Raw genomic sequence first — 45,783 nt, forward strand, 5'->3', positions numbered from 1 at the left:
AAAATTTTTTTCCATCCAAAATATCTTTTTTTAATTTTTCATCTGATGAACTATTTGCATATAAATGATTCATCGTATGATTTCCAATCTCATGTCCCTCTTTTAACACTTGTTTCACTAAATATGGATTGCGCTGAACTCGAAATCCAATCATAAAAAATGTCGCTTCAGCCTTATATTGACGTAATAAATGTAAAACTTGTGGTGTATACGTTGGATCTGGTCCATCATCAAATGTAATGGCAATAATTTTTTCATTATTAGGTACTTCCCACGTTACATAGCCAGTTGGTTCTAGCTCTTTTCTGAGCAACATTTTCGCTTCCACTTTTTCAACTTGAAATATATGTACTGCGCATAATAAAGAAAAAACGAATAGAAAAATTTTCTGTTTTCGCATAATGTTCATTAAAGTAAGAGGTTGTCAAATACACAACAACCTAATTTACTTTTCTAATTGATCTACATTTCGCATTATATTTTGGAGATTATTTTCATATTGCTCAAGTTGTGGACGTTGTGTTTCTGAAGCTACCTCTAGTGCATTTTGAATTTGTTCATATGCTTCCTGAACCTCTTGGCGTAATTCTTTTAAATCATGACCGTAGTTTGGATCATTTTTCACAATGTTGTTAAATGCATTTTCTGCTTGTGTAACGCCTTGCTGCGCTGCTTGAAACGCTTGTTGTTTATCTTTATGATATGGCATTATATAATCCCCTTTCTGTAATAGTTAGTCCCAATTATCTTTACCTTTTTTTCTAAAAACATTCTCGTATAAATTTGCAAACTTCTCTCATTCTAAAAAGGAAGAGGAGGTGTCACATACAATGGGAAAAAACAATCGTGAAGCGAAAGAAAAAAAAGGACAACCTGAACCATTAAGCGGATCTCATAAAGTAAAAAACCGTAACCATTCACGCCAAAAACATCATGCGCATCATGATATGTAAAACAAAAAGTGCACACTAGCTATCTTTTCCACATACAATGTTTATATTTTTCCATTTATTCTTCACCCCTAATTCATTCATGCATAACATAGTATGAATTGAGATTTTACGGAGGGTGTCTTACATGGGCAAGAAAAAGAAGGATTGTCTTTTTCATGTTGATGGTTTCGAAGAATGGATGGATCAGTTTTGTTCTGACTCTTGTAGTAACTTTAGTTTCCCAAATCAAATTCATATTGACCTTTGCGAAACTGAACAAGAATACATTTTGGAAACAGATGTACCAAATGCCAATGAACAAAATGTAGTCATTAAAAAGATGGAGACAGGCCTAACCATTTGCATACTTCATAAAAACATTTCTTTGCAGCGAACTATCCCTTTACCCGCTAATGTTATTTATAAGAAGATGCTAGCCTGCTTAGAGAATGGTTTTTTGGCCATTCATATTTCCAAAAATGAAGTTGCTGATAAACATGAAAAGAAAGTTCTTTTTTCAAATTAAGAGTTAATATAATACAAACATAAGCCCCAGTTGGTACTGGGGCTTATGTTATTTCGCATGCATTTCTATATTAGAATTTCTATCATATCTTTTTTTCAATAAACCTTTTGTAACTAAAAGCACAGGAAATGCCACAGTTGAGAATATAGCTAATGCTGAAAATACTGCAAACCCATTTTGGTACCCGTAGTAATCGAGAAGTACTCCTCCAAACCACGGACCTATTACTGCTCCAATTCCCGAAAAGCCCATCGCACCGAAGTATGTTCCTTTTAGATGCGCAACAGCAATATCATCAATAAATACATCCGTCATCGAAAACATTAAGACTTCTCCAATTGTAAAAATAATTGTACAAACGGCAGCACCTAGCATGGATTCTACTATTCCAAAGCCAAATAATCCCCCACTCACAAATAAAGCCCCCACCATAATTGATGTTAACGGTGTATACTTTTTACAAATTTGAATAACAGGGTATTGAATTACGACTACAACAATCGCATTTAAAGCTAGCATATATGAAAATAATTTCACTCCATCCTGAAATATATGTGCATTTGCAAAATATTGAGATACTGTTGTCGTTAAATGAGAAAAACCACAATTACTCAAAATAATACCAACTAGTGCAACTAAAAATACGACATCCTTTCGCAAAATACGAATTGCCTTTAACATTGTGACAGGCTTTTCTGTATTTACTTTCTTTTTTTCAATCGGATACTTCTTAAATTGGAACGCTAATATAGCTGTATATAAAATGTATACTCCAGCTGCTACTAAAAAAGGAATTGTTGATTTTGCGCTTCCAATCTGTAACCCGACAAGTGGGCCAATCGCTACTCCAACATTGATTGCACCGTAACGCAAATTATATACGAGTAAACGATACTCAGGTTTCGTTAAATCTGATAATAACGCTCTTGATGTTGGCTCAAAAAATGACCTACATAATCCATTCAAAGCATTTAATAAAAAGAAACTTAAAACATGATCCGCAAGTGAAAAACCTATAAACACAAAAATCCAAACGATCATGGACCAGAGCATAATCGTTTTCCGGCCAAATCGATCTGATAAATTCCCTCCGATAAAACTAGCAAAAACACCAACAAGTGCACTCGTTCCAATAATAGCACCAGTCATTCCAGCTGATACACCTTTAACAGTCGTTAAATAAATCGCTAAAAAAGGGATACTCATTGAAGTAGCAAATCTAGCAAACAATGTCCCTAAAATAATACTCATTCCAAGTGGATGAATATGCTTTAACTTTCCCTTCATCTTTAAACCTACTCTCCCTGTTCTTACATAAAAAAAGAAAGCAAAGGATCTGCTTTCTTTTCCCTTTTTATACTTGCGCTGTTGATACCCGCGCTGTTCTCGTTATATCCATATCTATGCCATATGTAAACTGTAATTCTTTACAAACATCTTTAATTAATATTGCAACATTATACTTCTCATTAAATTGTAAAACGATGTTCTCCACTTCTTCATATGTATACTTATATTCGCCTGTAATGACACTTTTTAGATCAAAGCATTCGTTAATACAAAGTTGTACAAGTAGCTGGTCATATTTCTCTATTACATCTTCTTTCTTCCAAAGTAACTCTTTTACATATAACCGATCAAACTTCACACTTTCTCGATTACAATCCGTTAAAATCCGGGTCATTTCATTTAATTCTCGATACAATTCAGAAATATTTTTGCTTAAACTAAGCAGTTTATCTACGCCATTTTCATATAACATATTTATTCCACCCCCGCATTTTCTTCTTATTATAGCAAGAAAATTCTAAAAATAGTTTCTTTCTTCTGAAATATTAGGAAACTAATTTCAATTGCTTTACAATGAAACTAGTTAATGCGAGAGGAGAAAGAAAATTGGAGCACAAATTATATTACACTGACGCTTATAAGCAAGAATTTACTACTAAAATTATAAAGCAAGATTATGATAAAGACGGTAACTTATACGTTGTTTTAAACGAAACCGCATTTTATCCGACTGGTGGCGGACAACCACATGACACTGGAACTTTAAATGGTATTGCTGTACTTGATGTTGAAGAAGTCGACGAAGAAATCCGCCACTTCATTGCAGAACAATTACACACAGAAGACGTAGAAGGTAAAATCAATTGGGAGCGCCGGTTTGATCATATGCAGCAACATGCAGCTCAGCACATTTTATCTGCTGTTTTTTGGGACTATTTCAACATACCTACGATTGGATTCCATCTTGGAAAAGAAACGATAACAATTGATTTAGAAACAGAAAATCTGCATGCAGAAACGGTTGAAAAGGCAGTACAAATTGCCAATAAAATCGTTTTTGAAAACCACCCAATCCGTATAGAGTGGATGAACTTAGAAGAAGCAAAAACATTACCTCTTCGTAAAGAACCAACTATGACAGAGAATATACGTGTTGTTATTATCGAAAATTACGACTACAATGGCTGTGGTGGAACCCATCCGAAATGCACTGGTGAAGTTGGTCCTATTCAAGTACTAGGATGGGAGCGCAATAAAGGTGGTATACGCTTAACCTTTATCGCTGGTTGGCGTACACTTAAATTAATGGGGCAACAGCAACAAATTATGAAAGATGTTTCCAAACAATTAAACAGTAGCGAAACTGATATCCCAGCAAAAGTAGCACAGCTTCTTACCTCTCAAAAGGAAAACGAAAAAACAATACAAACAATGAATGAAAAATTATTATTTGCAGAGGCAAATGAATTACTGCAACAGCCCACCGAAATACATGCTGGGTTACTTATTTCTAAAGCATTTACAGATCGTTCTATGCAAGAAATTGCAAAACTATCAGCTATCATTACAGAACAACAAGAGCATGCAATTACGTATTTCGTTATTGAAAATGATGACAAACTACAATGTATTCTCGCTTGCGGAAAAACAGTAACGCTCGATATGAATGCTCTTTTAAAAGATGCTCTTCCTGCAATTGAAGGAAAAGGTGGCGGAAATAAAAAGAGTGCACGCGGCGGCGGAAAAGCGGTTATGCACGGGGACGAGTTTTTAAATCAGCTTGTTTCTTCTTTACAGTCAGCAGTGTAAAACATGTTTATGAAGGATAGCTAACGGCTATCCTTCAACTATATTTACAGGCCTATATGTTGTTTCAACCCTTGATAACTCCCTGCATTTGCAAAACCGTCACTTATAAGATTGATAAAAGTTTCCGAAAAACCATAATAACTTAATTCGTTAATCGGTACCATTTGCACATCATGAATCGGATTATGATCGAACTCGTTAGAAGGTAGTGTAATTTCACCTTCAATCCTTTCAAGCAGAAACGTAATATGTAACAAAGATGGACTAGCATCTGGTTTATCACAAACATAGAGTAGCTTCTTAATTTTAACTTCTAATCCTGTTTCTTCTCTCATTTCTCGAATCATCGCTTCTTCTAACGCTTCACCATTCTCTACCCTTCCTCCAGGTAAAGACCAATCGCGATTAGCCACTTTTTGCTTTACTAGCAATACTTTTTCATCTTCAATTAAAATTCCCGTAACACGAACTTGCATTATATTTTCTATATATAACCTCCTCTTCCCATTATATTTACACATTAATCCTTCCATAAAAAGAACGTATGTTTTATAATTAAAGAAAATTATGGAAGAAAGTAGTTGTTACATTCATGCGACCATCTTTAACAAAAACTATATCTCTTACAGATTTCCAAAATTATTATTGGTTAAAAGCAGAACTGCAAACATTTTGTCGCGAGCATGGTCTGCCAGCTAGTGGCTCTAAGACCGAAATAACCGAGCGTATCTCACATTATTTAACTACGGGGAAAGTCTTAAAAAACAGCTCTGTGCAAAAAGTGAGCAAAGCTCCCCTCTCTTATAAAGACCTTTCTCTTCAAACGATTATTACTAAAAATCACCGCTGTAGCGAAGAGATTCGTGCTTTTTTCAAAGAAAAAATCGGAACAAACTTCCGCTTTACAGTAGCTCTTCAAAAATTTTTCAAAGAGAATGTTGGAAAAACATATGAAGACGCGGTAGCTTTTTGGCATGAAGAAAACGAACGAAAAAAAGACCCTACATACAAAACAACTATCGGTGCACAATTTGAATACAATCGCTTTACTCGTGACTTTTTCAAAGATCCAAATAATAAAGGAAAAGCAAAAGCTGATGCGATTGCTGCTTGGAACGAAATGAAAGCGAAGCCTGGCAGCAATGTTTATGTTCCTCAAAAAGTAGAAAACTAGTTACCTCACTAGTCTTCTACTTTCTCAAATAATAGCGCAATCCCTATCCCGCCTCCAATTCCTAATGTAGCAATTCCATATTTCATAGACTCTCTTTGAGCCTGATAAAACAAACGTGTTACAAGCATAGCCCCAGATGCACCGTACGGATGACCGAGCGCAATTGCCCCACCATTTACATTTAATTTTTCATACGGAATTTGTAACTCTTTTGCGCAAGCAACAACTTTTGAGGCGAATGCTTCATTTATTTCAAAATAATCGATGTCCTCTACTTTTACATTCATTTCGTTTAATAATCTGTTCACCGCAAATATCGGACCAGTCCCTGGGAGATTGGGATCCACTCCCACTACAGTACTACGAACGAAACGAAGGACAGGTTTATAACCTAACTTTAAGGCTTGTCCCTCTTCCATTACAAGAACAGCACATGCCCCATCATTTACACCACATGCATTACCTGCCGTCACTGTTCCATTTTGTAAAAATGCGGGCTTTGTTCTTTTAATGATTCGTTCATAATTCATTTCTGGCTTTATAGATTCATCTAATAATCCATTAAAAGAAAATATTTCATCATGTATATATCCTTTTTCTAACGCTTGCAGTGTCCGCTTATAACTAAGACAAGCGTACTCGTCTTGCATTTCTCTCGTTATGTTATAACGCTCCGCAACATATTCAGCAGCTACTCCCATGTCAGGATCACCAATTGTTTCAGGTGAAAATCTTGCTCTTTTTTGAAAAGGTGACGTACTTGTACTCTCTACTCCTCCGGCGATATAGCAATTACCTGCCCCGCCTTGAATGAGATGACATGCAGTTCGAATTGCTTCTAAACCAGCACCACATTGCCGATCAATCGTTACACCAGGAATATGATAGCCAAGTCCTGCCTCTAAAGCAGATAATCTTGCAACATTCCCTCCTGGCCCAACAACATTTCCTAATATAACATCGTCTATCTCTCTCTTAATTCCTTTACTTAAAAACGTAAGAAGCGGCGTTGCTAATTGCTGAACTTCATACTCTTTTAATATCCCATCCTTCTTACCGATAGGTGTTCTTTTCGCCTCTACAATAACTGCCTTATTCATATGTTTTCTCCCGGTTTTCAATCATACTTTTTGCTTCCATACGAGCGATTTTCCCACTATTTGTATAAGGTATTCCATCTACAAAATGCCATTCTTTCGGTATTTTAAACGAGGATAATCGTTGTAAGCAAAAACTCTTTAATTGTTGTTTCGTAGCACTTCCTTTTACGATCGCGACGGGCTTTTCACCCCAGTAACTATCTTTCACACCAATTACAACTATTTCATCAACAGCTGGGTGTTCATGTAATACACTTTCTATTTCTTCTGGATAAATATTGATTCCTCCAAATAAAATCATATTCTTCTCTCTACCAACAATATATATAAAGCCTTCTTCATCTTCATAGCCTACATCTCGCACTGTCATCCAGCCATCTGCATTCAACTCCCGTGTTAAAACCCCATCTATTATGTATCCCATAAAAAACTGATCACTTTTCACATAAACAGTTCCTATCTCGCCTTTTTGTACTTCTTCGCCTGCTTCATTACATATTCGAACTTGCACATTGTGACAAGGTTTTCCTACTGAATTTGGCCTTCTTTCGCTTTCTGCATCGACTAGTGCTGTTACAAAACTTAACTCTGATGCACCATAAAATTCATATCTTTTCGCATAAGGAAATATATTCTTTATTTTTTCTTTCGCTTCAGCTTCCCATTTCGCTCCTGATGAAATAATTTTCATTTTATTTTCTATTAATCTATTTTCTTTATATAAAGATTCAAGCATTGTCGGAACTGTATACATAACCGATATATTTTCAGTTTCTAACTTATCTAATACTTGATTCGGAATGAACTTTCTCATAATGTGCACCGTTTGTCCTACATATAATGCACTTATTGCCCCGTATAAGAAAAGAGAATGAACGAGCGTCCCAGCTATTAAAATTGAATCCTCCATTTTCATATGAAAGTCATGTACATTACAATCAAAACTATGAACCCACGATTGCTGTGCACGTAAAAATGCTTTTGCTTTTCCAGTTGATCCTGATGTAAATCCCATATAAAAGGGAGCATTTCGTAAACTTTCTACAGTGGAATGTGTAGGAAGATATTTCTCTATCATTCTTTTCCACTCATCAATTTCAATTACTCTTCCTTCTTCATCAGGTAGATCATTTACCTTATATCGTTCTGTCACAATCATATCCAGATTACTGATCTCAATTCTTTCTCTGAGCTCATCTTGTTTCCACTTTATATCTAACGGAACACAAACCCACCCGGCCATAGCGGCACCAGCGAATAGTTGTAAAAACTCTATACGATTTTCTAATAGGATTGCTATTGTTTTATTCTTTGATTCTGTTGCGTGCAACCAGTTTGCTACTTTACAAACTGATTCGAACCACTCTTTATATGTTAAAACTCTATCATTTTCCTTTATCGCTATTTTATTTGGTTGTAAAGAGGCATGCTTTTTGTATTCTTTTGTAATACCCATATGAGACGTCCTTTCTTTACAAAAATAATAAAAAGAAACACGGAATTAACGTGTTTCTTCCCTTTATCATCCCGCATTTGTATATTTTCCATTCTTTAAAGCGGGCGTAATAATATGTTTCAATGAACGATGTAATTTTGTTACGAGAATCGCCGCGATAATTGCTTTTATACAATCCCCTGGTAAAAACACAGCACTCACTTTCATTGTCTCCCATACAGAAACATCCATTAAAAACGCTTGTACAGTAATACCAAATACATAAACTACGAAAATACCACCAATTATATTAATACATAATACTTTTATAATAGAAACTTCACGTAAACGCTCAATTAAATAACCAATAACAAACGCTCCAATGATGTAACCAAGTAAATATCCTGCACTTGGCCCAACAAATACACCAAGGCCACCGCGTCCACCAGCAAGTAATGGTGCTCCAACTCCTACAATAAGTAAGAAAATAAGCTGACTTAATGCACCAAGGCGTGACCCTAACAATCCACCCGCAAGCATAACACCGAGTGATTGCAATGTAATCGGAACTGGTGTAATAGAAAGAGCAATCGGAGGTATTAACCCTAACACTCCCATAATAGAACTAAATAAAGCGACGAAAACTAATTTTTTTGTATGCATATTTTCTTCTCCTGTTTGTAAACTTAAAAGTGTTTTTAGGTAACATATCACGAAAATTATATTATCTTTCCACCCTTCTTTTGTCAACTTTTATTTCATTTAAGTTTACAAATAAGAATTCACTTATTTCTCTCTATGCAAATGCTCCAGTTCTTTCCGAAGCGCCTGTTTCAAAAACTTCCCAACAGATGTTTTCGGTATTTCTTCCATAAATACAATATCATCTGGTAACCACCACTTCGCAAACTGTGGTTTTAAAAACTCATATATTTCTTCTTTTGTAACCGTACTATTTTTCTTTTGAACGACGCAGGCAATTGGTCGCTCTTGCCACTGAGGGTGAGGAACTGCAACGACAGCCGCTTCAAATATAGCATCATGTGCCATTAAAGCATTTTCAAGATCGACCGAAGAAATCCATTCTCCCCCGCTTTTAATAACATCCTTCGTACGGTCAACAATCTTCACGCAACCTTCCTCATCCACTGTGACAACATCACCAGTATATAACCATCCATCGCGAAAACCTTCAACAGTACGATCATCGTTATAATAGCTTTCAGCGATCCAAGGTGCTCGTAAACATAATTCTCCCATCTCAGTACCATCCCACTTCACTTCACCATTTGTACCGACTACTTTCATCTCGACACCAGGTACAAGATATCCTTGTTTGGAGCGAATTTCTAGTTGCTTTTCATACGATAATTCCGTTTCATAACTTTTTAAACGTGCAAGTGTTACGAGTGGACTCGTTTCAGTCATACCATATGCATGTATGAACGGAACATTATGTTTCTGTTCAAATGCTTTAATAACACTTTTCGGCGCCGCTGCACCTCCGCATAGTATTCTCGTCATACTAGATAAATCGTAACTATTATTTTCTAACTCTTGTAATACGCCGAGCCAAATTGTCGGCACACCCGCAGCTAACGTCACTTTTTCTGATTGAATCATCTCTAATAAAATTTTCGGGGTAAACATCGGTCCAGGAAGAACTTGTTTTGATCCAAACCAAGTAGCCGCAAAAGGAAGTCCCCAAGCGTTCACATGAAACATCGGGACGATTGCCATTGCTGCGTCACTTTCCGATAAAGCAGCTGTATCAGCTAAACCGAGTGCCATACAATGCAATACAGTACTACGATGCGTATATACAACACCTTTTGGGTTTCCTGTAGTCGCTGACGTATAACACATACCAGCAGGTGTATTTTCATCAATATCTTTTACAAATTGGAAATTGGGATCGCCTTCTTCTAATAGCTTTTCATAATGATATACAGGCTCCAGCATAGTATTTGGAAGTTCATCTTTATCAGTCATAATAATGTAAGCTTGTACAGTTGATAATTGTGATTGAATATTTTCAACGAGCGGTACGAGATCTTCATCTATAAGTAGAATTCGGTCTTCTGCGTGCTGAATAATGTATGAAATATGTTGAGGAGATAAACGAATATTAATCGTGTGCAAAACAGAAGCAATACCTGGAATAGCAAAATACGCTTCTACATGTCGATGATGGTTCCACGCTAACGTTCCTACACGTTCACCTTCTTTAATTCCAAGCTTTTTCAACGCACTGGAAAGTCTTCTCGTCCTTTCCCCTAACTGCTTATATGTTAACGTTGTAACTGTATCATGTGTCCGTGAAACAATTTCTTTCTTCGAAAACAGTTTCTCTGCTCTTTCCATCATAGAACTAATTGTTAGCGGTACATTCATCATCATATTGGTTATATCCCCCTTTAAAGCGTTTTCATTTTTCGTTTATTATAACAGAATTCCGCAAATGGTTACGACATTTTTCTGTTTTTTCTGAATTATTTCTTTGGAAATAATTCAGAACGATAAAAAACATGTTTTGAATACATTGATTCGAAACATGTTTTTTATCTTTTATAAACTATCTACCTTTTTTCTTACTTTCTTTTTCAGTTTAAAAATAAAACGATTACTGTATTCCTTATTTTCTACTAAAATTCGATATATCTCCCATACTCCTAACACACGAACAAAAAGATAAACTCCGATAGCAATAAGTACAACACAGTACGGATAATACTGAACTAATTCCCCTGAAGTGATATGCTTTTTCTCAAACAAAAACGGGATCGCGCCTGCTGCTATAAAACAAAATCCAACGATCATTACCGCAGCATACTTCTTCTTAATAATCACATATCTTTTTGTCAATTCTTTTAGAAAGTTTTGATCAAATAGTAGTTCTTCCTTTTTCAATACATTGTATCGACTCTCTTCTATCGTTACAGGTGCCATCATTGCTCCAATTCCAAGAACAGCAATGATAATGACAAGAAATGTCGACATTGTTGCATTTTCTTTAAATAATAGATACGGTATTGTAGACAAAATAAGCAAACTAAACCCTAACGCTATATATTTTGAAATCTTTTGTCCGTACACTATATACCCTTCTGCCATTTCCTGACTTACGTAATAGCCATCCACATTTTCATTACTTTGCTCTGCAGTTTCTTTTAATAAATAGTCGAGTGATACTTCAAAAACATTTCCAATCATTATTAACTTTTCAGTTTCAGGAAAACCTTGACCGTTTTCCCATTTACTAACCGCTTGCCTTGTTGTGTTTAATTTTTCAGCTAATGCTTCTTGAGAAAGGCCCTTTTCCTTTCTTAATTTAAAAAGCTTTTCACCAAATCCCATATGTGTGCCCCCCTTTGTTTTCTTACCTAAATTGTATGTAGACATTGCCCTTATCTCTATCTTCCCGGGGTTGCACTTTGTCAACTTACGGTTGCGATTGTGTTATTTAGTGGTTTTATAGACGATTTAGCTATTTTCCTTCTATGATTATGGCGTTAATAAACCAAGACCCCTTAACAACCAATTATAACAATTAAAGGTAATTATTGTTATAAAAAACAAAAAAACTCCTTTATTCATTTAAAGGAGTTTTTTATATGAAATATTTCATTTATCCATATATCTTTCTCGAGATATACAATATCTTTTCGTGTCACGATACTTACCTTTAATGAACATATCCTTTTGAATCGTGCACTCGTACTCCATATTCAAACGTTTCATTAATTTTTCAGATGCTTCATTTTCTGAATCACATCCCGCTTCAATACTATTAAGATGCAACTCATGAAAACCATAGTAGAAAAAAGCTAATGCAGCCTCCGTAGCTAATCCTCTTCCCCAATATTTTCGAGATAAGGCGTATGCAATTTCTGCTGTATGTGTGACCAAATCATATTTTATAAATCCACACGTGCCTATAAGTTTCTTCTCCTCTTTTAATACAATTCCAAGAGGTGCTACTTGCCCTTCATTATATTGCCCCACAATTTCTTCTACATAGTTATATGTGTCACATAACGATCGATGAGCATCCCATACAGTAAAAGTTGTCATCTCTTTATCTGTAGCATACTCATATATATGTAAACTATCACTCATATTCATTTTCCTTAACATAAGTCGTTTCGTATACAACGTTGGATATGACCATTTCTCAATAATTATAACGGCTTCTGCTTAAACTTTTCATAATGTCGTACTTTTAATAAAAGGATATTCCCGCAATCTGTACAAATATAAGCATCCACCGGTGAAGATGTGAACATCGTTTCCTTTTTCCGTATTTGTGCATATCCGACAAACTCACCTTCTCCTATGTTTTGAGAACCACAATTAGAGCATGTCTGCACGGTTTTTTGTTTCATGAGAGCACCACCTTTAATCTGTTTCCACTCCCTTCGACAGCTCACTTCCATTTCCCTTCCAAAAAACCTCTTATTCTCTCACATTTCAACAGGAATCTCAAAACAAAAATCGTATATGTACTATGAAATATATTTATTAACGGAGGAATTTTATGACTACTGTTATAACACTCGATATAGCAACAGAAATTGAAAATGCAGAAATTGATATGCTCTCTTCTAGATTAGAGGGACTACAAGCAATGAGTGAAAATCCAATGCAAGTGCAAATAAAAAATTTCGGTAGTGCCACTGCCTTTTCATCAAAAATAATTGCCGGTCCTGCTTTTAATACGGTAAAAGGTATTACAAATGCAGATGCGATTGATGCAATCATTTCTTATTATGAATCACTACAAATTCCTTGCCGTTTTGAAATTACACCAGCGCAAGGCACAACTGAACTATTTCAATACTTATCTCAAAAAGGTTTTTACCAATCTAGCTTCCATACTGCTTTGTATAGTATACCGAGAGAGAGTTCATCACTTCTTCCTTCTAATATTACAATACGAAAACTAAAAGAAAATGAATTTGATATTTTTGCAGACATTTATGTATGTGGATTTAATATGCCATCCTTTACAAAAGATAGCGTGCGCCAAAATAATGAAATTCTTTACAATGAACCAGGATGGCATTTTTTCATAGCTGAAGTTCAAAATATCCCTGCTGGTATTGGTGTCCTGTATATAAATAAGGGTGTCGCATCATTAGCTGCTTCTGCTACTTTGCCAGAATTTCAGCGTAAAGGCTGTCATACTGCATTAATTCAAAAACGAATTAAGACAGCTATTGAATCCAATTGTACTTTAATAGTTGGACAAGCAAGGTTCGGTAGCGGCAGTCAAAATAACATGGAACGTGCCCACATGAAAATTGCTTATACAAAATCAATATGGACCGCAAGAGACATATTATAATTTACTTTATTTCTCCTTCCGTTACATTTTTAAACATTTTATGACAATTCCTTTTCTATCCTATTAATCATTTGAATATTCCAACTAGATTTGTTACGCTATTACTAGGTACATCATTCAACTTGCACTATGAAAAGAGAATTCTAATCAAACTACAAGGAGGATAAATGTATGACTAAGCATGAACACGGTTTAAAAGAAAAAGTAGAAGGTGCCATTGATAAGGTAAAAGGCGAAGTAAAAGAAGCTGTTGGGAAAGTAACTGACAATAAGAAATTACAAGCTGAAGGAAAATGGGATAAGGTGAAAGGCACTGCTAAAGATACAGTTGGTAATGCGAAAGAAAAAGTACATGAATATAAGGAACATAAATAATAAAAAACACGTTGGATGAATTTTCATCTAACGTGTTTTTTATTTTACTTTATATACATAATGAACCAAATGACATATGATATATTTTTATTTCTCTATGCTCTTTGTAAGCGGTTCTTTAAAGGCATTTCTATTCCATACAACAAAAACAATAAGAGAAATAATAAAGAATGCAACAAGACATATACCCAGATAATCAAAATTAACTACTTGTATGAGATTCCAAAACGGGCCCTGTAAATTATAGCTTTCAATAAGCAAAGATAATAGTTGATATCCCCCTATTAAAAAAGCCGTAATAACAGATATTGAGGTAATTAATACATTATATGAATTTCTTATTCGACTATTTTCCATTGCCCACTTATAATTCGTATTCATGAATGTACTATCTAATGTATCCATCAATGACATTCCGGCAGCAAACAAAACGGGGAAAGCAAATATACTTACAAGTGGAATAGATTGACTTGTTGCAGTTACTGTAGAAAGAGCAATTAATCCAATTTCACTCGCTGTATCAAAACCAAGTCCAAATAAAAAACCGATTATATACAATTGCTTCTGACTATCAATAAACGTAAATAAGCGCTGTGTGAAACGATATATAAACCCTAAATTTTCTGGCTGTTTGTCCTCGTGGCTTCTCAACACTTTAATAAGGTACAACAGATTGGTAAGACCAATAATGATAAGGAATGTACTAGAAACGATTGTACCGATAATACCGCCTATAGTTGAAAAGCTCTCCATTCCATGTTTTGCCGTTTTTCCAATTAAAGCAATTAATACAATCATCGCAAATACTACCGTAGAGTGTCCTAATGAGAAGTAAAATCCCACCCCCTGTGAGTTTTTACCTTTTTCAATTAATTTCCGAACAGTATTATCAATTGCGACAATATGATCACTATCAAACGCATGACGCAATCCTAAAGAATATGCAATAATAGCCATTCCGATTATGCTATTACCTTTATATAGCGCCGGTAATAATAATAAAATTCCAAGCACATGAAGAAATATAATAATAACAAAAAAGTTGGTTGCCTTTTTCAGTTCACTTTTCCACATAGTTACTAACCCTTTCTACTTTAAATTGAATACTCTTGAAAAAGAAAAGTGCCATAATAAAAACTAAAATCGTTATAATAGTCGCTAAAATAATTACAAAATTATTTAACACGTCGGTATGATTTGTAAGTGTTAACAGAGCTGGTACTGTTGCAGTAATCCAAGATTCAATGAAGCAAACAATACCTACATAAATATGAATCTTCTTTTTCAATCCATCTTGTAGGAAAAATAAAAACCAAAGGAATGCCCAAAAGAACCAAATTATTGTACTTTGCAAACTACCACTCTCATGTAATTGATTCACAATTCCCATAACCGTTGCAATGATAGCAACCCAAAGAGAATAGTAACCTACACCTGAAGAATCAAGTTTTAATATATTCGTAAGACCAACATATAAATAAGTAAAACCAAATAAAAAAATAGTTCCATTAGATAGGATAGTCCACTCATCGGATTGACTTCCTGTAAATAATAAATATAATGGTGTCAAAGTTTGTAATGCCCCTACAAATAAATTAAAGTATCCTACACTTTTGCTATCAATAAGTTTAAAAGCTGCTAGTGAATTCATAAATAGAACTGCACCGACAAACAATAATCCCACATTAGTCATAGTATCCCCTTCTCCTACTTAATATTTTCGATAGGATGTTAATTCTTCATGTAGACAATTCTCTCTAACAAAACGATGACACTGAAAAAATATAGACTCCATATCCTCAGTATTATGACTAAGTATGCGAATGACAAAGCCTTTACATGGTGTAGAAGATATTCCAATTTTCACATTGTTAGTGTTAGAAAGTGATGTTTTCAATGTTGCAATTAAATCATTTGTAATGTTCTCATTAATAACTATGAAAGTACCATAATGGGAATATTGATTTAATATTCCCATTTGATCTAACGACTCTTTGAAAGGGTTTAGCAATAAATGATCGTATACTACAAGTTTATTTTCCATATATATTTTTGTTAACGAATCAAAATATTGGTATGTGAACTTCTCCATATTTGGCGACCAACCAGGCGTAACTGAATCGCATAAAATCAATGTAGAATTATTTTGCATATATATATTTGTTTTTTGCTTATATGCTGCATCCTTGTACATAATTAACGGGTCTGGTAAATACTCCATAACAGCATTCTCACCAATATAAAAATTCAATTCTTGCAAAGCATAACTATTTGGAGTCTTGTAAACTTTCGTTGCTGATTGGCTTGTTATATATGTTTTCGCATCTTTACCAACATTTATATTTATAGAATAGAAATCTCCTTTTAAATAGCCTCCACCAGAATTCATAATATAGTAATATGCTCTACCATACTCATCCAAATATATTGGCTGCGTTACTTTTAAGGCATCTTTATGATAAACCTTAATAGGTACGGTTTTATGTCTCTTTTCCATCATATCAATGTTTAAGACACCTGTAGGGGATTTCATTTTTTCAGTCCTTCTAACATAATGTTCTGTCTCATCCAATTTATTAATTCTTGTAAACCTTCCTCATCCTTCAAATTTGTAAAAAAGTATGGTTTATTATGTCGGTAATTTTTCGTATCCTGCTCCATAACTCCAAGATTAGCTCCTACATAAGGTGCCAAATCCGTTTTATTAATTACAAATACATCAGATTTGATCATTCCTTGTCCACCTTTACGCGGAATCTTTTCTCCCTGTGCCACATCAATAATATAAATTGAAAAATCCACTAGCTCCGGACTAAATGTGGCAGCTAAATTATCACCCCCGCTTTCAATAAAAATAATATCTAAATTATTATGTCTAATCATGAGTTCTTCAATTGCTTCAAAATTCATAGAAGCGTCCTCTCGAATTGCTGTATGCGGGCACCCCCCTGTCTCTACACCAATAATTCTATCTTCTGATAAAACACCTGTTTTCAATAAAATCTTTGCATCTTCTTTCGTATAAATATCGTTTGTAATTGCTGCAATTTCATAATCTGTATTTAGATGTTTTGTTAACTTTTCAACTAACATGGTTTTCCCAGCACCTACCGGACCACCGATACCAATTTTAATAGGCTTTATCATTTTATTCTTCCTCCCTATGACATGAAGACCCTTACATTTACATCTTCATGTTGCATTTGATTTATTTCGAATTCAGGATCATTCAATCCAAAATCTTCTAATGAAAGTATTTGAATTCTATCAATAGATTCGCAGATTAATTCATGGCATTCTTGTAATAGTTTTTGACCATCTGTTTGTCCAAGAGGAATGGCTCTCACACCGTTTTGAATTATACTTCCAACACTTGAGTATAAGAAAACTAAGAGCGTTTCTTCTATTGTCATTTTCAATTCCGCCCCTAATATTCCGTATACAATACTCGGATGACCTTGTAATTTATTACCCATAATATTTTCTTTATATATATTTAAATTTACAAACGAGAACAATTCACACAATAATTTAGAAGTACTTTTACTAATCATTCTATTTGCTTTTCTACATTCAAAAGGCAATGTTTGTGCTGTTATTAAATCATCTAAAAATGTAATTTGTTCTCCCTCATTATTCTTAATGGCTTCGTAAGTATATTTGCAAATTAAGCCGTCCGTGTATGTTAATTGGACTTTTACATATCGATTAACCCATTTGAAAAACCCGTCTTTATTTGTAACTTGTCCCTCTTGAATAAATGTTTCTAATCCAAAAGAGTGACTAAAACTTCCTGTTGGGAAGTTCGAATCACTAATTTGGAGTAGGTTAAGTAGGTTAAATATGTTTGTGCGAAGCATGCTTGAACGGTTTTGGTAATACTCTATTTTCTTTTTGATAAGGAACACCTTCCTTTTTAAGTAAATCATCTACTAAGTAGTCGTTCGCCAAAATCATGCACCCTTCATCGAATTGTGCTGGTAAATGTCTATTCCCTAAGTTATGAGCAATAATTCCCATTTCTTTTATTGATGTTGGAGTAATTACAATTACCTCTTCTGGTAATACTTCAATATACACAATTCGATTTTCATCTTCATATAAAATATCACCGTTCTTTAATGTTTCTCCACTATCTAAAGACACCCCAATTTCAAAACCAGATTCTGAATATAATTTCTGAACTCTCTTCAGTAAAAGCTCACTAGAAATTAATATCTTATCAAGATGCTTTTTTGTGTTTGAGAAATCATTCATATTGCATACGTTGTTATTAATTTTTTCAATAATCATTTTATCTCCCCCGTTATATCAAAATAAAAAATATCTTTGAGCCATAGGTAGTACATCTACTGCTTCACACGTGATTACTTGTCCATCAACTTTAACTTCATATGTCTGCGGATCTACTTCAATTTCTGGTGTTGCATTATTTAGCTTCATATCTTGCTTCGAAATCTCTCTCGTATTTTTAACAGGTAATACAACTTTATTTAAACCTAATTTTTCTTTAATATTATTCTCATAAGCTACTTTCGATACAAATGTAATCGAACTTGACTGTACTGCTTTTCCATATGCACCAAACATCTTTTTTTCATAATATGGTTGTGGGGTAGGAATTGAAGCATTCTCGTCTCCCATTAATGCCATCACTACCATTCCGTTTTTCAAAACCATATCTGGCTTAACACCGAAAAATTGTGGATCCCATATTACAAGGTCTGCATACTTTCCTATTTCAATAGAGCCCACGTATTCTGAAATCCCATGTGTAATAGCTGGATTAATTGTATACTTAGCTATATAACGTTGAATTCTATTATTATCGTTATATTCTTTATCTCCCTCTAAACTACCAATCTGCTTTTTCATTTTATCGGCGGTTTGCCAATTGCGAATAATAACCTCTCCAACCCTTCCCATCGCCTGTGAGTCAGAGCTAATCATGCTGAAAACCCCTAAATCTTGCAAAATATCCTCTGCCGCGATTGTTTCTTTTCGAATCCTTGAATCTGCAAACATTACATCTTCTGGAATATTCGCTTTTAAATGATGACATACCATGAGCATATCTAAATGTTCATCCAGCGTATTCACTGTATATGGCAAGGTCGGGTTCGTTGATGATGGTAAAATATTATTCAGCGCAGCAATCTTTATAATATCTGGTGCATGCCCACCTCCAGCTCCTTCAGTGTGGTACGTATGAATAACACGATTATCAATAGCTTTTATCGTTTCTTCCACAAAACCACATTCGTTTAACGTATCCGTATGAATAGCGACTTGAATATCATATTTATCAGCAATCTGTAACGAGTGATTAATTGCTGACGAAGTTGCTCCCCAATCTTCATGGATTTTCAATCCGATAGCCCCTGCAAATATTTGTTCTTCCAGGGCAGGTAAACTTGAACTATTTCCTTTCCCTAAAAATCCAAGATTTATAGGAAAAGCTTCTGCTGCTTCTAGCATTTTTCTTAAATTCCAAGATCCAGGTGTTATTGTAGTTGCCTTAGTCCCTTCTGCCGGTCCTGTTCCCCCACCAATTAAAGTTGTTATACCTGAAGCCAATGCCGTATCAATTTGTTGTGGGGATATGAAATGCACATGTGTATCAATACCTCCAGCTGTAACGATTTTCCGCTCACCAGAAATTACTTCCGTTGATGTTCCAATGATGATATCAATATTATCCATAACTGAAGGATTACCACTCTTACCAATTGCTGAAATCTTCCCATCTTTTATACCAATATCCGCTTTATATACTCCCGTATAATCAATAATAATTGCATTCGTAATAACAACATCCACAACCCCCTGTTCTCTTGTAAGTTGTGAATTTTGTCCCATACCATCCCTAATTGATTTTCCTCCACCAAAGACAGCTTCATCACCATATACAGTGGCATTTCGATCAACATGTGCGAATAATTGTGTATCCGCTAAACGAATAGAATCTCCTGTAGTTGGACCATATAAATCAGCATATTGTTTACGTGACATCTTAAAACTCATGCTATCTCCCTCTTTTTGTGTAAGATTGAATATCGCCATCCACTTTATTTTTAAATCCATATACTTCTTGTTCCCCTGAATATGGAACTAGTTCAATCGTTTTTTCATCTCCAGGCTCAAATCTTACCGCTGTACCTGCTGGAATATTTAAATGTTGTCCAATTGCTACACTGCGATTGAATTTTAACGCCTCATTCACTTCATAAAAGTGGTAATGAGATCCAATTTGAATGGGTCTATCTCCCTGATTTATCACTTTGACTTTCATTGCTTTTTTATTTCCATTACATACTATGTCTTCTTTCGCAAGGATATATTGCCCTGGAATCATAACATTCACTTCCTTTAATGAATTGGCTGATGAATAGTTACTAATTTTGTTCCATCAGGAAAAGTTGCCTCAACTTGAATATCTGATATCATGTCTGCAATACCATCCATAACATCTTCAGCACTTAAAATGGTTTTTCCAAGTTCCATTAATTCCGCTACATTTTTACCATCTCTTGCTCCTTCCAAAATTTCATACGTAATAATAGCGATACTTTCTGGATAGTTTAACTTAAGCCCCCTCTCCTTTCGTCGATAAGCTAAATCAGCCGCAACAACTACTAGCAGTTTATCAATTTCTCTTGGCGTTAATCTCATTACAATCTTCCTTTCTGAAGTATTTTAAAACTAAGAATATTCTAAAAATAAAAGGTGTATTTTCAATGTCTTTTCCGTGTTTTCCCTATGTTTTTTTGCTATCAATCAAATAAAAAAAGAGCCCATCGGCTCTTTTTTTATTTTCCTTCATTCTTCTCTAACACGTATAAATCTTCTTCGATATTCGTTAATTTCTCACTTACAAGCTTTCTTGCATCTCCAATCGCTTGATTGTATGCAAATGGTCCAACTAATTTAACCATTTCTTCTATTAAACGCTCTGCTTGGAAACGTCCAATTTCATCTAAATCTTCTTCAACGAAAAATTGCTGAATTTGCGCTACAAGTTCTTCTTTTTTATCATTTGGTATTTTTATATTCATCATCGTTGTTACTCCTCTATATTTAAGATAATATCTTCCTTAACTCTACCATAGAAAAACGATTACCAGGACAGCTTTTTGTAACTCCTTCTAACTCCCTATGACCTAGTATATTTTCTTTCTTTATAGCAAATTGCTTCATAAACATTTTGCATAAAGAATATAATGCATTCACTTGTGCAGGAGTTGGATCGTATTTATCGAAATTTCCCGTCATACATATTCCAATTGTATGGCGGTTATGGTCTTTCGCGTGCGCTCCAATATGTAAACCTCGCCCTTCCACTACAGTTCCGTCCTTTTCGATAAAATAGTTGTAACCAATCCCGCTCCACCCTCTTACAGTTTGATGAAATTCATGCGTTTTATACACGTCCCATCCATCTTCAGCTGTATGGTGGATAATCAGTTGATTTACTTTTTCTAAAGGAACTAATTCATCTTGAAATGTTAGATTGACATATTTAATTTCCATTTGAACTGCCTCCTCTTAAAAATCAATCATAATAATCGTTTTATCATCTGGCCTTATTCTCTTTTCCGCTTCTAGCTCTTCAATGATTGCTACATATTCATTTATACTATTCTTTCTTATATATGCAACAGTTTGTTCTAATGACCAATCTGGGTGAAATAACCCGTCTGAACAAATAAAAATTCCACTCACTTCATCTGTATGTAATTCACCATGTTGTAAATAATGTATCGCTTCTTTCATTCCATTTGCAACTGAGTAACCATTTGGCATATTTGCAAGATAACGATTGTACTTTAATTGTTCTCGAACATCTTGAAAAACAGGTTCTTCCGGCACAGATAAACCTTTCTTACGATCTTCTTCCCTCTTCCTTTTTGCTCGTTTACTAATTCCTTCAACTGTGTCTTTCGTTAATACTTGCATCGTTCCATTTTGAAAAGTTGCGACAATCATACAGTCCCCAAGCTGCGCATATTCAATTTTCTCACCAACTATTTGAACTGCCGCGATACATGTGCACCACAAATGCTCTTTTTTTCTCGTGTCTACTTCATATTCTAACATTTTGCTTTGTAATGCTTCATTTGCTTTGGCAACTGCAAATTGTAAACTATGATTCTCTCGTAATGCAGTAAAATAATTTGCAAATAAATGCGAAGCGATGTATGCTCCATTATGTCCATTTTCATCACGAAACGGGACAAGTGGTGTTGCACCGTCACATACACCATAAATCTTTTTATCTTTATTACAAAAATAAGAATCCTCACATTCTTGCTTCAACGGGCTTTTCTGTTGATATGTTTTTATCTTCACAACTGTATCCCCTTTCAAATGATAAAATACTCAAATTCTTTCGATTAATCTAATTTACCAAAATAAACTGTTTTTACCCAAAACTTTCAATATCATATATAATCTTGAAATAATATGAATTTTTCAGTGAAGGACGGGAAAGAAATGGTCAGATTCCTTGGTGTTATTATCGGTTCTATTATTATTGCGGTTGCCTTTAATCTTTTCCTTATCCCCCACAAAATTTTAAGTAGTGGAATTGGCGGAATTGCTATTATTTTAGGGATTGTAACCCCTGTAAACACAGGCATTATTAACTTTGTATTAAACTTACCTATCCTTATTTTAGGGTACATAGGCCTTGGAAAAAAAGTAATTTTTAACACAGTTGTCTCTGTAGTTGTATTATCTGTTGCATTATACTACGTTCCAGTAAAAGTCGTAGCAACAGATCCATTGTTATCTTCTATCTTCGGAGGTGTCATCGCCGGAGCTGGTATTGGTCTTGTTTTTAACTGTAATGGATCCACTGGTGGATTTGATATTATCGGTATGCTTTTATCCCGCAAGCGAGACATTAAACTTGGCGGATTCCTTATTATTTTAAATGCAGTCGTTGTAATAATCGCAGGATTCTTCTTCACCTGGGATGTTGCACTTACAAGCTTACTTTCAATTTATGTAACTGGTAAAGTAATTGATGCTGTTCATACAAAACATCGTAAAGTTACACTTATGATTGTAACAAATGAAGCAGAAAAAATGAAAAAACAGCTTCTTTCAACTGTTGTACGTGGAATAACGTTACTTGATGGCGAAGGCGCTTATTCAAGCGAGAAAAAGCGTGTACTTATGACGGTCGTTTCTCGTGAAGAATTAGCAAGTATGAAACTTACAATTTCTGAAATTGACCCGAATGCATTCGTTAATATTACAGAAACTGTAGAAGTGTTAGGACTTTTCAGAAGAAGTTAAAGACTAGGTGGGAATACACCTAGTCTTTATTTTGCATAAATTCAATTCTGTTTCCAAACGGGTCTGATACGTAAAATCGAATTACATCTGGCCGTGCATAATCATCAATCACTTTTACACCTTGCTCTATAAGTGTTTGCTTAAATTCATTAATTTCATTCACATAAAAAGCTGGATGAGCCTTTTTAGCTGGTGTAAAGTTCCGCTCGACACCAATATGGATTTCTTGATTTCCACATTTAAACCAACATCCACCTCGTTTTTTCAACTCTTCTGGCTTTGGAATTTCTACCATACCAATTTTATTCCCATAAAAATCACGCGCCTCTTCTTCACACTCTACAGGTGCAGCTACTTGCACGTGATCAATCCCTTGAATATAATTTTTCATTTTCTCTCCCCCTCCTCTACCCTAATGTTATACGGAAAACAGCCGTCTGTAACTTACAAAAGGGTTATAAAACAATATAAGCTCCCCTTATTACCATCCTGCATTCACTTTGCAAAAAAAATAAAAAAACAAAATTTATTCTATAACTTCCATTTTTTATAGAAATACACATCACATCTATATTATAGTTATGAATAGACAAATCTTTTTAGATGCTATTTGTACGGAGGAACTATTATGAGTCGTAAAAAATATTCACCAACTCAAAAAAAACGTCATCCGAACATTTCTAGACGTTTGCGAAACCATATACAAGATCGTTCATTAACAGAAATGTACGCATCTCTGTTCGAACATAATCCTGATAGTATTATTTCATTAAACTTAGAAGGAGTTATTCTACATATAAATCCTTCTGCCGAAAGAATATTAGGTTACACTTCTTTAGAATTAGAACAGAAAAATATTACCTCTATTTTAGGAGCCCATATTTCTGAGCAAGTATTACAAAATATAAAGAATACTGAAGCGGATAATCAACAAGAGTATATCTTATCTATTTATCATAAAAATGGATTCTTATTAGATGTTGTGACAAAACTAGTTCCTATCTTTGTTCAAAATCGTCTTACTGGTGTATACGCTATTATGAAGCCACTTGAAAAATCAGAAAGAATTGAGAATATGCTAAAAGAAAGTGAGAAGAGATTACGTACATTAGTAAACTCCATGCCTGCGTTTGTTATATTTAAAGATCATGAAGGGCGCTGGCTTGAGGCAAATGACTACGCACTTTCTTGCTTCAACTTCCATCATGTACCTTACCACGGGAAAAAAGATAGCGAACTCATTCAATATAATGAAGCATACCGAGAAGCTTTTTTACATTGTGAAGAAGTCGATGAACTAGCATGGCAACAAAGACAAATTCTTCATGGCGAGGAATTTATTATACATAGAGATGATTTCGATTTAATCTTAAGTATATCAAAAGTTCCGCTTTATCATCCTGATGGTTCTCGCAAAGGTCTTATCGTGATGGGGAGAGATGTTACTGAGCTAAAAGAAACTGAAAAGTTACTACGAAAATCTGAGAAGCTCGCAGTAGTCGGACAACTGACAGCTGGAATTGCCCATGAAATTCGGAATCCACTCACTTCCCTAAAGGGTTTTCTAACATTGCTCCTCCCTGAAATAAATGAGGAGCAAAAATGGTATATCGATGTTATGTTAAGTGAGATTTCACAAATGGAATCCATCACGAGTCAATTTATGGCGATGTCTAAGCCACAAGTATTATCTATCCAAACTTGTAACATACAAACTTTAATTGAAGAGGTAGTTACATTTATTTTACCGACTGCAATTATGCATAGCGTTCATATCATCATGGATCATTTTGATTACGTATATGATATTCAATGTGACGGTAACCAATTAAAACAAGTTTTTATAAACATATTAAAAAATGCGATAGAAGCGATGCCAAATGGCGGAAATATTTTCATCCAAACAAAACCATTAGAGGATAATTTCATCTTAATACGAATTATCGATGAAGGTTGTGGCATTCCAGAAGATCGTATCTCCCGTCTAGGCGAACCTTTTTATAGTTTAAAAGAAAAAGGCACAGGACTAGGATTAATGATGTGTTACAAAATAATTGAAGAACATCATGGTAAATTACACATTTCAAGCGAATTAAATAAAGGTACAATTGTTGATATTGAGCTACCACTTTCTTCATCTCATCTTGCAATCCAGTCTTAAATAAAAAAGAAGCATCTGCTAATCGTTAGCAGATGCTTCTTTTTTTAAATACTTTGTCATACCACTCTTTTGCTTTTTCTACTTCACCCATCGTTAATTGATGCCCTCGATTTTCCCAATGCATTGTTACATTCGCGTTTGCATTTTCTAATAGTATCTTCAATTCCTCTGACTCTGCTGATGAACAAATTGGATCATTTGTCCCAGCAGCAATAAACACAAATTTACCTGCTAAATTTGCTAATTGCATTCCTCTTCTTGGTACCATTGGGTGATGAAGCACAGCACCTTTCAATGCATTTTCGTAATGGAATAATAAGCTTGCTGCGATATTTGCCCCATTCGAATAACCGATAGCTACAATGTTATTTCTATCGAATTTATATTCTTTAGCCGCTTCATCTAAAAATTCATTTAATTCCTTCGTACGGAAAATTAAATCCTCTTCATCAAAAATGCCCTCTGCTAATCGGCGGAAGAAACGCGGCATCCCATTCTCTAACACATTTCCCCTAACGCTTAATACCGACGCTTCCGGATCAACTATTTCTGCAAGTGGTAGTAAATCTAATTCATTACCACCTGTGCCATGAAGTAATAACAACACTGGTTTTGACGTATCTTTTCCTTTTTGAAAAACATGTTTCATCATAATCCTGTTCCCCCTTCAATCACTTTAATCTAAATTTCTCACTTCAAATGGTAAAAGCGTTTGTTCAATCTGTTTTCTATGTTGTTCATATTGTTCCGGTAACTTTAATTCCTCACCCATCGTCTCTAACGATTCATCATGAGCGAAACCAGGAGGATCTGTTGCAATTTCAAATAAGATTTCACCATGTTCTCTAAAATAAATCGCGTTAAAATAATTTCGATCTTGTACAGGAGTTACGTGATATCCAAAACGCGACACATGCTCTTTCCAGTCTAGCTGATCAGCATCGTCACTCGCTCTCCAGGCAATATGATGAACTGTGCCAACGCCCATTTGGCCACGACCGATTGTTGATAATTTCAAATCAATAATATTTCCAATGTCAGCAGAAGAACGGAATCGAACAAATTCACCCTCTTCTCCAATTTTCTCAAGACCCATAATATGTTCTAACAATTCAGCTGTTTTTTGAGGCTGTGTAGATAAAAGAACAGCACCTCCAAACCCTTTAATGGCTACTTCTGGTGTCACTTCTCCAAAACTCCAATTATTTAATTCGCCTTTTTCTCTTTCAACTAATTCTATATGCAAACCATGCGGATCATCAAATTCTAAATACTGCTCTCCAAAACGAGTCATTTTTGTATACGAAACATCGAATTTTTCTAATCTATTTTCCCAAAACTCCATTGCACCTTTTGGTACAACGTAAGACGTAATTCCTACTTGACCATCTCCAATAATACCTTGACGAGCACCTGCCCATGGGAAAAACGTAATAATTGTTCCAGGCTTTCCTCCTTCATTTCCAAAATAAAGATGGTACGTACCTGGATCATCAAAATTCACTGTTTGTTTCACTAAACGTAACCCCAATACACCAGCATAAAAGTCTACATTTTCTTGTGGATGCCCTACAATCGCTGTAATATGATGGATTCCCATTGTTTTCTTTTCCATTTCTTCCACTCCTTTTTTATTTCATTATAAAAATTCTTTTACATTTAAATTCATTATTCATTTTGTCCATGCTACAAAGTAAAATCCGTCATTATAATTTTATCTCGAATTCGAGATATTAATCAAAAAATTACGTATCGGTGTCTAACCTATTGAATTATCTCGAATTCAAGATAATTCACAAAAAATATTTGTTCGATTTATAACCATAATAAATTTTCATTATGAACATTATTTATCTCGAACTCAAGATTTATTATAAGTTACTTATTTTTTATTGTCAATAAGTCCTTACTTTCATTTTTCTTGTTTTCACTTATGGTTCCCTACCTTAACAAACATTTTTTGTTCTTTCAAGTGAACGAGCACTTTTCATTACATGTGAAAACCTTTATAAACGCCTTTATCCCAGTGGATTACAATGATTTTTCAAGAAATTAAAGTAATAATATTCAGAAAATTAAAGAGTGTTTTTTCACACCTTATTTTCATTCCTTTACCCGATAAATTTTAAAAACTAAAAGCCATACAAATGTATGACTTTTAGCTTATTGACGTCTCAAATTTTGCTTTCTCTACATATACTTTACGAAATTTCATATAGCATCCAATACGCCAAGGTACTATATAACAAACCGCAAGAGTGTAGAAAAGAATGCCGATTGACTTTGGATCTAGACCTTGTAAATGTCTTCTAAAATAAGCACGTAAAAGAACAATAACTAAAAATGTAGCAATAAAAGCGATACTTTTTTTCGCATAAATTTGACCATCTTCTCTGACTTCATACCCACTTAAAATAATAAGTGGAATTGACAATAACAGTCCGATCCCAGCAGCTATACCAATTTGCCAACCAGCAAGTTGTATCGGTGCTGCGTATAAAGAAAAACCTGGTAATAAGAAGAATAATGGCAATAGTAGTCGTCTTCCTTTATTATTAATTGGTCGATTCATAGAGCGCATGCGTCTAAATATAACGAGCCCTATGACGAGTAAAAAAATTGTAATACTGTACGAACCTTGCTGCAAGTGAATCTCTCCCTAAAAATAGTCATTTTCAAAAATACTCCCCTATTATACTCCTAATTTTTCCAAAAATATAATTATTCCTCTAAAAAATCTTACACATCAAATATACTTTTAGGTTTGATTTACTATAGGAAACAATTCCGAAAGAGGAACTACTCTCCCCACCTCGTCTTTAAACACAATATGCTCTCTAGTTAAATGGCGCGGGCTCTTCACTCCCGCCGCTGCCGCTAATGAAAATAAACTATATCTCATACTAATAATATAATTCATAACTCGCCACTTCTTCTCATACGGATCTAACGCTTTTTGATAATGCGGATTCGTCGTGGCTACACCAGATGGACATTGACCAGAATTACATTGAAGGGCCATAATACAGCCACTTGCCATCATAAACCCACGGGCTGAACTTACAGCATCCGCCCCAATCGCTAAAGCAATCGCCACTTTATCTGGTGTGATTAATTTACCCGATGCAAATACTTTAAACTTGTTACGGACACCATAATGGTTTGCTGTATCAATAAATGTAAGTAATGCTGGAATAAGCGGCAGTCCCATATAATCTGCCATCGATTTATACGTTGCCCCTGATCCGCCTTCTGAACCGTCGATTGTAATAAAATCTGGGTAAATGTTTAGTTCTTTCATTGTTTTTATTAAATCTTCCAAAGGCTCCTGCTGACCAATTACAATTTTCATTCCAACTGGTTTACCGCTGTTTTCTTGCAACTGTTGAATAAAACAAAGTGTATCCGCTGCATTCTTTAAAAATGAAAATCGATTCGGTGAATTAATCGTCTCTCCCTTTCGGACGTTGCGAACAAAAGCAATTTTCTCATTTACTTTTTGTCCCTCTAAATGACCACCACGTATTTTAGCACCTTGCCCAAATTTCAATTCGAATGCTCTAATATTACTTTCTTTCGCTTTCTCCATGAATTTTTCCATTGAAAAATTACCGTCTTCATCACGGTATCCAAATAACCCTGGACCAATTTGCGCAACGATATTCGCTCCTGTATGTAAATGTTCTGGAATAACGCCACCTTCACCCGTATTAATCCACGATCCGCCTGCCATTTTTGCTCCAAAACCACTCGCTAAAATATAATTTTCTCCAATCGCACCGTAAGAAGTCGCAGATGCACCAAACATGCCATGTAGCTTCCACGGATATTTACGGTTCTCACCGACTATAATTGCATCATCTTCTTCGTACAGCCAAAGATTCGTTGTATCCGCTGTCAATTTTTCTCTTCTTGAAAATAACCCTTCTTTATGAATCACGTACTTTTTACCTTCCCGCTCTTGCGTGAGATTCACACTTAATTCCTCAGTTAATATTGGAAATAATGTATTAGCAATATAATATCCAGAAGCTTCAAAATCTCGTTTTGATCCAAAACCAAGTATTTCAGAGCGATATTTCGCTAAAAACATAACACTTTGAAAATCATAACGTGAGAAAGGCTTTCCATCCGTATCATGATCAAACCAATATTGTCGAAATTCAGGCCCTATCTTTTCCAGTAAGTAGCGCATTCTTCCTAAGTACGGATGTAATTTTAAAATAGAATGGTGTGTTCGTTTTTTTATAAAAAATGTGATGATAAAAAAGACGATTAAAAGCAACATTAAAAATAGTAATATACTAATAATAACGAGTAGCGTTTCACTCATCCCGCTTCCCCCTATGAAATTCCATAATAAAAGGAGAACACTCGATGTGCTCTCCTTTTATCTTTATTCATACTAACGTAGCAAGATGCTCTTTCGCGTCATATTCAACTAAACTTTCAGCGTGTTTAATTCGATGAACAAAGTCTGGATTAGCAATTAACGGTCTTCCGAATGCTGCTACATCAATCGTTCCTTCTTGCAACGCTTCTTCGGCCTCTTTCGGATTTAAATTACCAACCCCAACAATCGTACCATCCCAATATTTTCTTACTAGTTGATGAAAATTCTTTCCGTCAGCAATCTCTTGCGTATAATTCATCGTTGAAGGATGGATCATCGTTAACCCAACCTCTTTAAACATATTTATGAACGTTTCAATTGCAAACTCAGGATTTTCCCACATATAAGTAGGATTATCACCTTTGAAAGCAGAGAAACGAAGAAGTGTTTTATTAGCTCCAACAGCTTCTATTACAGCCGCCGTTACTTCTTTCATAAACGTTAACCTTTGTTTTAAATCACCGCCATATTTATCTGTTCGCTTATTCGCAAACTCATACGTAAATTGATCGATTAAATATCCGTGTGCACCGTGAATTTCTACTCCATCAAATCCAGCTTCGATCGCATTTTTCGCAGCTTGTGCGTATTGACCGATCACTTCTTGTATTTCTTCTAACGTCATTGCTTCTGGCGTATCAAACGGTTTACGAAAGCGTGGAACATTCCCCTCTGCAGCGATAGCCGACGGTGCTTGTGGCATTTGACCACCAATTATTTCATGATGACTCATACGCCCAACATGCCATATTTGAGCAATAATCGTCCCGCCTTCTTTATGTACTGCCTCTGTAACAGGTTTCCAAGAATCGATTTGTTCTTGTGTATAAATACCTGGTACTCCTGGGTTTCCTTTTGCTCTCGGACTAATGACAATTCCTTCTGTAATAATTAGTCCAATTCCATCCGCAGCACGTTTTCTGTAGTACTCCACTACATCAGCACCAACTACTCCAGTCTCATTATCTGCAAAGCATCTTGTCATCGGTGCCATCGCTATACGATTACGAAGAGACCAAGTTCCAACTTGAATTGGATCAAACAACTTTGTTTCTTCAACGTTTTCAAAAAATCCCCCAGCATTTACATTTGTTCCTTCATAAATACTCGCTGCTTTATTACTTGAACTTGTCATTTTTCTTCCCCCTAAAAAATCTTACTATAATCGCATCATACTTACTTTTAGATAGTAACGTCAATTTTTACGACTTTATAACAAAAAAATTCGAATATTCAAAAAATAAAACGCTGTAAATAATATTAAAAAGGTTTCCTTAGGAGGAAACCTTTTTTGTTGACCATATATGGCTGTCAATCCGTTTATCTCTTTAATAAAAAACACCTTATCAATAGAAGTGAAAATGGTTCAGTATTCTTCTAAAAATAATAACTTATATACCTAAAACAATGAAAGCCCTACCTCTCTTTCATCCTTACGGCTCCTCGTCCGTGCCAGTGTGAATCAGGATTGCAAAAATCAAGTAACTATTTTATCGAAGTATTCAATTAAACTTCGAACATTCATAAATGAAATTAAAAAATAAAAATGGATTTGATTGTAGTAATAACAATAGAGGTAATGCTCTAAAAGTGGTTTGAAAGAGTTGAATGTCTTTGAAATGATAAATTTTCTATAATTATGTTCCCAAAAAATTCAAGATCTTTTTTGGGATATAATACATTATTTGTAATGAACCTTAACAAAAGCTTTTTATCTGATTTTCTGTGATACCTTCAATTAATCCCAGTTCACTAATCAAAAATTCATATGCGTTATCTAACATCTTCTTTTCGCTTGCATTAAGTGCTTTTTCTTTCTGTATACGCATTAAATCACGCACAACTTCAGCACCTTCTTGCATTTTACCCGTCTTTATTTTATCAGTGTTCAATTTATACCTTTGTTTCCACGTAAGTAATCTATCTGATTCCCCATGTTGAAAAATATCCATTATGTGTGCTAATGCGGTTATATCCGTAACTGGTCGTATATTCGAATTCAATATTCTCCCTGCTGGAATCATTAGTTCCATATTACTAGCCGACATTTTTATAACATAATACTGTTGTTTTTCTCCTGAGATTTCCTTCTCTTCTATGGCTTTAATTATACCTGCTCCCTGCATTGGATAAACAATATTATCACCAATTTGAAACAAATAATCCACCTCCATATATGGTAACCTTCTCAAGCTTAACATACTTTTAGTTTTTTAGCAAAATTTTTATTTTATCATAAAATTATTTTACGAGTCAATACTTCAGAAGCAAGAAATTAAATTTACACAATACACTATAAAAATCGCAATTCCATTAACGGTTCCACACACATTCATTCTCCTTTAACACAAAAACACATCACTACATTTAAGTAGTGATGTGTTTTTGATAAGGCATAAATAAATATCTACTTTTCCGTCTATATACTAACCTGTTTGCTAACTGTTTCCCTCGCTAAAAGAAAACTCATAATCACTTGCGCTGCTACTCTACTCGTCATATCTCTGAAATCAAGAGTTGGATCAATCTCTACTATATCCATCCCTTGAACGAGCGATTCTTTACCAAGGAATTCAATCGCATCTAGTAAAGTCGTACTATCCATCCCACCAGGCCCAATTGCTGGACAACCTGGTGCAAACGCTTGGTCTAGCACATCCATATCAAGAGAAATATAAATAGAAGTCACACCTTGATTTCTTAATACTTCAATACTTTCCGTGATAATATCTTTTATTTCTCGCTCTCGTACGTCTTTCATTGTATACACTGTTACACCATGCTCTATTGCATATTCATGGTACGCACGTGCATTAGAAAAATTACGAATTCCAATTTGAACGAGTTGTTTTCCAGTAATGACATCATTTTCTAGTAAACTACGGAATGGTGTACCATTTGACGGGCCTCCATCATCTAAATTACGTAAATCATGATGAGCATCAAATTGAATAATTCCGACCTTTCCTTTACTGTTTGCAAAACCTGTTATACTCGGAAAACTAATCGAGTGGTCACCGCCAAGAACGATTGGTATCATGTTCGGGTTTACTTTCGTTACATGCCCAACTGTTTTCGCAATTCGTTTATGACTTTCTTTTATATCCGTCACATGCATCGTAATATCGCCGCAATCATATAAGACACTTTCTTTCATATCGTGTTCTTCTGTAATTGCATATGTGCTATATGCATCTAACATCGCACGAATTGTTTTTGGCGCAAAACTCGCTCCTGAATGACTAATAGACGGTTTAGAAAGGGGTGCTCCAATTAAGGCAGCACCGAATATTTCCACACCTTCCTCCCAATCTTTAATCATCTCACTCCATTTCGTCACTTCACGATCAATAAACTTTGCATTTTTCTTTAAATAGTGGCCGTGCTCCACGATTGTTCACCTCTTGTATATGCAATATTACCATTCTTCCATACTGTATTCACATGACTTACGCCGTAATGATACGGTACGTAAGCATAATTGTAAGCATCCCATAAAACTAAATCTGCCTTACGACCAACTCTAATTTTCCCAGCTACATCACCACGGTTAATGGCATATGATGAGTTAACCGTTACGGCATTCCAAACTTCTTCTGGTGTCATTTTCAATTTTAGCATCGCAATGCTCATAATAAGCTGAATATTTTCAGTTGGACAGCTACCTGGGTTAAAGTCTGTAGCTAACGCAACTGCAACACCTTCATCAATCATTTTACGTCCACGAGCAAAGCTTTCTTTATTTAAATAGAAAGTTGTTCCTGGTAATAAAGTTGCTACTGTATTAGAATTTGCAAGCATTTCAATTCCTTTATCAGAAGCACCAACTAAATGGTCCGCTGATGCTGCACCGATTTCTGCCGCTGCTTCCGCACCACCAAGAGGGTCGATTTCATCTGCATGAATTTTCACATCAAAGCCAAGCTCTTTCGCTTTTAATAAAAATTCTTTTGATTCTTCTACAGAGAACACACCTGTTTCACAGAAAATATCAACGAACTCCGCTAATTGCTTCTCTTTCATTTCTGGTAGTAGGTCTAACATCCATTGTAAAAATTCTTTCGATCTACCTTTATACTCTTTCGGAACTGCATGAGCACCTAAAAATGTTGAAACTAAATCGATCGGATGCTCTTTTTGTAATTGTGCTGTTGCCTCTAATTGTTTCCATTCCGTCTCATCATCTAATCCGTAACCACTCTTCGCTTCTACAGTAGTAACTCCGAAAGATAGCATACGGTCTAAATGGAATTTCGCTTTTTGAACAAGTTCTTCTTTCGACGCCTGTTTCGTTGCATTTACAGTTGAAAGTATGCCTCCGCCTTGTTCTAAAATTTCTAAGTACGGAACTCCTTGTAGTTTTAGTGCGATTTCATTTTCACGAGATCCACCAAATACAAGATGAGTATGCGGGTCAACGAGACCAGGAGAAACCATTTTCCCGCCGCAATCAATAACTTCTCTCGCTTGTAATCCTTTCGCTTCTTCCGCTGTTCCAACGAAAGTAATTACACCATTTTCAATTCCAACCGCACCGTTTTCGATAACAGGAAGCGTGTTCATCGCTTCCCGTCTTAACAAGCCATCTTCTTGATCCATTGTTAGTAATTGACCGATATTTATTAGTAAAGTGTCCAGCATGTTTTCTCCTCCTTATTTCATCATCGGAATGTTAACGCCTTTTTCTTTCGCAGTTTCCACAGCTAAGTCATACCCTGCATCCACGTGACGAACAACACCCATACCAGGGTCAGAAGTTAATACGCGCTCAATTCGTTTTGCTGCTGCTTCTGTTCCATCTGCAACGATAACCATTCCCGCATGAAGTGAATAACCCATACCAACGCCACCACCGTGGTGAACAGATACCCAGCTTGCACCGTTTACACTATTAATTAATGCATTTAAAATTGGCCAGTCAGCTACTGCATCACTACCATCTTTCATCGCTTCTGTTTCACGATTTGGAGATGCTACTGATCCACAATCTAAATGGTCACGACCGATAACGATTGGTGCTGATAATTCACCATTTGCAACCATTTCATTAATGATGCGACCAAATTTCGCTCGCTCACCGTAACCAAGCCAACAAATACGTGATGGAAGCCCTTGGAATTCAACTTGTTGACGTGCCATACGAATCCAGTTACATAAATGTTCATTATCAGCGAACTCACGTAAAATTACTTCGTCTGTTTTATAAATATCTTCTGGATCACCAGAAAGTGCTACCCAGCGGAATGGTCCTTTTCCTTCGCAGAATAATGGACGGATAAATGCTGGAACGAATCCTGGGAAATCGAATGCATTTTTCAAACCTTCATCGAAAGCAACTTGGCGAATGTTATTTCCGTAATCAAATGTAATTGCGCCTTTTTCTTGCATAGCAAGCATTGCTTCCACATGTTTTGTCATACTTTCTTTTGATAATTGTACGTAGCGTTCTGGATCTTCTTCACGAAGTTTCGCTGCTTCTTCTAACGTGTAGCCTACTGGAATATAACCGTTTAATGGATCATGAGCAGATGTTTGATCTGTAACTAAGTCTGGTGTAATATTGCGCTTCACTAGTTCTGGTAAAATTTCTGCCGCATTTCCTAATAAACCAATAGAAATCGGTTCTTTCTTCTCTTTATACTCGTTCGCAACCGTTAACGCTTCTTCTAATGATTCTGTATACATATCACAGTATCTCTTTTCAATACGACGATCGATGCTGCGCTTATCAACATCAATAGCAATGACAACACCGCCGTTCATCGTTACAGCAAGAGGTTGTGCACCACCCATACCACCTAAACCAGCAGTAAGTGTTAATGTACCTTTTAATGAACCATCGAAATGTTGACGAGCTGCTTCACCAAATGTTTCATATGTTCCTTGTAGAATCCCTTGCGTTCCAATGTAAATCCAGCTACCAGCTGTCATTTGTCCGTACATCATAAGACCTTTTTTCTCTAGTTCTCGGAAGTGATCCCAGTTTGCCCATTTTGGTACTAAGTTTGAGTTCGCTAACAAAACGCGAGGTGCATCTTCATGTGATTTAAAAATGGCAACTGGCTTTCCTGATTGAACAAGTAACGTTTCATCGCTTTCTAACGTTTTTAATGAATCTACAATCGCCTGATAACTTTCCCAGTTACGAGCTGCACGGCCAATTCCGCCATATACAACTAATTCTTCTGGTTTTTCAGCAACTTCAGGATCTAAATTGTTCATTAACATACGAAGTGCAGCTTCTTGCACCCACCCTTTCGTTTGTAACTCTGTACCTCTTGGCGCGCGAATTGTTTGTTGTACTTTTTCCATTTCAATCTCTCCCTTTTCTCATTTTATAGTGCTGCGTTTACATCTAATCTTTCTTTTATCGAATAATTCGTTTTTAACCAATGCGCAATATTTTCAATATCTGTTGAGAATATACGGTCATTTTTAATAGATGGCACCTGCTGACGACCTTGATGGTAGAAGCTCTTCGTCACTGTACTCATGTTTTCAATTCCGCGATATTCTGCTGCTTGCATCGCACAAATCATCTCAATAGAAAGAACACGTCTTGCATTTTGAATAATCTGATGTGCATGGCGTGAAGCAATTGTTCCCATACTTACATGATCTTCTTGGTTAGCAGAAGACGGAATTGAATCTACACTCGCCGGATGTGCCAACGTTTTATTTTCAGAAACTAGTGACGCTGCAGCATATTGCATAATCATTGCACCAGACTGAAGTCCTGGTTCTGGACTTAAAAATGGTGGTAAATCATTTAATTGCGGATTCACTAAACGCTCAATACGGCGCTCCGAAATATTTGCAAGTTCTGCCATTCCTACTTTTAAGAAGTCCATCGCAAACGCAATCGGTTGACCATGGAAATTCCCGCCCGAAATTACTTTTTCCCCACCATCAAAGATAAGCGGATTATCTGTTGCTGCATTCATTTCAATTTCTAATTTTTCTTTCACATAATTTAAAACTTGCCAAGAAGCACCGTGTACTTGCGGGATACAGCGAAGTGAATAGGCATCCTGTACACGTAGTTCTCCTTGTTTTGTTGTTAATTTACTATCATGAAGAATGTCACGAATTCTGCTCGCTACTTCCACTTGCTCTTTATAACCACGTGCTTTATGAACATTTTCATCAAATGCATCAATAATGCCTTGTAACCCTTCAATTGTCATCGAAGCAATTAGTTCAGCTTGATACGCCGTTGCTTCTGCTTCTATATAAGAAAGAACTCCTTGTGCTGTCATCGCCTGCGTACCATTAATTAACGCAAGACCTTCTTTTGCTTCAAGTTCAATTGGCTCAAGCCCTTCTTCTGTAAGAGCAACCATTGCATGAACGCGTTTCCCCTTATAGAACACTTCACCTTCGCCTAATAATACGAGCGCAAGATGAGATAAAGGTGCTAAATCGCCACTTGCACCAAGTGAACCTTGTTGCGGAACGACTGGATGAATTTTACGGTTTACAAACTCAAGAAGCATATTTACAACAAGCGGCCTAACACCAGATACTCCTTTAAGCATCGTGTTCGCTCGTAAAATTAACATTCCACGCGATACTTCTTCCGGGAATGGATCACCAATCCCACATGCATGTGACTGAATTAAATTATGTTGAAGTGCCTTTACATCATCTTTTTGGATAAGCACATCACTAAACTTTCCAAATCCAGTTGTAATTCCGTAAACGACTTTTCCGTCCTCTACAATTTTCTCAACTACTTCGCGGCACTCCGCTACCTTTTGCATACTAGTTGGACAAGCTGTTACACCTTCTCCTTCCAGTAATAAACTCTTCATTTCTTCAACTGTCAATGTATGTCCTGTTAACGTAATCATCATTTTTCCTCCTTAAAAAGGCAAAAGGGGACCTTATCTTTTTAAGACAGACTTCTGTCCTAAAAAAGTAAGGCCCCCTTCTAACTAATAGACTATGGGCAAATCATATGTGATTAATTCCTAAACCAATCGCCTCATGCTCAGATCCTTTTACAGGTGCACCAATCGTTCCATATAATGCAACAGCAACCCATTCGCCTTCTTTTTTTCCGTCGTATGGTGTACCGCGCACAATCGCAAAACGAAGTCCTACTGTACGAAGAACGTCTGCTAACTGAATTTGACCTCTCGTCACTCCGTACAAAGCTTCCATAATTGCATGATAAAGTGCATGTGTTTCTCTGTAAACATCTGTTTCAATAACTTGGTTGCTTTTAGCCGCTGTTTCCATTGCTGCGACAACCTTTTGCGAATTCATCGAACCCACTTTCCCCGTACAATACTTCCAACCTTTTGGAATGGATAATACAGGACTTTCATTCTCATCCGCAAGTGCCAACAGCATGGCCATACGACCAATTCGATGTGTTCCTTGAAGAAGCATGTGACTCTCTCATTTCTTTTGAATTATTTGAATATTACTTAATTTAAGAATATATGAAAACGTTTAAATCGTCAATAGTTTAAACTCACATTCAAACAATTTTTTCATCCCCTCCATTTGTGTACACAAATGATTTACACAAAATTTCCAAGCATGCTATAGTCTCACTAACAGATGCAAAGGGGCGAAATTTCAGTGACAAAACGAAAAGATATTCATTTTCGAATTGAAGAGAAATTACTTAAAAGGTTTGAATCAGCACTCCATTACGAAGGTTTAAAGAAAACAGATGTATTAACACATGCAATCCAACAATTTTGCACAAAGGTGGAATGTGACAAAATGAATGATGTAAAACGTCAGTATAACGTTAGCAACCATTTACAAACACGCATCGACACACATACACATTACGAAGAAAAACACGTAGATTTAGATAAGATCGTCATTGAACATTTACAACTTCAAGGGGAAGAAAATATATTAGAGGTTGGGTGCGCTAGTGGAAAATTCCTTTCCCTTTTACAAACAAATGGTCATAAAGGCCCATTAACCGGGTTTGATCAATCCGAAGCTATGCTTGCTGAAGCTGCTAAAACAAATAACTTAATAGAATGGAAACGAGGGGATGCTAGTAAACTTCCTTTCGAAACAAATTGTTATGACCTAATAATTGCAAGACATATGTTATACCATGTGAAAGATGTTGAAAAAACAATTCAAGGATTCCATAAAGTAATTCGTCCTAGCGGAACACTTTTAGCTACAACAAATTCTAGCGTTACACTACCTCGTATAGTTGAAATGTGTAACCGTATGTTAGACGCATTTGATTTACCGAAAACAACATCATCAGTCATTCCATTTTGTTTAGAAAACGGTAAAGAGATATTACAATCTGTTTTTCCAACTGTTGAAGAAACAGTTATTCATAATGCTCTCGTTTTTCATCATGCTACTCCGATTGTAAACTATATTTCTAGCATGTTTCCGTCGCTAAATATACCTGATAATACATACCTTCACGCGGAAATGAAGGTATGGCTAAAAGAAGAAGTAGAAAATGAATTGTCACTTCATAACGGTATATGGCGTGACACAAAAACGTTAGTAATTTATCGGTGTCAAAAAGAAAAAAGCTAGCATTTGCTAGCTTTTACACGTTTTCTCGTAAAAGTTTCTCCATTACTACATTACCTTTACCACAATAAAAATCTGTATTATGTTCGTCTGCCACTCCAAAATAAGAGGCAATTGCTATTCCAAATGGTACAAATGCATGCCCTTGTGCTGTAATGATATTTGAGTGTTGCACAACTTCTTCATACACGAAATTTTCTACTGGAAAACAATCAAATTTTTGATAATCTATAGTCGCAGTATAAGAAATCCCTTTAAATAACCCTGCTTTTGCTAGTGCATACGGTCCAGCACAAATTGCCGCCACTAATTTTTCTTGTTCATGAAATTGACGAATGATTGAAAAAAGAGGTTTTGCATCTTCCAACTGTCCTTCTTCTCCACCTGGAATAAGTATCCCCTCATACTCATCTACACGTGCTTCACTTACTTCTATATGCGGCTGCACTTGCAATCCAGTTTCACTTATAACCAATTCTTTAGTTAAGCCCGCTGTAATGATTTCATATTTATTTTTCAGCAATGCCGTTGCTACTGTTATTTCAAACTCTGCAAATGTTGAGTATACAAATAAAAGTATTTTTTTCATAGCTCTCTCTCCTTTAACCAGTCCATAAAATATACCTCTAAATCGTCCACTGTTAATCTATTCGTGTCCACATAAGTTACAGGAAATTGTTTATACCAGTCTTTTTCAGTTTCTACTAATTTAAATTGCTCCGCAAACGTACTTCTGTTTCTTGTTCTATCATTATTTTTTCTATCATATACATTCTTTTTCGTAACATCTAAGTAAAAAATCACATCCGAACGGCATGCTCTTAATTTATATAATTCATCTTTCAATTCAGTTTCTATATCCCACTCTTCTCCTATAATCGTTGGATAAAAGAGTGTAAAGAACTCAATGTCTTCTGGTCCGCGATCAAAAATTACGACTGAATCTTTCACATTTTGAAACTCCTTTATTTTTGCTTCCATAAACATTTTTTGATTCATAATAAACCCTACTTTTGAATTCATATCTAAATTCATTTTTTTTCGCTTCTCTACAATTGGATATGGATTTTCATATATAACTCGAAACCCTCTCTTTTCTAACCTTTTTGCTAATGTTGTTTTTCCGCTAGCCATCGGCCCTTGCAGTGAAATTACGTATGCCACACCTCTCATTCCCTTACACTTTAGTACACCTATAATATACAGAATCTTGAAAACTCTCAACATTATATATATCATCTTGTTTCTTATTCATATCTAACTTATAATGAAAAATAGAGATTATGACGGACGCATCAATAATGTAAGCTTGGAAATCCAAGCTTACATTATTTTTTGCTTTCCCTTTTCTAATAAAAAGAGTATACTAGATTAGAACGTATGTTCTCGGTAATTACATACAGTAAGGAGATAGAACAATGGTATACGACACAAAAGCAATTTCTTGGAATGAATCTTTAAAACAACTTCAACGCCGCTATACAAACAAACAAGTTGACCGAAAAGAATTTGAGGATATTGAACTGATGGAATTCTTCCGCGATAACGACTACATTTCTTTACCTACACATATAAGCGGCCTATCAAAAACACGTTTTACTTCTTACTCTATTTTCACAACTGAAGATAAAGATCGTAAAGTTGGCACACTTATTATTGAGTATGTTGAAGACGATAATAATAATTTATGTGTTGAACAACTATACTTCGTTTAAACTATAACGCTTGGTCAAAATGACCAAGCGTTCTTGCTTTCTATGAATCTCACTGTATATAATATGAATAAAAGAAAACCGCTATCATTAAGGGGGGATATGCGTGCTCGAAGGATGGTTCAGTTGGTTCATTGTATTATGGACGGTTATTTTATTAGGGCTTATGTCTATCGGTGGATACTTTATGTTCAGAAAATTTTTAAAACGTTTACCAAAAGAAGACGGCATGTCCAGTTTGGATTGGGAAGAACACTACATAAATAAAACGAGACATTTATGGGCTGACGAACAAAAACAATTGTTAGAAGAGCTTGTAAGTCCTGTTCCAGAACTATTTCGTGATGTTGCAAAATCAAAGATTGCTGGCAAAATCGGGGAACTTGCATTACAAGAAAATGCCTCTCAAATTACACAAGACTTGATTATTAAGGGATATATCATTGCCACACCAAAGCGTGATCATAAATTTTTAATAAAAAAACTACAAGAAAAACAGATTGATTATTCTAACTATCAATCTTTACTCGCAAAGTAACTTCATATTATTTTCGATAAAAAAGACAGCGCCTTTGACGCTGTCTTTTTTATTTGGTACATATACAGTTTTTAAGTTAGCTTCATATCTTTTTCATTATAAAAACCATCTTCTTTTTCCATTTCCTTCTGTAATTTCGTAAAGGAACGATACATTGCAATTCTCCATGACACAATCATCGCAAACGCAAGTAAGAAGAACATGCCACTAAGTTGTCCTAAATCAAGAGATTGACTTAAGTAGGTTTTAAATACAATCCGCACTACAAGTAATCCAATTAATATGAAAACAAAGGCTTTTGAACGCTTCAAATAAATCTCTTGTCCTCTAATTTCAAATTTAGATGTTTTAATAAGAAAAATAGAGAAAATCAAACCGACACCAATTGCTTCTAACATTTCTGCTGGAGTTAATCGAAATTCAGGAAAAACATACATCAATGCACCCGTACTCATAAAAAATGGTGGAAGTATAATTTTTTTCAATGTTGCAGGTTTCTTAGCTGCTTTTAAACGAATAAACATCGCACCGACAGCCATACAAACAGCAACGATACTTGATAAAAGAACTATGTTCATATTTTCTCATCCTTTTTTGTGGCTATATGCAAAATATACTTTCATTATATGCTTTTCCGTTAGTATTTCCAACATTTTCGCAGAATAATACTAAAAACCAGTAAAACCACCAAATAAACTTGAGAAATATACGATAATTTTCGTCATCCAGTTAAAGTATAGGAAGACACCCATAACAATCATAATATATCCTCCGACTTTCATGAAGGCCATACTATTTCTTTTAATCCAAGACATTTTCGTAATAAAGAATGACAGTACGAAAAACGGGATTGCAAATCCAAGTATGTAAGCAATCATATATATCATTGCTGATTCTGGATTTGTTGCTGCTAATCCAATTACAGACACTAGAATTGGTCCGGTACATGGCGTCCACCCTGCTGCAAAAGCTAATCCGATTAGTACTGATCCAAAATAGCCACTTGGACGATTTTTAAATGTAAATTTACGGTCTTGCATTAAAAATTTCGGCTTAAACACCCCGACAATAATTAAGCCGAACACGATGATAAATATACCACCTAACTGTCTGATTAAATCTTTATAGTCAGTAAAGATTCCTCCAATAAAACTTGTACCAAATCCAATTGCAATAAATATAATTGAAAATCCAAGTAAGAAAAACGCTGTATGTATCATACTTCTTTTGCGAAGCATTGCATTTTCTTCTTTCAATTCAGAAACCGACATACCTGTTATGTACGATAAAAATGCCGGATAAAGCGGTAAGCAACATGGGGAAATAAATGATAAGAACCCGGCGCCAAACGCTAAAAAAATACTAATATCTTGCATCATTCCACTCCTCTCCCTAAATATTGTAACAAAAACACATAAAAATACTATGAACAATTCGTGAAATCACTTTTACAACGTGGCAATAAGAAAAACCGCACTTCCTCACAGTTTCTAATAAAACGTTTTCATTTCCTTCTATTATATAGAAAAAACCCAAATCGATTATAAAACTCCTTTAATTGTTATTACCATAACAAAGGTAACATAGTTTCTCAAATAATTAGCACGTTACTAGTACGTCTATATACATATTGGTTTAAAAAATATTTTTTTCAAATGCTATCTCTATACAATGCAAAGTTTATTTTATAATACTTCTACTATTAAAAATTTCAAGATTATGCATAAATATCATACTTTTATTATTATTCTATAAAATGTCATACTTTTCTTTCATTTGACCCTTTATTTCTAATTTTGTATACTTCCCTCTAGTTATATATTTTCGATACGGAACAACTTCATATAGATGGGAGGAATTTTTCATGCTTCGTTATTCTCTTTTAGTTTTATTAGGAGCGTGTAGTTATGGAATTTTAGCTATTTTTGTTAAGCTTGCATATGCAGAAGGATTTTCACTTGGAGAGGTAATTGGCAGCCAATATTTGTTCGGTTGGATTATTTTGCTTGCTATTACACTTCTATTTTCTAGACATCGCGTTCCTTTAAAGCAAGCATTACTTTTATTCGTTGCAGGAACATCTGCAAGTTTTACCGGAATTTTTTATTATGCTTCATTAAAAACTGTACCAGCTTCTATTGCAATTATTCTTTTATTCCAATTCGTTTGGGTCGGAATTATCATTGAAGCAGTCGCAACAAAAACATTACCTTCAAGAGAAAAAGTTATTTCTGTTATTTTCTTACTTGTAGGGACATTTTTATCAAGTGGTTTACTTGAACAATCAGTAGGTGCTTTCGATACGACTGGGGTCATTTTAGGTTTATTATCTGCTGTTACATTCGCAACATACATTTTCGTAAGCGGAAAAGTTGCTGTTGAAGTACCTTCATTACCGCGCGGTGTTCTCTTAATGACTGGTGCTTTAACTTTAGTCATGATTGTATTCCCACCAACATTTATTTTTAATGGTGCCATTTCTCAAGGTCTTTGGAAATACGGTTTAGGATTAGGAACATTTAGTATCGTTATTCCATCTATTGCCTTTACAATCGGGATTCCAAAAATCGGTTCTGGCTTAGCGACTATTCTTGGTGCAGCGGAACTACCAGTTACAACAATTATGTCAGTATTCGTTTTAAAAGAGGCTGTACTATCTTCACAATGGTTCGGTGTATCACTTATATTAATTGGGATTGCAATCCCGCAAATTGCATACGCAATGCGTGGACGTTATCGTAAACATCATACGCATAAAAAAGTCGCAGCATAAAGTGAAACTTTAATTAGTTGAACCAATCGGGCTTTTATGGGATAAACGAGAGAGGATTTTCATTTGAGAATCCTCTCTTTTATTGTTGTATACTTATGATAAATATTTTGCTGAAGAAAGAAGGCATACTACATGGTATCTATTTCAAATCAACTAAAAGAAAAACTTATTTCCATCCGTCGACATTTACATGAGTATCCAGAACTATCATATGAAGAGTTCGAAACAACAAAAGCAATAAAAAATTGGTTAGAAGAAAAAAACATTACTATCATTGATTCCAATTTAGAAACAGGAATTATCGCTGAAGTGTCTGGTAATAAAAACGGACCAATTGTAGCAGTTCGTGCTGATATTGATGCCCTTCCTATTCAAGAAGAAACACATTTGTCCTATGCATCTAAAGTACGAGGGAAAATGCATGCTTGTGGACACGATTTTCATACAGCTGCTATTTTAGGTACTGCTTTCTTATTAAAAGAAAGAGAATCTTCCCTAAATGGAACGGTTCGCTTCATATTCCAACCAGCTGAAGAAAGTAGTAATGGCGCTTGCAAAGTTATTGATGCTGGACATTTACGTAATGTGCAAGCGATTTTCGGCATGCATAATAAACCTGATTTACCAGTAGGTACAATTGGCATTAAAGATGGTCCACTGATGGCCGGAGTTGATCGATTTGAAATTGAAATTCACGGAGTTGGTACACACGCGGCTGTACCAGATGCTGGAGTAGATCCTATTGTCGCATCCTCTCAAATTGTGATGGCACTGCAAACAATTGTAAGCCGAAATATAAGTTCATCTCATAATGCAGTTGTTAGTGTTACAAATATTCATGCAGGAAATACGTGGAACGTGATTCCTGAAAAAGCTACGTTAGAAGGAACGATTCGCACATTCCAAGCTGAAACACGTGAAAAGATTCCAGCACTCATGGAGCGTATTATTAAAGGTGTATCTGATGCATTAGGTGTAAAAACGAAATTCTGTTTTTATTCAGGTCCTCCTGCTGTTCACAACGATAAAGCTCTTACAGACTTATCTACTCAAGTTGCCACAAAGATGAATCTTAATATCATCTCGCCTAGTCCGTCAATGGCTGGAGAAGATTTCTCATTTTACCAACAGGAAATACCAGGTTCATTCGTCTTTATGGGAACGAGCGGTACACATGAATGGCATCATCCTGCTTTTACAATTAATGAAGAGGCACTGCCTATAAGTGCAGAATACTTTGCTTTACTAGCCGAAAGAGCACTTAAACAATTCTCATAAAAAAAGCCGTTCAAAGTGCATCTCAGCACTGAAGTGCACCCCAATTGTTAGACACAGTCTAACAATTGGAGGTGCATTTTTTATGGCTAAATTTTCTTCA

Annotated in this window: 54 protein-coding genes (1 of these 54 cut by a window edge); 13 read left to right on the forward strand and 41 right to left on the reverse strand. The window is 35.3% G+C overall.

What is annotated here, in order from left to right; translation table 11 throughout:
- Both pdaB and QO049_RS17855 read right to left on the reverse strand, forming a co-directional pair.
- Nucleotides 1–400, reverse strand: partial view of a polysaccharide deacetylase family sporulation protein PdaB gene (pdaB, locus tag QO049_RS17850; protein WP_003284976.1) — the 5' portion only. Its footprint begins 326 nt before the window's first position; 400 of the gene's 726 nt are visible here — the first part of the coding sequence; the start codon lies at nucleotides 398–400; the stop codon falls past the left edge of the window.
- Between the two features lie 45 nt (nucleotides 401–445).
- Nucleotides 446–709: a hypothetical protein gene (locus tag QO049_RS17855; RefSeq protein WP_001146295.1), complete on the reverse strand. Its 264-nt coding sequence runs from the start codon at nucleotides 707–709 to the stop codon at nucleotides 446–448.
- A gap of 121 nt (nucleotides 710–830) precedes the next feature.
- Here QO049_RS17855 and QO049_RS17860 point away from each other — a divergent pair, with 121 nt between their 5' ends.
- On the forward strand, nucleotides 831–953 hold the full coding sequence (locus QO049_RS17860; RefSeq protein ID WP_000517649.1) for a small acid-soluble spore protein P: 123 nt from the start codon (nucleotides 831–833) through the stop codon (nucleotides 951–953).
- A 124-nt stretch (nucleotides 954–1,077) separates the two neighbouring features.
- The gene (locus QO049_RS17865; protein WP_000516731.1) at nucleotides 1,078–1,458 is read left to right on the forward strand and encodes an Hsp20/alpha crystallin family protein; all 381 of its coding nucleotides are present in this window, start codon (nucleotides 1,078–1,080) and stop codon (nucleotides 1,456–1,458) included.
- A 48-nt stretch (nucleotides 1,459–1,506) separates the two neighbouring features.
- On the opposite strand, the gene QO049_RS17870 is transcribed toward QO049_RS17865, so the two are convergent.
- Nucleotides 1,507–2,745 carry an MDR family MFS transporter gene (locus QO049_RS17870; RefSeq protein ID WP_087947803.1) on the reverse strand — a complete coding sequence of 413 codons (1,239 nt, stop codon included), beginning with the start codon at nucleotides 2,743–2,745 and terminating at the stop codon, nucleotides 1,507–1,509.
- A 67-nt stretch (nucleotides 2,746–2,812) separates the two neighbouring features.
- Nucleotides 2,813–3,220, reverse strand: a complete 408-nt coding sequence (locus QO049_RS17875; protein WP_000965133.1) for a hypothetical protein — start codon at nucleotides 3,218–3,220, stop codon at nucleotides 2,813–2,815.
- A 134-nt stretch (nucleotides 3,221–3,354) separates the two neighbouring features.
- Between QO049_RS17875 and QO049_RS17880 the strand changes: the two genes are divergently transcribed.
- Nucleotides 3,355–4,557, forward strand: coding sequence for an alanyl-tRNA editing protein (locus QO049_RS17880; protein WP_170924527.1), 1,203 nt, complete (start codon nucleotides 3,355–3,357; stop codon nucleotides 4,555–4,557).
- 44 nt (nucleotides 4,558–4,601) lie between these two features.
- On the opposite strand, the gene QO049_RS17885 is transcribed toward QO049_RS17880, so the two are convergent.
- A complete protein-coding gene (locus tag QO049_RS17885; RefSeq protein ID WP_284489365.1) occupies nucleotides 4,602–5,090 on the reverse strand; it encodes an NUDIX domain-containing protein in 489 nt (162 codons plus the stop codon).
- A gap of 59 nt (nucleotides 5,091–5,149) precedes the next feature.
- Between QO049_RS17885 and QO049_RS17890 the strand changes: the two genes are divergently transcribed.
- Nucleotides 5,150–5,731 (forward strand): DUF6434 domain-containing protein, encoded by a 582-nt coding sequence (locus QO049_RS17890; RefSeq protein ID WP_098568266.1) that lies wholly within the window; start codon nucleotides 5,150–5,152, stop codon nucleotides 5,729–5,731.
- A gap of 8 nt (nucleotides 5,732–5,739) precedes the next feature.
- Here the strand turns inward: QO049_RS17890 and QO049_RS17895 are convergent, their stop codons facing one another.
- The 7 genes from QO049_RS17895 to QO049_RS17925 form a co-directional block, all read right to left on the reverse strand.
- On the reverse strand, nucleotides 5,740–6,831 hold the full coding sequence (locus tag QO049_RS17895) for an acetyl-CoA C-acyltransferase (protein ID WP_087947806.1): 1,092 nt from the start codon (nucleotides 6,829–6,831) through the stop codon (nucleotides 5,740–5,742).
- Entirely contained in the window at nucleotides 6,824–8,287 is a 1,464-nt protein-coding gene (locus QO049_RS17900) for an acyl-CoA synthetase (RefSeq protein WP_048568329.1), read from the reverse strand. Before QO049_RS17900 ends, QO049_RS17895 begins: the two co-directional genes overlap by 8 nt.
- 66 nt (nucleotides 8,288–8,353) lie before the next feature.
- On the reverse strand, nucleotides 8,354–8,929 hold the full coding sequence (locus QO049_RS17905; protein WP_000556954.1) for a biotin transporter BioY: 576 nt from the start codon (nucleotides 8,927–8,929) through the stop codon (nucleotides 8,354–8,356).
- Between the two features lie 123 nt (nucleotides 8,930–9,052).
- Nucleotides 9,053–10,666, reverse strand: coding sequence for a long-chain fatty acid--CoA ligase (locus QO049_RS17910; RefSeq protein ID WP_061655810.1), 1,614 nt, complete (start codon nucleotides 10,664–10,666; stop codon nucleotides 9,053–9,055).
- Between the two features lie 168 nt (nucleotides 10,667–10,834).
- The gene (locus QO049_RS17915) at nucleotides 10,835–11,623 is read right to left on the reverse strand and encodes a helix-turn-helix domain-containing protein (protein WP_000505614.1); all 789 of its coding nucleotides are present in this window, start codon (nucleotides 11,621–11,623) and stop codon (nucleotides 10,835–10,837) included.
- Nucleotides 11,624–11,890: 267 nt separating this feature from the next.
- The gene (locus QO049_RS17920) at nucleotides 11,891–12,451 is read right to left on the reverse strand and encodes a GNAT family N-acetyltransferase (protein ID WP_000582844.1); all 561 of its coding nucleotides are present in this window, start codon (nucleotides 12,449–12,451) and stop codon (nucleotides 11,891–11,893) included.
- Nucleotides 12,448–12,651 (reverse strand): hypothetical protein, encoded by a 204-nt coding sequence (locus QO049_RS17925; protein ID WP_000810948.1) that lies wholly within the window; start codon nucleotides 12,649–12,651, stop codon nucleotides 12,448–12,450. Before QO049_RS17925 ends, QO049_RS17920 begins: the two co-directional genes overlap by 4 nt.
- Before the next feature lie 152 nt (nucleotides 12,652–12,803).
- On the opposite strand from QO049_RS17925, the gene QO049_RS17930 reads away from it, so the two are divergent.
- Together QO049_RS17930 and QO049_RS17935 are read left to right on the forward strand one after the other, a co-directional pair.
- Nucleotides 12,804–13,613 (forward strand): GNAT family N-acetyltransferase, encoded by an 810-nt coding sequence (locus QO049_RS17930; protein ID WP_098281424.1) that lies wholly within the window; start codon nucleotides 12,804–12,806, stop codon nucleotides 13,611–13,613.
- A gap of 171 nt (nucleotides 13,614–13,784) precedes the next feature.
- Nucleotides 13,785–13,988 carry a CsbD family protein gene (locus QO049_RS17935; RefSeq protein ID WP_098281423.1) on the forward strand — a complete coding sequence of 68 codons (204 nt, stop codon included), beginning with the start codon at nucleotides 13,785–13,787 and terminating at the stop codon, nucleotides 13,986–13,988.
- An 87-nt stretch (nucleotides 13,989–14,075) separates the two neighbouring features.
- On the opposite strand, the gene QO049_RS17940 is transcribed toward QO049_RS17935, so the two are convergent.
- The 12 genes from QO049_RS17940 to QO049_RS17995 all read right to left on the reverse strand — a co-directional run bounded on the left by QO049_RS17940 (nucleotide 14,076) and on the right by QO049_RS17995 (nucleotide 22,355).
- Nucleotides 14,076–15,062, reverse strand: coding sequence for a HoxN/HupN/NixA family nickel/cobalt transporter (locus QO049_RS17940; RefSeq protein ID WP_000265977.1), 987 nt, complete (start codon nucleotides 15,060–15,062; stop codon nucleotides 14,076–14,078).
- Nucleotides 15,049–15,681, reverse strand: coding sequence for an AmiS/UreI family transporter (locus QO049_RS17945; RefSeq protein WP_000185993.1), 633 nt, complete (start codon nucleotides 15,679–15,681; stop codon nucleotides 15,049–15,051). Before QO049_RS17945 ends, QO049_RS17940 begins: the two co-directional genes overlap by 14 nt.
- 18 nt (nucleotides 15,682–15,699) lie before the next feature.
- On the reverse strand, nucleotides 15,700–16,521 hold the full coding sequence (locus QO049_RS17950; RefSeq protein ID WP_246960917.1) for an urease accessory protein UreD: 822 nt from the start codon (nucleotides 16,519–16,521) through the stop codon (nucleotides 15,700–15,702).
- Entirely contained in the window at nucleotides 16,518–17,135 is a 618-nt protein-coding gene (ureG, locus tag QO049_RS17955; RefSeq protein WP_000594928.1) for an urease accessory protein UreG, read from the reverse strand. The genes QO049_RS17950 and ureG overlap by 4 nt, the downstream gene beginning before the upstream one ends.
- A gap of 14 nt (nucleotides 17,136–17,149) precedes the next feature.
- Nucleotides 17,150–17,848, reverse strand: a complete 699-nt coding sequence (locus tag QO049_RS17960) for an urease accessory protein UreF (RefSeq protein ID WP_000946573.1) — start codon at nucleotides 17,846–17,848, stop codon at nucleotides 17,150–17,152.
- Nucleotides 17,826–18,281, reverse strand: a complete 456-nt coding sequence (locus tag QO049_RS17965) for an urease accessory protein UreE (protein ID WP_246960920.1) — start codon at nucleotides 18,279–18,281, stop codon at nucleotides 17,826–17,828. The genes QO049_RS17960 and QO049_RS17965 overlap by 23 nt, the downstream gene beginning before the upstream one ends.
- A gap of 18 nt (nucleotides 18,282–18,299) precedes the next feature.
- Nucleotides 18,300–20,012: an urease subunit alpha gene (gene ureC, locus QO049_RS17970; protein WP_000008664.1), complete on the reverse strand. Its 1,713-nt coding sequence runs from the start codon at nucleotides 20,010–20,012 to the stop codon at nucleotides 18,300–18,302.
- A 1-nt stretch (nucleotide 20,013) separates the two neighbouring features.
- Nucleotides 20,014–20,343, reverse strand: coding sequence for an urease subunit beta (locus tag QO049_RS17975; protein WP_000612160.1), 330 nt, complete (start codon nucleotides 20,341–20,343; stop codon nucleotides 20,014–20,016).
- 14 nt (nucleotides 20,344–20,357) lie between these two features.
- The gene (locus QO049_RS17980) at nucleotides 20,358–20,660 is read right to left on the reverse strand and encodes an urease subunit gamma (protein WP_001241328.1); all 303 of its coding nucleotides are present in this window, start codon (nucleotides 20,658–20,660) and stop codon (nucleotides 20,358–20,360) included.
- Nucleotides 20,661–20,797: 137 nt separating this feature from the next.
- Entirely contained in the window at nucleotides 20,798–21,046 is a 249-nt protein-coding gene (locus QO049_RS17985; protein WP_000981075.1) for a DUF2164 domain-containing protein, read from the reverse strand.
- Between the two features lie 19 nt (nucleotides 21,047–21,065).
- Nucleotides 21,066–21,518, reverse strand: coding sequence for a peptidoglycan recognition protein family protein (locus QO049_RS17990; RefSeq protein ID WP_000404192.1), 453 nt, complete (start codon nucleotides 21,516–21,518; stop codon nucleotides 21,066–21,068).
- Between the two features lie 15 nt (nucleotides 21,519–21,533).
- Entirely contained in the window at nucleotides 21,534–22,355 is an 822-nt protein-coding gene (locus QO049_RS17995; RefSeq protein ID WP_002062026.1) for a protein phosphatase 2C domain-containing protein, read from the reverse strand.
- Between the two features lie 126 nt (nucleotides 22,356–22,481).
- Between QO049_RS17995 and QO049_RS18000 the strand changes: the two genes are divergently transcribed.
- On the forward strand, nucleotides 22,482–23,291 hold the full coding sequence (locus QO049_RS18000) for a YitT family protein (RefSeq protein WP_000251344.1): 810 nt from the start codon (nucleotides 22,482–22,484) through the stop codon (nucleotides 23,289–23,291).
- A 19-nt stretch (nucleotides 23,292–23,310) separates the two neighbouring features.
- Here the strand turns inward: QO049_RS18000 and QO049_RS18005 are convergent, their stop codons facing one another.
- Entirely contained in the window at nucleotides 23,311–23,682 is a 372-nt protein-coding gene (locus QO049_RS18005) for a VOC family protein (RefSeq protein ID WP_000800767.1), read from the reverse strand.
- Between the two features lie 237 nt (nucleotides 23,683–23,919).
- Here QO049_RS18005 and QO049_RS18010 point away from each other — a divergent pair, with 237 nt between their 5' ends.
- A complete protein-coding gene (locus QO049_RS18010) occupies nucleotides 23,920–25,452 on the forward strand; it encodes a BA3702 family sensor histidine kinase (protein ID WP_000087658.1) in 1,533 nt (510 codons plus the stop codon).
- A gap of 25 nt (nucleotides 25,453–25,477) precedes the next feature.
- Here QO049_RS18010 and QO049_RS18015 read toward each other — a convergent pair whose 3' ends face one another.
- From QO049_RS18015 to hutP, 11 genes are all read right to left on the reverse strand, one after another.
- On the reverse strand, nucleotides 25,478–26,104 hold the full coding sequence (locus QO049_RS18015; RefSeq protein WP_246960925.1) for an alpha/beta hydrolase: 627 nt from the start codon (nucleotides 26,102–26,104) through the stop codon (nucleotides 25,478–25,480).
- A 24-nt stretch (nucleotides 26,105–26,128) separates the two neighbouring features.
- On the reverse strand, nucleotides 26,129–27,067 hold the full coding sequence (locus QO049_RS18020) for a ring-cleaving dioxygenase (RefSeq protein ID WP_000412731.1): 939 nt from the start codon (nucleotides 27,065–27,067) through the stop codon (nucleotides 26,129–26,131).
- A 543-nt stretch (nucleotides 27,068–27,610) separates the two neighbouring features.
- A complete protein-coding gene (locus QO049_RS18025) occupies nucleotides 27,611–28,099 on the reverse strand; it encodes a cytochrome c biogenesis protein CcdC (protein WP_001183922.1) in 489 nt (162 codons plus the stop codon).
- A gap of 111 nt (nucleotides 28,100–28,210) precedes the next feature.
- Nucleotides 28,211–29,785, reverse strand: coding sequence for an FMN-binding glutamate synthase family protein (locus QO049_RS18030; protein WP_246960927.1), 1,575 nt, complete (start codon nucleotides 29,783–29,785; stop codon nucleotides 28,211–28,213).
- A gap of 67 nt (nucleotides 29,786–29,852) precedes the next feature.
- Nucleotides 29,853–30,980 carry an alkene reductase gene (locus QO049_RS18035; protein ID WP_098382427.1) on the reverse strand — a complete coding sequence of 376 codons (1,128 nt, stop codon included), beginning with the start codon at nucleotides 30,978–30,980 and terminating at the stop codon, nucleotides 29,853–29,855.
- A gap of 562 nt (nucleotides 30,981–31,542) precedes the next feature.
- Entirely contained in the window at nucleotides 31,543–32,004 is a 462-nt protein-coding gene (locus QO049_RS18040; RefSeq protein ID WP_170317877.1) for a CarD family transcriptional regulator, read from the reverse strand.
- Nucleotides 32,005–32,264: 260 nt separating this feature from the next.
- Nucleotides 32,265–33,236 carry a formimidoylglutamase gene (gene hutG, locus QO049_RS18045; protein WP_000399828.1) on the reverse strand — a complete coding sequence of 324 codons (972 nt, stop codon included), beginning with the start codon at nucleotides 33,234–33,236 and terminating at the stop codon, nucleotides 32,265–32,267.
- The gene (gene hutI / locus QO049_RS18050; RefSeq protein ID WP_000887540.1) at nucleotides 33,215–34,486 is read right to left on the reverse strand and encodes an imidazolonepropionase; all 1,272 of its coding nucleotides are present in this window, start codon (nucleotides 34,484–34,486) and stop codon (nucleotides 33,215–33,217) included. The genes hutG and hutI overlap by 22 nt, the downstream gene beginning before the upstream one ends.
- Before the next feature lie 12 nt (nucleotides 34,487–34,498).
- Nucleotides 34,499–36,157, reverse strand: coding sequence for a urocanate hydratase (hutU, locus tag QO049_RS18055; protein ID WP_000416946.1), 1,659 nt, complete (start codon nucleotides 36,155–36,157; stop codon nucleotides 34,499–34,501).
- Nucleotides 36,158–36,180: 23 nt separating this feature from the next.
- Complete coding sequence (gene hutH, locus QO049_RS18060; protein ID WP_000631881.1) at nucleotides 36,181–37,698, reverse strand: histidine ammonia-lyase; 1,518 nt, start codon at nucleotides 37,696–37,698, stop codon at nucleotides 36,181–36,183.
- Nucleotides 37,699–37,801: 103 nt separating this feature from the next.
- Nucleotides 37,802–38,242: a hut operon transcriptional regulator HutP gene (gene hutP, locus QO049_RS18065; protein WP_000926516.1), complete on the reverse strand. Its 441-nt coding sequence runs from the start codon at nucleotides 38,240–38,242 to the stop codon at nucleotides 37,802–37,804.
- A 195-nt stretch (nucleotides 38,243–38,437) separates the two neighbouring features.
- Here hutP and QO049_RS18070 point away from each other — a divergent pair, with 195 nt between their 5' ends.
- On the forward strand, nucleotides 38,438–39,385 hold the full coding sequence (locus QO049_RS18070; RefSeq protein WP_246960930.1) for a class I SAM-dependent methyltransferase: 948 nt from the start codon (nucleotides 38,438–38,440) through the stop codon (nucleotides 39,383–39,385).
- A 13-nt stretch (nucleotides 39,386–39,398) separates the two neighbouring features.
- Here QO049_RS18070 and QO049_RS18075 read toward each other — a convergent pair whose 3' ends face one another.
- Together QO049_RS18075 and QO049_RS18080 are read right to left on the reverse strand one after the other, a co-directional pair.
- Complete coding sequence (locus QO049_RS18075) at nucleotides 39,399–39,971, reverse strand: DJ-1/PfpI family protein (protein WP_000722228.1); 573 nt, start codon at nucleotides 39,969–39,971, stop codon at nucleotides 39,399–39,401.
- Entirely contained in the window at nucleotides 39,968–40,555 is a 588-nt protein-coding gene (locus QO049_RS18080) for an AAA family ATPase (RefSeq protein WP_246960935.1), read from the reverse strand. The genes QO049_RS18075 and QO049_RS18080 overlap by 4 nt, the downstream gene beginning before the upstream one ends.
- Before the next feature lie 245 nt (nucleotides 40,556–40,800).
- Here QO049_RS18080 and QO049_RS18085 point away from each other — a divergent pair, with 245 nt between their 5' ends.
- Nucleotides 40,801–41,097, forward strand: a complete 297-nt coding sequence (locus QO049_RS18085) for a hypothetical protein (RefSeq protein WP_000262400.1) — start codon at nucleotides 40,801–40,803, stop codon at nucleotides 41,095–41,097.
- A gap of 103 nt (nucleotides 41,098–41,200) precedes the next feature.
- Nucleotides 41,201–41,632, forward strand: a complete 432-nt coding sequence (locus tag QO049_RS18090; RefSeq protein ID WP_246960938.1) for a DUF2621 domain-containing protein — start codon at nucleotides 41,201–41,203, stop codon at nucleotides 41,630–41,632.
- A 71-nt stretch (nucleotides 41,633–41,703) separates the two neighbouring features.
- Here the strand turns inward: QO049_RS18090 and QO049_RS18095 are convergent, their stop codons facing one another.
- The 3 genes from QO049_RS18095 to QO049_RS30960 all read right to left on the reverse strand — a co-directional run bounded on the left by QO049_RS18095 (nucleotide 41,704) and on the right by QO049_RS30960 (nucleotide 43,174).
- Nucleotides 41,704–42,210 (reverse strand): CcdC family protein, encoded by a 507-nt coding sequence (locus QO049_RS18095; protein WP_001028440.1) that lies wholly within the window; start codon nucleotides 42,208–42,210, stop codon nucleotides 41,704–41,706.
- Between the two features lie 90 nt (nucleotides 42,211–42,300).
- Nucleotides 42,301–43,008, reverse strand: a complete 708-nt coding sequence (ccdA, locus tag QO049_RS18100; RefSeq protein ID WP_001152676.1) for a cytochrome c-type biogenesis protein CcdA — start codon at nucleotides 43,006–43,008, stop codon at nucleotides 42,301–42,303.
- 16 nt (nucleotides 43,009–43,024) lie between these two features.
- Complete coding sequence (locus tag QO049_RS30960; RefSeq protein ID WP_080000418.1) at nucleotides 43,025–43,174, reverse strand: peptidase T; 150 nt, start codon at nucleotides 43,172–43,174, stop codon at nucleotides 43,025–43,027.
- A 322-nt stretch (nucleotides 43,175–43,496) separates the two neighbouring features.
- Here QO049_RS30960 and QO049_RS18105 point away from each other — a divergent pair, with 322 nt between their 5' ends.
- The gene (locus QO049_RS18105; RefSeq protein ID WP_000947046.1) at nucleotides 43,497–44,405 is read left to right on the forward strand and encodes an EamA family transporter; all 909 of its coding nucleotides are present in this window, start codon (nucleotides 43,497–43,499) and stop codon (nucleotides 44,403–44,405) included.
- Nucleotides 44,406–44,537: 132 nt separating this feature from the next.
- Entirely contained in the window at nucleotides 44,538–45,683 is a 1,146-nt protein-coding gene (locus QO049_RS18110; RefSeq protein ID WP_000253673.1) for a M20 peptidase aminoacylase family protein, read from the forward strand.
- Nucleotides 45,684–45,783: the final 100 nt, after the last annotated feature.

The organism is Bacillus sp. RB3, assembly GCF_030164735.1.
GTDB lineage: Bacteria > Bacillota > Bacilli > Bacillales > Bacillaceae_G > Bacillus_A > Bacillus_A cereus.

What these genes read in the sequence shown, in the direction of transcription:
- QO049_RS17855 (WP_001146295.1), bottom strand. Translation starts at nt 709, where the DNA reads ATGCCATATCATAAAGATAAACAACAAGCGTTTCAAGCAGCGCAGCAA.
- QO049_RS17860 (WP_000517649.1), top strand. Translation starts at nt 831, where the DNA reads ATGGGAAAAAACAATCGTGAAGCGAAAGAAAAAAAAGGACAACCTGAA.
- QO049_RS17865 (WP_000516731.1), top strand. Translation starts at nt 1,078, where the DNA reads ATGGGCAAGAAAAAGAAGGATTGTCTTTTTCATGTTGATGGTTTCGAA.
- QO049_RS17870 (WP_087947803.1), bottom strand. Translation starts at nt 2,745, where the DNA reads ATGAAGGGAAAGTTAAAGCATATTCATCCACTTGGAATGAGTATTATT.
- QO049_RS17875 (WP_000965133.1), bottom strand. Translation starts at nt 3,220, where the DNA reads ATGTTATATGAAAATGGCGTAGATAAACTGCTTAGTTTAAGCAAAAAT.
- QO049_RS17885 (WP_284489365.1), bottom strand. Translation starts at nt 5,090, where the DNA reads ATGGAAGGATTAATGTGTAAATATAATGGGAAGAGGAGGTTATATATA.
- QO049_RS17890 (WP_098568266.1), top strand. Translation starts at nt 5,150, where the DNA reads ATGCGACCATCTTTAACAAAAACTATATCTCTTACAGATTTCCAAAAT.
- QO049_RS17895 (WP_087947806.1), bottom strand. Translation starts at nt 6,831, where the DNA reads ATGAATAAGGCAGTTATTGTAGAGGCGAAAAGAACACCTATCGGTAAG.
- QO049_RS17900 (WP_048568329.1), bottom strand. Translation starts at nt 8,287, where the DNA reads ATGGGTATTACAAAAGAATACAAAAAGCATGCCTCTTTACAACCAAAT.
- QO049_RS17905 (WP_000556954.1), bottom strand. Translation starts at nt 8,929, where the DNA reads ATGCATACAAAAAAATTAGTTTTCGTCGCTTTATTTAGTTCTATTATG.
- QO049_RS17910 (WP_061655810.1), bottom strand. Translation starts at nt 10,666, where the DNA reads ATGATGATGAATGTACCGCTAACAATTAGTTCTATGATGGAAAGAGCA.
- QO049_RS17915 (WP_000505614.1), bottom strand. Translation starts at nt 11,623, where the DNA reads ATGGGATTTGGTGAAAAGCTTTTTAAATTAAGAAAGGAAAAGGGCCTT.
- QO049_RS17925 (WP_000810948.1), bottom strand. Translation starts at nt 12,651, where the DNA reads ATGAAACAAAAAACCGTGCAGACATGCTCTAATTGTGGTTCTCAAAAC.
- QO049_RS17930 (WP_098281424.1), top strand. Translation starts at nt 12,804, where the DNA reads ATGACTACTGTTATAACACTCGATATAGCAACAGAAATTGAAAATGCA.
- QO049_RS17935 (WP_098281423.1), top strand. Translation starts at nt 13,785, where the DNA reads ATGACTAAGCATGAACACGGTTTAAAAGAAAAAGTAGAAGGTGCCATT.
- QO049_RS17940 (WP_000265977.1), bottom strand. Translation starts at nt 15,062, where the DNA reads ATGTGGAAAAGTGAACTGAAAAAGGCAACCAACTTTTTTGTTATTATT.
- QO049_RS17945 (WP_000185993.1), bottom strand. Translation starts at nt 15,681, where the DNA reads ATGACTAATGTGGGATTATTGTTTGTCGGTGCAGTTCTATTTATGAAT.
- QO049_RS17950 (WP_246960917.1), bottom strand. Translation starts at nt 16,521, where the DNA reads ATGAAATCCCCTACAGGTGTCTTAAACATTGATATGATGGAAAAGAGA.
- ureG (WP_000594928.1), bottom strand. Translation starts at nt 17,135, where the DNA reads ATGATAAAGCCTATTAAAATTGGTATCGGTGGTCCGGTAGGTGCTGGG.
- QO049_RS17960 (WP_000946573.1), bottom strand. Translation starts at nt 17,848, where the DNA reads ATGCTTCGCACAAACATATTTAACCTACTTAACCTACTCCAAATTAGT.
- QO049_RS17965 (WP_246960920.1), bottom strand. Translation starts at nt 18,281, where the DNA reads ATGATTATTGAAAAAATTAATAACAACGTATGCAATATGAATGATTTC.
- ureC (WP_000008664.1), bottom strand. Translation starts at nt 20,012, where the DNA reads ATGAGTTTTAAGATGTCACGTAAACAATATGCTGATTTATATGGTCCA.
- QO049_RS17975 (WP_000612160.1), bottom strand. Translation starts at nt 20,343, where the DNA reads ATGATTCCAGGGCAATATATCCTTGCGAAAGAAGACATAGTATGTAAT.
- QO049_RS17980 (WP_001241328.1), bottom strand. Translation starts at nt 20,660, where the DNA reads ATGAGATTAACGCCAAGAGAAATTGATAAACTGCTAGTAGTTGTTGCG.
- QO049_RS17985 (WP_000981075.1), bottom strand. Translation starts at nt 21,046, where the DNA reads ATGATGAATATAAAAATACCAAATGATAAAAAAGAAGAACTTGTAGCG.
- QO049_RS17990 (WP_000404192.1), bottom strand. Translation starts at nt 21,518, where the DNA reads ATGGAAATTAAATATGTCAATCTAACATTTCAAGATGAATTAGTTCCT.
- QO049_RS18000 (WP_000251344.1), top strand. Translation starts at nt 22,482, where the DNA reads ATGGTCAGATTCCTTGGTGTTATTATCGGTTCTATTATTATTGCGGTT.
- QO049_RS18005 (WP_000800767.1), bottom strand. Translation starts at nt 23,682, where the DNA reads ATGAAAAATTATATTCAAGGGATTGATCACGTGCAAGTAGCTGCACCT.
- QO049_RS18010 (WP_000087658.1), top strand. Translation starts at nt 23,920, where the DNA reads ATGAGTCGTAAAAAATATTCACCAACTCAAAAAAAACGTCATCCGAAC.
- QO049_RS18015 (WP_246960925.1), bottom strand. Translation starts at nt 26,104, where the DNA reads ATGATGAAACATGTTTTTCAAAAAGGAAAAGATACGTCAAAACCAGTG.
- QO049_RS18020 (WP_000412731.1), bottom strand. Translation starts at nt 27,067, where the DNA reads ATGGAAAAGAAAACAATGGGAATCCATCATATTACAGCGATTGTAGGG.
- QO049_RS18030 (WP_246960927.1), bottom strand. Translation starts at nt 29,785, where the DNA reads ATGAGTGAAACGCTACTCGTTATTATTAGTATATTACTATTTTTAATG.
- QO049_RS18035 (WP_098382427.1), bottom strand. Translation starts at nt 30,980, where the DNA reads ATGACAAGTTCAAGTAATAAAGCAGCGAGTATTTATGAAGGAACAAAT.
- hutI (WP_000887540.1), bottom strand. Translation starts at nt 34,486, where the DNA reads ATGCTGGACACTTTACTAATAAATATCGGTCAATTACTAACAATGGAT.
- hutU (WP_000416946.1), bottom strand. Translation starts at nt 36,157, where the DNA reads ATGGAAAAAGTACAACAAACAATTCGCGCGCCAAGAGGTACAGAGTTA.
- hutH (WP_000631881.1), bottom strand. Translation starts at nt 37,698, where the DNA reads ATGATTACGTTAACAGGACATACATTGACAGTTGAAGAAATGAAGAGT.
- hutP (WP_000926516.1), bottom strand. Translation starts at nt 38,242, where the DNA reads ATGCTTCTTCAAGGAACACATCGAATTGGTCGTATGGCCATGCTGTTG.
- QO049_RS18075 (WP_000722228.1), bottom strand. Translation starts at nt 39,971, where the DNA reads ATGAAAAAAATACTTTTATTTGTATACTCAACATTTGCAGAGTTTGAA.
- QO049_RS18080 (WP_246960935.1), bottom strand. Translation starts at nt 40,555, where the DNA reads ATGAGAGGTGTGGCATACGTAATTTCACTGCAAGGGCCGATGGCTAGC.
- QO049_RS18085 (WP_000262400.1), top strand. Translation starts at nt 40,801, where the DNA reads ATGGTATACGACACAAAAGCAATTTCTTGGAATGAATCTTTAAAACAA.
- QO049_RS18095 (WP_001028440.1), bottom strand. Translation starts at nt 42,210, where the DNA reads ATGAACATAGTTCTTTTATCAAGTATCGTTGCTGTTTGTATGGCTGTC.
- ccdA (WP_001152676.1), bottom strand. Translation starts at nt 43,008, where the DNA reads ATGCAAGATATTAGTATTTTTTTAGCGTTTGGCGCCGGGTTCTTATCA.
- QO049_RS18105 (WP_000947046.1), top strand. Translation starts at nt 43,497, where the DNA reads ATGCTTCGTTATTCTCTTTTAGTTTTATTAGGAGCGTGTAGTTATGGA.
- QO049_RS18110 (WP_000253673.1), top strand. Translation starts at nt 44,538, where the DNA reads ATGGTATCTATTTCAAATCAACTAAAAGAAAAACTTATTTCCATCCGT.